We start from the raw sequence: 57671 nt of genomic DNA, 5'->3' as shown, positions 1-57671 counted from the left end.
CGGGAATGGTACCAAGGGCGCAAGGCGATCCGCGATTTCATCGAGACCGTGTGGGGCAATTTTGCCGGCTATCGCACGGTGGCCACCCGAGCCAACGGCCAGCCCGCTGTCGGGGTCTATGCACTGGACCATCGTGACCGTGTATGGCGACCCCACTCGCTGCATGTCATTGAGCCCGCCGACGGCAAAATCGTTTCCCTGACGATCTATGTGCCGCCGCTCGGGCCCGAACTGTTTGCAGCCTTCGGCCTGCCGCCGGTCTAGTCCGCTTCCGCCTCGCCCGCCGCCGGCGCGATCAGCAGCACGGCGGCGCCAAGCAGTGCCGCGATGAGCGATCCGGCCAGGATGCCGACCTTGACCGCGTCCTGCAGCTCGACGTTGCTGGCGAAGGCGAGCAGGCCGATGAACAGGCTCATGGTGAAGCCGATGCCGCAGAGCAGCGAAATGCCGATCATGTGCAGCCAGCCGGCATTGACCGGCAGGTCGGCGAAGCCGAGCCGGATGGCAATCGCGGAAGAACCGAATACGCCGACCAGCTTGCCGGCGACGAGGCCGGCGGCGACGCCCAGCGTCAGCGGCTCGACCAGGGTGGCTGCGCTCAGGCCGGCGAGCGAGACGCCGGCATTGGCGAAGCCGAAGATCGGGATGACGACGAAGGGCACTATTCTGTGCAGGCCGTGCTCAAGCCGGTGCAGCGGCGAATGTTCGAGATCTTGTCCGACGCCCGGGGAGACTTTCAAAGGTATGGTCAGGGCCAGCGCCACGCCGGCGAGCGTGGCATGGACGCCCGATTTCAGCACCAGCACCCACAGCACGACACCAAGCAACAGATAGGGCAGCAGCGTCAGCACGTTCATGCGGTTGAGAACGACGAGCAGAGCGATGACGGCGAAGGCAGCGCCGAGATAGGCGAGCGACAGGCCGCTCGTGTAGAACACTGCGATGATGATCACGGCGCCAAGATCGTCGATGATGGCGAGCGCGGTGAGGAATACCTTCAGCGACCCCGGCACGCGGCTGCCGAGCAGCGACAGCACGCCAAGCGCAAACGCGATGTCGGTGGCGGTCGGGATCGCCCAGCCGGACAGAGCGGCTGGGTTGTCGCGGTTGATGGCGACATAGACAAGTGCCGGCACCAGCATGCCGCCGGCAGCGGCGATGCCGGGCAGGGCGCGCCGCGGCCAGGTCGAGAGCTGGCCGTCCAGCATCTCGCGCTTGATCTCCAGGCCAACCAGCAGGAAGAACACGGCCATCAGGCCGTCATTGATCCAGTGCGATACGCTGAGGGGTCCCAGATAGGCGTGAAGGGCATCGAAATAGGTTTCGGCCAGCGGCGAATTGGCGACGACCAGGGCCAATGCCGCGGCTGCCATCAGGACGATGCCGCCTGCCGCCTCGCTGGCTAGGAATTCGCGAAAAATGGAGATCGGCCGCGGCTTCTGGTCCTGCATGTCGTCTCCGTCCTATCGGCCGGCAGGGCCGGTGTCGCCTCGTGCGATGATGCGCAAACACCAATGGCAGGGCAAGTCTCTACAGCGCCGCGTATCCTTAGGGCGGGCAAAGGACGCTGTAGCACTTTGCTTTTGCGCTTAATCCCCAGCGACAACCGAGTCCGCCATTCGCCGACACGAACCTTCGGTTCGGTCAGGCGTCAGCGCGGCGCGCGCTTGGCGAGTATCCGCTGCAGCGTGCGGCGATGCATGTTGAGCCGGCGGGCGGTCTCGGAGACGTTGCGATCGCACATTTCGTAGACGCGCTGGATGTGCTCCCAGCGCACCCGGTCGGCCGACATCGGGTTTTCAGGCGGTGCGGCGCGTTCACCCGCCGTGCGGGTAAGGGCCGCGAAAATGTCGTCGGCATCGGCCGGCTTCGACAGATAGTCGATGGCTCCCAGCTTCACCGCCGTCACCGCGGTGGCGATGTTGCCGTAGCCGGTGAGGATGATGGCGCGGGCGTCGTCGCGCTTCTCGCGGATAGCGGCGACGACGTCGAGGCCGTTGCCGTCGGCGAGCCGCATGTCGACCACGGCATAGGCGGGCGGCTTGGCGCGCGCCTTGGCCACCGCTTCCTCGACGCTCTCGGCCGTCTCGACCACGAAGCCCCTGGTTTCCATGGCACGGGCAAGGCGCGTAAGGAACGGCTTGTCGTCGTCGACGATCAACAGCGAGGTGTCCTCGCCTTCAACCATTGCGCCAATCGTTTCGTCGCCATTCATCGTCTTGAAATTCCTGCTGCCCGATTTTTATGCAGATATAGTTTTGGAGCGCTATTGTCCAATTCAAGCCGTGTCAAACATGGTGGCCGAAGCCGATTCAGGGTTGAGGAAGACGCTGCGCGGCCAGGATATCTGCACGACGGCGCCCTCGCCGGGTTCGTTTGAATTGCGGAAATCGAGCGTAGCCCCCGAGCGCTCAAGCAAGGTCTTGGCGATGAACAGACCCAGGCCCAGGCCGCCGCCGGCCTCGGTGCCCTGGCGCGTCGACATGTAGGGCTCGCCGATGCGGTCGATGATTTCGGGAGGGAAACCCGGCCCGTCGTCGACGATCGAGAAGGTGACGGCAGCCTCGTTCCAGCTCCAGCGCACGGTGACGGCCTTGCGGGCAAAATCGACGGCGTTCTCGACCAGATTGCCGAGGCCGTAGATGACGCCGGGATTGCGCCGCCCGACCGGTTCGGGGCCGATGCGCTCGCCAGGGCGAAGCTTGATTGAGATGCCGAAATCGCGGTGCGGGGCCGTCATCTCCTCGACCAGCGAGGTTAGCGGCAGACGGGAGAGATGCGCCTCACCCTCGGAGGACAGGCTGGTCAGGCGCTTGAGGATTTCGCGGCAACGCTCGCTCTGCGAGCGCAGCAGCGTCACGTCCTCGCCGTATTTCGGATCGTTGCGGAGCGCCTTCTCCATCTCCTTGGCGACGAGCGTGATGGTGGCAAGCGGTGTGCCGAGCTCATGCGCGGCGGCGGCGGCAAGGCCGTCCAGCGCCGACAAATGCTGCTCGCGCTGCAGCACCAGCTCGGTGGCGGCAAGCGCGTTGGCGAGCAGCCGGGCTTCCTCGGCCACGCGGAAGGCGTAGATCGCGGTGAAGGCGATCGAGGAAAACACCGCCATCCAGATGCCGGCGACGTAGATGAACGGCATCTCCAGCGGCGCACCCTCGTACCAGGGCAGCGGCAGATGGAAGAAGACCAGCAGGCTCGCCGCCACCATCACCAGCGCGCCGAGGATGGCGGTCAGGCGCAGCGGCAGCGACGTCGCCGAGATGACCACGGGCACGGTCACCAGTACTGAAAACGGATTGGTGAGGCCGCCGGTCAGATAGAGCAGGCCGGCAAGCTGCAGGCTGTCGATGGTCAGGATGGCGAAAGCCGGCAGCGGGGTCAGCCGATGCGCAGCCGGATAACGGAAGGTCAGCAACAGGTTCATCCAGGCCGAACAGGCGATCAGCGCGAAGCAGGGGCTGACGGGCAGCGGGAACTTCAGCCCATAGGCAACGACGATAACCGCCAGGCTCTGGCCGACGATGGCAAGCCAGCGCAGCCTGATCAGCGTGTTGAGGCGCAGCCGCTGGCTTTGCTGGAAGTCGGGCGCCCGCAGGATGTTTATCATGGCCAAGGATTTATAGCCGGAAAAGGATAAAGGCTAGGTCCCCCGCGGTTTGGCGCGACTGGTGGCGGTGGCGAGAAGCGGGTTCTCCGGCCAGACGTGCCGGGGGTAGCGGCCACGCATGTTAGCCCGCACATCGGCCCAGGAGCCGCGCCAGAACCCGGGCAGGTCGCGGGTCGTCTGGATCGGCCGGTGCGCCGGCGACAAAAGCTCGAGCGTCAGCGGTACGGTGCCGTTGGCGATTGCGGGATGCCGGTCGAGACCAAACAGCTCCTGGACGCGGATCGCCAGCACCGGCCATTCACCGTCATAGCGGATCGGCACGCGGCTGCCCGACGGAGCGTCGAAATGGGTCGGCGCCAGTGCCTCGATCCTGCGCTGGAGATCGTGCGGCACCAATGCCATGAGGCCGGCCGAGAGCACGCCCGGATCGATCGCGGCAAAGGACGCTGCGCCGGAGAGGAAGGGCAGCAGCCAATCGTCGAGGCGGTCGACGAGCGCCGCGTCGGAAACATCGGGCCAGGGCGCGCCGAGGCCGCGATGCAGCCAGCCGAGCCGTTGGCGCAACGTTTCGGCCTCCTTGCCCCACGGCAAAAGCGACAGGCCGTGTTCGCGCAAGGCGTCAAGGATGGCGCGATCCGCGTCAACGCCGGCCGGCGCCGGCAGCATGCGTTCGGACAGGGTGATGGCGCCGAGGCGAACGGTTTCGCGCACGCGCACTGCGCGCCTGTCGCGGTCGAAACCGGTTTCGCGGCTGGTCTCGATCTTGTCGGCAAGCGAAGCGCGAATGTCGGCCTCGTCTATCGCCGCTGCTGCCGTGATGCGGGCGTTCTGCGCCTTGCCCTGCAGATCGGCGACGACGAGCCAGGCCGCGCCCGCCAGCGGATCGGCGGTGTCGAGCATGGCGCCCGAACCGTTGGCCAGCACGAACCGGCCGCGTTCGCCGCGCGCCTTGGCAACGCGGTCCGGCCAGGCATGGATGAGGAGAGCGCCGGCCCTACCCTCCCCCTCGAGGGGGTCCGAAGGACGGGCGAGACCCGTGGCTCGCCCCGGTACGTCGATCCGCGAAGCGGACCGGGGTGGGGTCGAGTCGGGCACGCCATCGGCGACCCCACCCCGTCTCCCTCGCTTCGCTGCGCTCGGCTCGCTCGCCGACCCTCCCCTCGAGGGGGAGGGTGACGCCTGTTTCGCCAGCCGCTCGGCAAGCTGCCGCGCAGCGGTGGCGCGCGGCGATCTTTCGGATCGGAACCGCATTACCCGCCGTTCGAGGTCGGCGCCGTCGCCGCCAAGGCCACGCTCGGTGAGCAGCACGGCGAGCATGGCCGCCTCGAACGCCTGGCCGGTTTTTGCCGCCTCGGCGACCATGTGAGCGAGCCGCACCGGCAGTGCCAGCCTGCGCATCGCAGCACCCGATTCCGTCAGGCGCCCTGCCTCGTCGACGGCGTCGAGCGCCCGCAGCAGCGCCCTGGCCTCGTTGAGCGCCGGGGCCGGCGGCGGATCGAGGAACGAGAGGCTCACCGGGTCGGCGACACCGAAGGTGGCGCAGTCGAGCAGAAGTCCGGAAAGGTCCGCCTCGAGGATTTCCGGCGGGGTGAAGGCGGGAAGTGCCGCCGTCTGCTCGGCCCGCCACAGCCGGATGGCGACACCCGGCTGTGTGCGACCGGCACGGCCGGCGCGCTGGTCGGCGGAGGCTTTGCTAACCCGCACCGTCTCCAGCCGCGTCAGGCCGCTGGCTGGCTCGTAGCGCGGCAGCCGCGACAGGCCGGAATCGATGACGACGCGCACGCCGTCGATAGTGATCGAAGTTTCGGCGATCGACGTCGCCAGCACCACCTTGCGGCGGCTGGACGGCGCTGGCTTGATCGCGGCGTCCTGCGTCTTGTTGTCGAGCATGCCGTAGAGCGGCACGATGTCGGTGTCGGCACTGACGCGGCCTTGCAGCCGCTCGGTCGTGCGCTCGATCTCGCGCTGGCCGGGCAGGAAGGCGAGCACGCTGCCGCTCTCATCGGCAAGGGCCGTGCGGATCGCCTTGGCCATGGCGTCTTCAATGGCGATGCCGGCCGGCCGCTCGTCGTAGCGGATGTCGACGGGAAAAGCGCGGCCCTCGCTCTCGATCACCGGGGCGCCGGAAAGCAGTCGCGCGACGCGCGCGCCGTCGAGCGTCGCCGACATGACCAGCAATCGCAGCTCGGGCCTCAGCGCACCTTGCACGTCAAGCGCCAGCGCCAGACCAAAATCACCGTCGAGCGAGCGCTCGTGGAACTCGTCGAAGAAAACAGCCGAGACACCGGGCAGCTCCGGATCGTCGAGGATCATCCGCGACAGCACGCCTTCTGTGACGACGAGGATCCTTGTCCTCGCAGAAGTGCGGTTTTCCATGCGCATGGCATAGCCGACCGTCTCGCCAGGTTCCTCGCCGAACAGTTCGGCCATGCGGCGGGCGGCGGCGCGGGCAGCCAGCCGGCGCGGCTCCAGCAGAATGATCTTTCCCGTGCCGAGCCATGCTGCATCGAGCAGCGCCAGCGGCACCAGCGTCGTCTTGCCGGCGCCGGGCGGCGCCACCAGCACGGCGCTGTTGCCATGACCGAGCGCTTCACTGAGCGCCGGCAGCACGGCGGAGACCGGAAACTGCGGCAAGGGTTTTCTGGTCATTGTTCCAAGGATGCATCCATCCAATTGCGGATCCGCAGCGCCCGCATATCAGCGGTGGCGGTCGCCGCGCAACCGGCAACGGGCCAACTCAAAGCCGGGTCCGTGAGAACGGGTCCAGCGCACGGTGCCGCGCCTCACCTCCTCGCGCACCCTCGAGGCCCGAGCCGCCAATGACGGCGAGGCCGACAAGCGACAGAAGATCTGGCGACAGAAGATCTGGCGACAGAAGGTCCGGATATTCCTGGAGAAAGCGCCAGGATCACCGCCAGAGGATCTGCAAGTAATGCGTCGGCGCGATCTGCCCAGGCTTTTGACAACGGCATCGTTGCATGAACAGCTTGCATGGGCGAGCAAGGCGAGCAGAATTCCGTTCGTCCCGTTATTCCAGTTCCAGGGAGAGAGCAGAGTGAAGATACTGGCACTCGGTGCGCATCCGGACGATATCGAGATCTTCATGTTCGGTACGATGGCGGCCTATGCCGCACAAGGCGCAGAATTGGTTTTTGTGATAGCCACGGATGGCGGCAAGGGCGGGAAGGGCGATCCGGGACTACTCGCGCGCGCCCGCCGCGAGGAAGCGGCTGTGGCGGCGGACCTGCTCGGCGCGACATCGCACTTCCTCGATTTTCCGGACGGCGCGCTGGTTGCCGATGCCGCGCTGATCGCGGCGCTGAAGACGCTGATCGGGGATATCAGGCCGGATCTGGCGATCACCCATGCGCCGAACGACTATCATGGCGACCACCGTGCGCTGTCGGACGGCGTGCGCATCGCGGCGTCCTTCGCTGTCCCGGTGCTGCATGCCGATACGCTCGGCGGCACCGGTTTTTCGCCGACGCATTATGTCGATATCTCCGGGCATTTCGAGCTCAAGGCGATGGCGATCCGGGCGCATCAGTCGCAGGATCCCGAACGTTTCGTCGATGCGGCGCGCACGCAGAACGCGTTTCGCGCCGGCCAGTGCAATGGCGCGACCGGTTCCTTCGCTGAGGCCTTCCGCTTCGAGCCGATCTTCCCCTTCGCCGATATCCGCGCCCTGCTGCCGCCCGCCCCAGTGATCCGGCCGGTGACGGTGAGCACCAAAACGGTCAAATGAGCCGGCACCCGCGCGCCCAACGATCTGACACGCGCCTTTCCTGAACCAGCGACCGATGCGCTATGCTGCAGCGCAGCGACGAATTCGCTTGCCTTGTTTAGTAAAAATTGCATCACTAAACAAATTACTAAACATCCGCCGCTCAACCGCGTCGTTATGTTTAGACCCCTGAGGAGGGGGTTGAGGCTTTTTGAAACCGTCATCCGGGCGCGTTTCGCAAATGGGAGGAAGGCATGAAATCGACCTTGAAACTGACGTTGGGACTGACATCGGCGATGTTTGCGTCGACCGCCGTTTCGAATGTCGCGCAGGCTGAAGATCTGACGCTTTGCTGGGCAGCCTGGGACCCGGCCAACGCGCTTGTCGAATTGTCCAAGGATTTCACCAAGGAAACCGGCATCGGCATGAAATTCGAGTTCGTGCCGTGGACCAACTATGCCGACCGCTTTCTCAACGAACTGAATTCCAAGGGCAAGCTGTGCGACCTGATCATCGGCGACAGCCAGTGGATCGGCGGCGCCGCCGAGAACGGCCACTACGTCAAGCTGAACGACTTCTTCGACAAGGAGAAGATCAGCATGGACGACTTCGTGCCGGCGACCGTCGTCGGCTATTCCGAATGGCCGAAGAACACGCCGAGCTACTGGGCGCTGCCTGCCATGGGCGACGTCGTCGGCTGGACCTACCGCAAGGACTGGTTCTCCAAGCCGGAACTGCAGAAGGAATTCAAGGAAAAGTACGGCTGGGATCTCGCCGCGCCGACGACCTTCGACCAGCTGAAGCAGATCGCCGAGTTCTTCCAGAAGCGCGAGATCGACGGCAAGACGGTCTATGGCGCGTCGATCTATACCGAGCGCGGCTCCGAAGGCATCACCATGGGCGCCATGGACGTGCTCTACAGCTTCGGCTTCAAATATGAGAACCCCGACAAGCCCTACGAGATGGACGGCTTCGTCAATTCCGAGAAATCGGTGAAGGGTCTGGAGTTCTACAAGGCGCTCTATGATTGCTGCACGCCTCCCGGGGCCTCGAACAGCTACATGGGCGAAGGCGTCGATGCTTTCAAATCCGGCCAGGTGGCGATGCACATGAACTTCGCCTTTACCTGGCCAGGCCTGCAGAAAGACGAGAATGTCGGCGGCGACAAGATTGGTTATTTCGCCAATCCTAAGGGGCCCGACGGCGATCAATTCGCCCAGCTTGGCGGCCAGGGCATCTCGGTGGTCTCTTACTCCGACAAACAGGAGGCTGCGCTCAAATACATCAAGTGGTTCGCCAACAAGGATGTTCAGGCCAAATGGTGGTCGCTCGGCGGCTTTTCCTGCCTCAACGCAGTCGTCAAAGATCCAGGCTTCCCGGCCAGCCAGCCTTACGCGCAGACCTTCCTCGACTCCATGGCCATCGTGAAGGATTTTTGGGCAGAGCCCAGCTATGCGCCGCTGCTGCAGGCGTCGCAGAAGCGCTTCCATGATTACGTCGTCGCCGGCCAGGGGTCGGCCAAGGATGCGCTCGATGGCCTGGTCAAGGACTGGACCGAGGTCTTCCAGGACGATGGCAAGATGTAATTGGGGCAAGACCTGACCGGCTCCTCCCGAGCCACGACCGCGTGTCCCGTGCCACCCTTGGCACGGGACACAGTTCAGATAAATTCCATTGTCGAGACGACCCAAGTGACCGAAGCGGGACTGACCATGCTCAATCGGACTGCGGACAGCGTTGCCCGGGCTACGCCTGAGCCGTTGGCCCGCAAGGTCCGGGGCATCAGCGACAACGGCCTCGCCTGGCTGTTCATCTCGCCGACGATCCTGTTGCTGCTCGCCATCAATATCTTCCCGCTGTTCTGGGCGATCTATCTGTCCTTCACCAACTACCGCGCCAACCGTCCGAACGAGGTGGTCAGGAATGTCGGCCTTGCCAATTACAAACGCATCCTCGGCGACCAGGACATCTGGATCGCCATGCAGACGACGGCGCATTTCGTGTTCTGGACCATTCTCCTGCAGACGCTGATCGGTTTTACCCTCGCCTGGCTGATTGACCGGAAGTTTCGCGGCCACGCCTTCTGGACGACTATCATTCTGGTGCCGATGATGCTGTCGCCGGCAGTTGTCGGCAATTTCTGGCGCTTCCTCTACGAGCCGCAGATCGGCCTGTTCGCCTATGCCATCTCGTTCGTCACCGGCATTCCGGCGACGCAGATCGGCATGCTCTCCAACGTGTCGCTGGCGCCGTGGTCGATCGTCATCGTCGACACCTGGATGTGGACGCCTTACGTGATGCTGATCTGTCTCGCCGGCCTGCGTTCGATCCCCGAATACATCTATGAGGCGGCAGAAGTCGACCGTGCCTCCAACTGGCGGCAGTTCTGGTCGATCACGCTGCCGATGGCGCTGCCCTTCATCATGCTGGCGGTGCTGTTCCGCGGCATCGAGAACTTCAAGATGTTCGACATGGTCAACCTGCTCACCGGCGGCGGACCGGGATCAACCACCGAAGTCGCCTCGATCACGCTGAAGCGGCAGGCCTTCGAAAGCTGGCGGACCGGCTATTCCTCGGCCTTCGCCATCATCCTGTTCGTCGCGGTGTTCGGACTTGCCAACATCTACGTCAAGGCGCTCAACAAGGTGAAGCAGAGATGAGCCTGACGTCAGCCCACTCGGTCGTCGCACCCTCGGCCACGTCGAAGCGCGTCGCCGGCACGATCATCGTGCTTTACGCACTGATCTCAATCGTGCCGCTGCTGTGGATCTTCGCCACCAGCTTCAAGACACCGCCGGACTCGATCGCCTATCCGCCAAAGATCCTGTTCCAGCCGAGCCTCGAGGGCTACTGCAATCTGTTCTCGACCCGGACCCGGCAGACACCGGAATACATCAACTCGCTGGGACCGGCGACGGGCGTCTGCGACGAGACAGTGCGCAAGCGCAACATGGTGATCGCCGGCCCGTCCAATTTCATGCCGCGCTTCGTCAATTCGCTGATTATCGCCTTCGGCTCGACCTTCTGCGCTGTGTTCCTCGGCACTCTGTCGGCCTATGGCTTCTCGCGCTTCAAGGTGCCGTTGGCCGACGATCTCCTGTTCTTCATCCTGTCGACGCGGATGATGCCGCCGATCGCCGTCGCCATCCCGATCTACCTGATGTATCGCGAGCTTGGCCTGTCGGACACCGCGCTCGGCATGATCCTGCTCTACACCGCGGTCAACGTGTCGCTTGCGGTGTGGCTACTGAAGGGCTTCATCGACGAGATCCCGCGCGAATATGAGGAAGCGGCGATGATCGACGGCTATACGCGGCTGCAGGCCTTCTGGCGCACCGTGCTGCCGCAGGCGACCACCGGCATTGCCGCGACCGCCATCTTCTGCCTGATCTTCGCCTGGAACGAATATGCGTTCGCCGCACTGCTGACCTCGGGCACGGCGCAGACCGCGCCGCCCTTCATCCCGACCATCATCGGCGAAGGCGGCCAGGACTGGCCGGCGGTCGCCGCCGGCACGACGATCTTCCTGGTGCCGATCCTGGTGTTCACCATCCTGCTCCGCAAGCAGTTGCTGCGCGGCATCACCTTCGGCGCGGTGCGCAAATGAGCCTGACCCAACCCGCAAAACGCAAGTCGCGCTGGCCGGCATGGGCCAGGCGCGGACTGATGGAGAATATCGCCACAGTAATCATTGCCATTGGCTTCCTGATGCTGTTCCAACCCTTCGCGCTGTCGCTTTACACTTATTCCTTCATCACCATGCTGGCCGGCACGGCGATGTTCATCATCGTCTCGAAGTTTCCGGAGTAGACGATGGCGGAGATCAGGGTCGAGCATCTGAGAAAGGCATTCGGCGATTTCGTCGCCGTGCAGGATTCCAGCTTCGTCGTCGGGGATGGCGAGTTCTTCGTCATGCTTGGGCCGTCGGGTTGCGGCAAGACGACGACGTTGCGCATGATTGCCGGGCTCGAACTGCCGACCGGCGGCAAGATCCTGCTCGGTGGCGAGGACGTCACCATGCGGCGTGCCCGCGAGCGCGACATCGCCTTCGTCTTCCAGTTGTTCGCGCTCTATCCGCACATGAATGTGCGTAAGAACATCGGTTTCCCGTTGCTGGCGCAAGGCATGCCAGGCATCGAAATCCGCCAGCGCGTCGAAGAGACGGCGAAGCTGTTGCGCATCGACCATCTGCTCAACAAATCGGTCTCCGGCCTTGCCGGCGGTGATCGCCAGCGCGTCGCGCTCGGCCGCGCCATCGTGCGGCGGCCAAAATGCTTCCTGATGGACGAGCCGCTCGGCACGCTCGACACCGAATTCCGCGATCTCATGGTCCATGAGCTGCGCGAACTGCACAACCGCATCCACGCCACCACGGTCTACGTCACGCATGACCAGATGGAAGCGATGTCGATGGCCGACAAGATCGCGGTTATGAACCACGGCGTCATCGAGCAGTTCGGCACGCCACGCGAAATCTACGACCGGCCGGCGACCATTTTCGTCGCCGATTTCATCGGCTCGCCGCCGATGAATTTTCTCGGCTTCGGCGGCGGGCTTTCAAAGGGCGCCAGGGAGATCGTGGTGCAAGGCGCCAAAGTGGCGGTGCCGGAGGTGCGCGAGGACATCGCGCCGGCCGAGATGGCGCTCGGCATCCGACCGGAACACATCCGCTTCGACGACGCGTCGAAGCTGCGCGGCACCATCTATGGCACCGAATATCTCGGCACCACGCAGATCGTTGCGGTGGAGACATCCGGCGGCATCATCAAGGCGCGGGTGCCGGCCGAAATCCGGCTCAATGCGGGCGACCATGTCGGCCTAGCGCTGAGCAGCGCACGGCTGTCGCTGTTCGAGAAGGGCTCCGGCCGCGCGGTGCGAACCGCAATCCATGACGGGGCTTCCCAGGGAAGAGCGCATCATGGCTGACGTGCAGATCAAAGGCGTGACCAAGAGCTTCGGCGAACATGTCGCCGTTGATACTCTCGATCTGCACGTCGCCGATGGCGAATTCGTCGTGCTGCTCGGCCCGACCGGCGCCGGCAAGACGACCACGCTGCGGCTGATCGCCGGATTGGAACGGCCGGATATGGGCTCGATCCATATCGGCGGCCGCGATGCGACAATGTTGTCGCCGGCCGAGCGCGACACGGCCTTCGTCTTCCAGCAATATTCGCTCTATCCGCATCTGTCGGTCTACGACAACCTGGCCTTTCCACTGCGCTCGCCTGCGCGGCGGCTGGGCGAGGACGCGGTGCGCCGCCGCGTCGAGGATGTGGCCAAGATGGTGCGTATCCACCACAAGCTGAACAACCGCTCCACCAAGCTTTCCGGCGGCGAGATGCAGCGCGTCGCCATCGGGCGCGCCCTGGTGCGCAAGCCCTCGATCTATCTGATGGACGAGCCGCTGTCGTCGCTCGATGCCAAGCTGCGCGCCGACCTCCGGCTCGAGCTCAAGCGCATCCAGGCCGAGCTCGGCGCCACCATGCTTTATGTCACGCACGACCAGATCGAAGCGATGACGATGGCCGATCGCATCGGAATTCTCGCCGACGGCGTGCTGGTGCAGATCGGCACGCCACGCACCATCTACTCGGAGCCGGCAAACCTTCATGTCGCCGCAAGGCTCGGCCAACCGGCGATCAATCTGTTGCCGACCGGCCTGCTGCCGGATGGCGATATGCCGGCGGGAACCAAAACGATCGGCGCGCGTACAGAACATCTGTCGATCGGCAAGGCATCGAACGGCCCCGCCGACGGCGTTGTTAACTGGGTCGAACATTTGGGCGACCAGAACCACCTGCATGTGACGGTGGGAAGCAAAAAGCTGGTGACGCTGACCGACCCCGACATCCAATTGGAAAAGGGCGACAGGGTGATTATCCGTTACCGGGCGCCGCTGTTCTTCGACCAGGCCGGCAATAGGATTGCAAACCGATGAGCGCTGGGACGATGGTCAAGACTGGGACGATGGTCAAGGTTGACCTGAAGACACTGATATCCGTCACCGCCGACACGATTGCCGCCCACGCGGACGAACTGACCGCGCTCGACCAGGCGATCGGCGACGGCGACCATGGGCTGAACATGAAGCGCGGCTTCGAGGCAGTGCGGGCGGAGGCCGAGGCGTTTGCGGCAAAGCCATTGCCGGAGGCGCTAAAGGCGATCGGCACCAAGCTGGTGATGACCGTCGGCGGAGCCTCGGGCCCGCTGTTCGGGACGCTGTTCATGGCGCTCGGCAAGGAGATTTCCGCAGAGCCGGATCGCGCCAATCTGGCTATGGCTTTCGGCAGGGCAATCGAGGCGGTGGCAGCCAGGGGCAAGTCGCAGGTCGGGCAAAAGACCATGCTCGACGTGCTGCAGCCAGTGCATGACGCCCTGCTGCAGGGAAAAACCGAGGCGGAAATCGCCGATGTCGCGGACAGTGCGGCCGATGCCACCGTGCCAATGAAGGCGTTGCGCGGACGCGCTTCGTTTCTCGGCGACCGCTCGATCGGCCATATGGATGCCGGCGGGCGCTCGGTCGCGCTTCTGGTGCGGGCTGTCACTGAGACCATCGAGGGGCACGCATGAGCAATGTCGGCATCGTTATCGTATCGCATTCACCGCTGGTCGCCGAGGGCACGGCCGACATGGTGCGCCAGATGGTCGGCGACGAAGTGCCGCTTGCATGGTGCGGCGGAAACGGCCATGGCGGGCTGGGAACCAATGTCGAGGCGATCATGGGCGCCATCAACAAGGCCTGGTCGGAGGCGGGTGTCGCCATACTTGTGGATCTCGGCGGCGCCGAGACCAACAGCGAGATGGCGGTCGAGATGATCGGCGAGCCGCGTGCGCACAAGATCATCGTCTGCAATGCGCCGATCGTCGAGGGCGCGGTGATGGCGGCGACGGAGGCTTCCGGCGGCGCTTCGCTCAGGGAAGTGGTGGCGACGGCACACGAATTGTCGCCATCGTGAATAACAGGAATTTTGACAGCATGTCGGCATCCGCAGAAGCCACCGTCCTGATCAGCCATGAGGTGGGCCTGCATGCGCGCCCTTCGGTGAAGTTCACCAAGCTCGCCAAAACATTTTCGGCCGAAGTCGAAGTGGCGCTCGCCGCCAACGGGCCCTGGTTCGATGCCAAGAGCATCGTCAAGGTGATGGCCGCCAAGGCGCCGAAAGGGACGGTGCTGCATATCCGAGCGAGGGGTGACGGCGCCGGCGAGGCGGTCGGCGCGCTGGTCGAGCTGGTGCGGCGCGATTTCGACGAGGACGTGGACCATGCCCGAACCGCTTAGGCTGCAGGGGATTTCGGCTTCGGCCGGCTATGCCGAAGGGCCGCTGTTCAACCTCGATCCGGTTGTCGCGCGCTATGGCCGTAAGGCGACCGCCGCGGACGAGAGGCTCGCGCTCGAAACGGCAATCAAGGCAGCGACAGGCCGGCTTGCGACGCTAATCGAAGCGACCAAGGGCGACGCCGCCGACATTCTCGAATTCCAGCTCGCCATGCTGGATGACGATGCGCTGACCGGCCCGGCCTTTGCCGCGATTGCCGCCGGCCAGCCGGCCGATGCGGCCTGGCGGCAGGCACTCGACGCCGAAATTGTAGGCTACGAAACGTCAGACCAGGATTATTTCCGGGCGCGCGCCGCCGACATGCGCGACATCAGGGACCAGGTGCTGCGCGCGCTGACCGAAGACAGCGACCCTGCGGCACCGGCAGGAGCTATCTTCTACGGCGAGGACATCGCGCCAACGCGCTTTCTCGAAACCGACTGGAGTTCCGGCGGCGGCATCGCACTGAAAGCGGGCAGTGCCGCCAGCCATGTCGCCATGCTGGCGCGTTCGCGCGGCGTGCCGATGGTCGTGGGGCTTGGGGCAATCGGGCTCGGTGCTTCGCCGGCTCATCTTGCCGGCGTCGCCCTGCTTGATGCCGAGCATGGCGGCATCATATTGGCGCCATCAAGGGCAGAGGTCGAGGCGTTCCGGCGATCATCGTCGTCTTTCGCGGCGCGTCGCGACAGGGCGGAAACTTTTTTGGCCCGGCCGGCGGTGACGAAAGCCGGCACGGCGGTGCGGGTGCAGGTCAACATCGCCGATCCGTCCGATGTCGACAACATCGATGCCTCGACCTGCGACGGCGTCGGGCTGATGCGAACCGAGTTCCTGTTCGGCAAAACGCTGCCGGACGAGGAAACGCAGTATCGCGCCTACCGCAAGGTGCTCGAATGGGCTGAAGGCAGACCGGTGACCATTCGCACCGTCGACGCCGGCGGCGACAAGCCGGTGCCGGGCTTCACCGTGGCGGAAGCTAATCCGTTCCTTGGCCTGCGCGGCATCAGGCTGTCGCTGGCAAGACCGGAGGTTTTTCGGCTGCAGATCAGGGCGCTGCTGCGCGCCGCCGTGCATGGCAATCTGAAGGTGATGTTCCCGATGGTCGCCGTTAGGGACGAGTATGAACGTGCCGCCGCGCTCTTCGCGGAAGAGCAGGCCGCGCTTACCGCGCGCGGCTTCGCGCAAAAAATGCCGCCGCTTGGCATCATGGTCGAGGTGCCGTCGGTGGCGATCGCTCCTGAGGCTTTTGCCGAGGTCGCCTTCTTCTCGATCGGCTCGAACGACCTTACGCAGTATGTGATGGCGGCCGCGCGCGACAACGCGTTGGTTGCGCATCTCAATTCGATCAGGCATCCGGCCGTGCTTCGGCTGATCGCCTCGGTTGCGGCGTTCGGCCGCCTGCAAAGGATTCCGATCAGCCTATGCGGCGACGCCGGCGGCGATCCGGCGGCAATCCCGGCGCTGATTGAGGCCGGCCTGCGCGACCTTTCCGTGGTTCCCGCCCAGCTCGCAATGGCCAAGGCGGCCATTGCGGACGTTTCGATCTAGGCACCGGCATGGCCGACAAGACACCTGAAGCCGGCTCCGAAGAGGCGATCCGCGCCTATAAGACGATCCTGTCGCAGGTCCTCGACCAGCGCCCGTCCGGGATGCGCCAGCGCCTCGCCGACGCGTTGGGCAAGCATCGCAGCTTCGTCACCCAGATTTCCAGCCCGGCCTACTCGATCCCGATCCCGTCAAAACATTTGCCGGCTATTTTCTCCGTCTGCCATTTCAGCCCGGCCGAACGCGACCATTTTCTAGCCGCCTACCATCAGGCGCATCCCGGGAAAATGTCGGTGGCATCAGGCATGCGCAAGACGCGGCATGTCTCGCTGATCGTTCCCGATTTCGGCGACGACAAGCAGAATGCGGCGCTCGATCGGGCGGTCAACGATTTCATCCAGAAGATCACCAGCATCGCCGGCAAGGGCGGGACATAGTCGCGCCAAGTTCAGCTATTTCGGGAGGAGACGGCCATGAAGAAGTTTCTAAATTCTGTGGACACGGTGCTGACCGAAAGCCTCGATGGCTTCGTTGCCGCCCATGCCGACATACTGGCGCTTGGCGACGAGCATAAATTCGTGCGCCGCAGGACACTCAAGCCCGGCAAGGTGGCGCTGATCTCCGGCGGCGGCTCTGGCCACGAACCGCTGCATGGCGGGCTGGTCGGGCATGGCATGCTGGATGCCGCCTGCCCCGGCCAGGTGTTCACCTCGCCGACGCCGGACCAGATGCTGGCGGCCGCGGAAGCGGTCAACACCGGTGCCGGCTGCCTGTTCATCGTCAAGAACTACGAGGGCGATGTAATGAATTTCGAGATGGCCGCCGAAATGTCGGAGGGCGTGATGCAAGTAGTGACCAATGACGACGTTGCGGTCGAGAACTCCTCCTACACCACTGGCCGGCGCGGCGTTGCCGGCACGCTGGTGGTCGAGAAGATCCTCGGTGCCGCAGCCGAGCAAGGCATGGCACTGAAGCCGTTGAAGGCGCTCGGCGAGCGCGTCAATGGCGCAACGCGCTCTATGGGCGTTGCGCTGACCAGTTGCACCGTACCGGCCGCCGGCAAGCCGACCTTCGATATCGGCGACGGCGAGATGGAATTCGGCGTCGGCATCCATGGCGAACCCGGCCGCCGCCGCGACGCGTTGAAGAGCGCCGACGCCATCGTCGAGGAGATCTGCGCGGCGATATCAGGCGATCTCGGTGACAGGGCAAAAGGCCCGGCGCTGCTTTTCGTCAACGGCTTTGGCGGCACGCCGCTGATGGAGCTCTACCTGATGTACAACAGTGCCCGGAAAATCTTCGAGAACAGCGGCGTGACGGTCACTCGCTCACTGGTCGGGTCCTATGTGACATCGCTCGACATGGCCGGCTGTTCGATCACGCTGACCATGCTCGACGACGAGACGATCGCATTGTGGGACGCGCCGGTACATACGGCTGCGCTACGCCGGGGGATGTAGCACGGCCAAGGCCGCGCTGCGGCTTACGACAAGAAGTGGCCGTCAAGCAAAGCCCGCTTCGGTCTGCGAGGCGGGCCTTTGCAAGGAATCCCAAAGACAGTCGGTGATAACACTGTCATGCGCTATGCCGAGCATTGTCAGGCCAGCGTGGTGGAGTTAGGCACAATGTTGCTTTTCCTTTACCTTTGGTAAGGTAAGAAAATCCGGCGAGTTTTTGGAGGCAGAGCATGCGTTACAATTGGGATCGGGCGCCGACCGGTTTCGAACGTCACAGAAAGGCGCTGGCCGCCGCTTTGCTGATCGCCGGCGGTGTCGGCCTCATGCTCGCGGCGCTGCCATTTTAGATCCGCATTCGAGCGCAAGCAGGCGCTTTTCAACGCACCTGGCCGGTCACGGCGATAAAGCGGCGGTCCCGCCCTTCAAATCCCTGACTGAAGCGTTGCACGAGCACGGCAAGCACAGCCGGTTTGCCGTCCGGGGTGAATGCATAGGATTCCGACAGGCTGTAGGAAGTCGGACAATGCCTCGAGCCGGGCACGGCCTTGTCCTCATGCAGCAGTTTGAACGCCTTGCCATCCTGTCCCTGCAGCGTCAGGCGGAAACCGAGCCCCTTGCCGGTCGCGGCGCCTTGCTGCGTCTCGTCGAAGCTTGACGAGCAATCCGCCGTGCTGTCGGCCAGGAACTGGTCGAGCTGGATGCTAGAGATGCCAAGCACGTCATAGCTCGGCGAAAGCGATTTCTGCGAAACCTGCTCGAGGCGAGCAATATCTTGGTAGCCGACCATATCGTCGGGAAAGGTGAACCTGTCCACAGCCGTCCGCTCGCCGCGCGGCGCGATGGCATATCGGGCGAGGATCGGCGCCGCCTGCGCGGCAGCCTGTGCCCTCGCCTGATCGAGAGTGAGCGTCGCCTCCTCGGTTTCGTCGACGATGCGGATCGGCTTACCACCGACGAATTCATCGGTGCGCGTGTCGATGATGTCGATCTCCGACCAGCCCGAATCCGAAGCGCCGGCATCGAGCGTGCCGTATTGTTCGAAGGCGAAGTAGCTACCGTCCGGCGAAAAGCCGATAATGCGCCGTGCCGCCGCATCGCCGGCCTGAGCGGCGGAAGCGACCACTAACAGCATGGCCGCCAAAACGGCAGATCCAACCTTGCACCGCAACTTCATTGCAACTTGCCCCCAATTATGACCCAGACTGCAACTATGACCCGAGACTATCGGGCCGGGTATTTGCGACCAAGGCGAGAACGCCAAACGACGAAATTGCACATGCTTGCAAAAACAGCATACGCTATTTCAAAGGCAGCAAACATTCCTGGGGAGTAAGCTGGATGGCGTCACGCTACCAAGAGGTCTATGACGGCTGGAAACGCGACCCGGAAAAATTCTGGGCGGATGCGGCTAAAGCCATCGACTGGTTCTCGCCGTTCGACACGGTCTTCGATCCGAATGCCGGCGTCTATGGGCGCTGGTTTGGCGGCGCCTCCTGCAACACCTGCTTCAACGCCGTCGACCGCCATGTGGCGGGTGGCCGCGCCGATCAGACCGCGCTGATCCATGACAGCGCGATTTCAGGCACGATCAGGAAATTCACCTATGCCGAACTGAAACGCGAGGTGATCGCGCTGACGTCGGTGCTGAAGAACCGCGGCGTCCAAAAAGGCGATCGAGTCATCATCTACATGCCGATGGTGCCGGAAGCTGCCTTCGCCATGCTTGCCTGCGCCCGGATCGGCGCCGTGCATTCGGTCGTTTTCGGCGGCTTTGCCTCGCACGAGCTCGCCACGCGCATCGACGACGCCAGGCCGAAGCTGATCATTTCCGCCTCTTGCGGCCTGGAGCCCGGGCGCGTCGTCGCCTACAAGCCGCTGCTCGACAAGGCGATCGAGATGTCGCGGCACAAGCCCGAGGCCTGCCTCATCCTGCAGCGCGAGCAGCTGCGCTGTGAGGTCAGGGAAAACCATGACATCGACTATGCCGACGCCGTCGCCCGCGAGCGGGCCGCGGGCGCCAATGTCGACTGCGTTCCGGTGCTCGCCACCGATCCGCTCTACATCATCTACACGTCCGGAACGACCGGCCAGCCCAAGGGCATCGTGCGCGACAATGGCGGCCACATGGTTGCGCTGAAATGGTCGATGGAGAACGAGTTCGGCGTCAAGCCGGGCGAGGTGTTCTGGGCGGCTTCCGACGTCGGCTGGGTGGTCGGCCATTCCTACATCGTCTACGGCCCGCTGCTGCATGGCTGCACAACCGTCCTGTTCGAGGGCAAGCCGGTCGGCACGCCGGACGCCGGCACCTACTGGCGGGTGATCGCCGAGCATGGAGTCGTCGCGCTGTTCACCGCGCCGACCGCCTTCCGCGCCATCAAGGGACAGGATCCCAAGGGCGAATTCGTTCCGAAATACGACCTGTCGAAGTTCCGCACGCTGTTCCTCGCCGGCGAGCGCGCCGATCCGGAAACCATCAAATGGGCGGAGCAGAAACTGAACGTGCCGGTGATCGACCATTGGTGGCAGACCGAGACCGGCTCGCCGATGACGATCAACCCAGCCGGATTGGGCCTGCTGCCGATGAAATATGGCTCGCCCGGCGTGCCGATGCCGGGCTACGACATTCGCGTGCTCGACGATGCCGGGCACGAAGTCCCGCGCGGCACGTTGGGCAATGTCGTAGTCAAGCTGCCGCTGCCGGCCGGCTGCCTGCCGACGCTGTGGAATGCCGATGACCGGTTTCGCCAAGCCTATCTCGACGAATTCCCCGGCTTCTACAAAACGGCGGATGCCGGCATGATGGACGAGGACGGTTATTTGTTCGTCATGGCCCGGACCGACGACATCATCAATGTCGCCGGCCACCGGCTGTCGACCGGCGCCATGGAGGAGGTGCTGGCCGCGCATCCCGACGTTGCCGAATGCGCCGTCGTCGGCATCGCCGATGCGATGAAGGGCCAGGTTCCGCTCGGCTTCGTGGTGCTGAATGCGGGTGTCGCGCGTGACAGCGGCGCCATCGAGGCCGAGGTGGTCACCCTGGTGCGCGAGCGGATCGGCCCGGTCGCCGCCCTCAAGACGGTGGTGACGATCAAGCGCCTGCCAAAGACGCGCTCCGGCAAAATCCTGCGCGGCACCATGCAGAAGATTGCCGACAAGGAAGGATGGACGATGCCGGCGACCATCGACGACCCGGCCATTCTCGACGAGATCACTGCGGCGCTCAAAGGGCGCGGCATCGGGCTTTAGTTGCTTTCGGAGCGCGGCAGCGGATCGCGGCGTCGGACGAATTCACGAATTCATCCTGCACTGCAATCGTCTGTTGTGCAATGCAGCAATAGCCCTTAAACTTTGCGTGGGGGGCCATTCCGAAGGCACGGCATGGCTCAGCAAAAAACCACATTCGGCGGCATCGACATCCTGCGTTTTCTCGCCGCCGTCCTCGTGATGCTCTACCACTACGGCTTCTGGGTGTGGGCGTTCCCGGAGGGCGTTTCGGCGCGCGCGACGGGCGGCATCCCGACCCATCCGGAAATAGGCGGGCTAGTCCAATTCGGATGGGTCGGCGTCCAGATATTCTTCGTCATCAGCGGCTTCGTCATCGCCTTCAGCGCCGAGCATTCAACACCGCTGCGGTTTTTCGAGGCAAGGGTGAAACGATTGGCGCCGGCCGTCTGGATCTGCGCGCCAGTCACCGTGATGGTGCTGCTTTTCGTCGATCTCAGTTGGCCGACGGACGCTGTCACCAGGCTCATGCGCACCGCCTTGTTCGTTCCGTTCAACCCCTGGGTCGACAGCGTCTACTGGACGCTCGGCATCGAGATCGCCTTTTATGCCGTCGTCTGGATCCTGTTGCGGCTCGGCCGCTTCGATCTGATGGAAGCGGTGGCAGTTGCGCTCGGCGCGATCAGCACGCTTTTCTGGTGCCTGTATTATCCATTCGACTGGTCGGACCTTGCCGAGGCGCGCTGGCTCGACCTGCTCCTAGTGCATCACGGATGTTTTTTCGCGACAGGTGTGCTGCTCTGGCTGATGCGTTTCAAGGCAGTGACGCCCGCCCGCCTTGTCTTCTGCGCCTTGTTCCTGGCCGGCGGCGTGCTGCAGATCATCAGTGCTGTCGACGTCCGCAGCATCAAGGTCGAAGCCGCGATGCCCCACGCGCCGCCGATCGTCCTGTTTCTCGCTGCCATGGCGCTGATGGCGTGGTCATTACGGCTCGACCTGTCCTGGCGCGGCTGGCGTCGGATCGGGCTGATGACCTACCCTCTCTATCTGATCCATAATGTCGTCGGCGCGGCTATTCTCGGGGCCTTGATGCGCGCGGGAGTGCCATACCTGCTTTCGGTGGTCATCGTCGGCGCGACCATGATCGCCGCGAGCTGGCTGATTGCGATCGAGGCCGAACCGCGAATCCGGCTTCTGCTCGACCACACCATCTTCCGCTATCGTCTCAAGACCGCGTAACCGCGCCGGCGTGTCACGCAGGTTCCTGGCCGCAAAGTCCTGCTTTGAACGTGCGGCGCGAAAATTGGTGCCTACGCTTTTTGCGCGGCATGACGACGCGACTTCCCAAGCGAGAATTATTTTCTATCGTGGATCATCTTCTGCAGAGGTGAGCCCTCTTTCCAACCGTGTCGACCCGGCGCGGTTCGGCGACCTCTCGGGTCAAGCGAGGAGATCGATCAGCACCAGAAACGACATTCCCGCCGACCATGTCAGCTTCATGCGCAAGGCTGCCGATCATGCTCTGTTCGAGGGCATTCATGCGTCAGCATCAGGCTCGGTATCGGTCTCCTCGCGCAGGACGACGACGCTGTGCTCAACATTCGTTCTTGTATACCGCCTCAGGTGTTTGCCTTCGTCCGCGCTTCCGATTTTTCCAGATAGTAGCTCGAATATCTGTCGAAGAATTTTTCCGAGCCGCCGATCGATCCATACTTCGCCAGCTTCTTCAAATCGACTTTGTTCAAGACGACGCCGACGATCTTGTTGGCGATATAGGACTCCGAGCTCAGTATGGATTGCACCATCGCACGCGGCGTGCGCCCCCACTCGGTCACGAGCACGAAGCCGTCGGCAAGCGGGGCAAAGGCCTTGGCATCCACCACCGGTCCGAGCGGCGGCAGGTCGACGATGATGTATTCGAAGGTTTCCTTGGCGTTGTCGATGAAACGCCGCATTCCGGCCGACGACAGAAGCTCGCTAGTGTGCGAGAAATGACCGCGCGGGACGGCCGGGACGATCGCCAGCTTCGTCTGCCGGTCGATCTTGCCGACGGACTGCCAGGTCTGCCCACTTACCACCGCTTCCATGAGGCCTTGCTCGGCCTCCATGCCAAGGCTGCGACTGAGGCCGGGGTTGCGCAGGTCGCCGTCCACCAACAGGGTTTTCGACCCGTTGGCGGCAAGCAATCCGGCCAGATTCGCCGCCACGGTCGACTTGCCCTCGCCGGGAAGGACCGAGACTACGCCAATGACCCGGCTGCCTTGCCCTTCCATCACGACGTCGAAGGCAATCTTGGCGCTGCGGAGCGTTTCGGAAAACATCGACGCTGGAGCGTCGATGCTCACCCGCATGCGCGCGCGCCTTTCAGCGACCGACGGTGAGTGAGCGGTTTTGACGTCCGCCTGACCGTCATCCTTGACGACCTTGCTGCCGATGATCGGCAGGTACCCGAGGAATTTGAGGCCGACGCGATTGCGAACGTCTTCGCCGGTCCTGAAGAACCGTTCCCTGAATTCATTCAGGCCGCCAACCCCGGCTCCCATCATCACGCCAAGAACAAGCGAAAGTCCCAGCACTATGGACATGCGCGGGGTTGCCGCGGACTTCGGCAGCGTCGCGTCGGAGATGACGCGGATCTTGCCGACCGGGAAGGATTGCTGCTGGGACGCTTCCTCGTAGCGGCCAAGGAACGTCTGATAGAGCGTCGAGAGCGCGGTTGCCTTCTGCTCCAATTCGCGCAGCTTGACCTTCGACTGGTTGTCGATGGAACTCTTGCCAGCCGCTAACGCGACATTTGCGCGGAGCGCCGTCTCGCGTGCGAGAGCGACTTCGTATTCGTTGCGGTAGCTTTCGGTCAATTGCTTCAGCTCGCCGAAAATCTGCGCCGAAATGTCAGCCTTTTCCTTGGCAAGTGCGACCGCCTGGGGATGCTCAGCCCCGAAATTGGCTTCGATATCCTGCTGCCGCTTGGCGACAGTGAGATAGCGGGTCTTGAGCGTTGAAATGACCGAGTTGCTCGGCTGGTCGGCGGATATGGCGGCGTCCCTGAATGCGTTGTCCGAACCGCTTTCGACGATCGACTTGTATTGCTGGTAACGGGCGCTGGCGCGGGCGGTATCGGCCTGCGCCTCAATGAGTTGGCCATTGAGGTCCGACAGTTGCTTGTCACTGATCAACTGGCCGTCATCGACGGCCAGCCCATGTTCGGCCCTGAACTTCTCGACGGCGAGCGCCGCTGCCTGGGAACTTTCGCGAAGCTCCGTCAGCCGGCCCTGCAGCCAGACCGCCGCCCGCTCGGTCGCATCGAAGCTCGCATCGAGCTGATCCGCGAGATAGGCGTCGGCATAGGCTTTGGTGACCGCGGTCGCAAGTGCGGGGTCCGTCGCCTGGTAGGCGATGGAGATCACATAGCTTCGACCAATGCGCTCGGCTTGCACCTCGTTCTGCAGTTTGAGGATTGCGTAATCGCGGCGTGACGAGGCAATCATCGCGTCACGCGTCGCCGGATCAAGCTGAGTAACGTCGGTAGTATCCACGGCGGGACTGGGACGGAAATACCGGACCACGCCGCGCACAAAATCGGCAGCCTTCGACACGGCCGACGTCGGAGGGTTCATGAAAGCGTCGTTCTGATCGAGCTTCTGCTTATCGACGACCACCGCCGCCAGCCTCGCCGAGTGGAGAATTTCAATCTGGCTGAGAATGGCGGAGTCGGTCTGCATGCTCACCGACGCCGCCGAGACCTCATCAACGACCTTGTTCAAGCCTTCATCGATCAGCACGCGGCTCATTGCCATGTAGGTGGGAGGCGTGGTCTGCAAATAGAGCACGCCCAAAAAAAGTCCGATGGCGGCGCATGCCGCAACAACCTTTGCCTGCCTTGCTGCCATGCCGAGCAAGCGCTCGACATCGATAAAGTCTTCGGCGCTGACTGCGTCCGAACTCGGCAATGGCTTCCTCTTGTCGAGAGGAAAATTGGCATAATTCATCTTCGGTCCAATTCTAGTTTGTACCTAGAGCGGCGGTCTCTCAAGTCGAACTGTGCCGCCGCTCTATTTTTGTCGAACATCGGATTTTCCCAAACCGGTCTCCACTTTGGGTCCGATACTCAAGTTGCAGACGCTAGAGCAAAATCGAAAGCATCAGCATATATACGACGCAAGCTTCATGCCAGACACCGCGAGACCTGGGCAGCAAAACATATCGGCGTGTCTTGCGTCATCATCCATTTGCTAATGCTCCCAAATAATGGGCTTTATGCGGCTTCCACCCGGCGCTCATGCGATCGGACGAACTCCTGAAGCATCTCGAAGATCGACCCCTTCATGTCGTCACGCGCCAGCGCGAATGCGACATTGGCCTGGATGAACCCCTCCTTCGAGCCGCAGTCGAACATTCGACCGTTGAAGGGCTGGGCGAAGAAAGCCTGGCTCTGCGCAAGGCGGACCATGGCGTCGGTCAACTGAATCTCGTTGCCGGCGCCGCGCTGCTGATTGCCGAGCAGCGCGAAGATCTCGGGCTGCAGGATGTAGCGGCCGTTGATGTAGTAGTTCGACGGCGCATTGGCCGGAGCCGGCTTTTCGACCATGGCGGTGACTTCGAAACCCGAGCCGACATCCTCGCCGCAGCCGACAATGCCATATTTGCTGGTCTCGGTCGGGTCGCAGCGCTCGACGGCGATAACGTTTCCACCGGTCTGCGCATAGAGGTCGGTAATTTCGGCGAGACATCCGCGCCCGCCGAAGGACACCATGTCCGGCAACAGCAATGCAAAAGGCTCATCGCCGATGACCTCCCGGGCGCACCATACCGCATGGCCGAGCCCTTGCGGCGACTGCTGCCGGATGAAGCTCGTCGCGCCAGCCACGGGAAGCAGGCTTTCGAGCGCCTGAAGCTGAGCCGTCTTGCCGGTCTGCTCCAAGGTCCCGACCAGTTCGGGATGCAGATCGAAATAATCCTCAATGACCGCCTTGTTGCGGCCCGTCACGAAGACAATGTGCTCGATGCCGGCTTCGAACGCCTCGTCTACCGCGTATTGCACGACAGGCCTGTCGACGACCGGCAGCATTTCCTTCGGCATCGATTTGGTCGCCGGCAGGAATCGCGTTCCAAGCCCCGCTACCGGTATGACTGCCTTCCTGACTTTCTTCATTGCATATTCCTTCTGAGGAGATCACTTCAACCTGTCGCAGGCCGCCAAACGGTTTTTCAGCTGCCTGCACCCTTCACCTCCCCCGCACCCGCGGCAAATTGCGCCGCCACCCTTCGCAGCCGAACGGCGATCGGCATTCCCATATGCCGAACCGCCGCCGGATCGCTGAGCACCGTCCACACCGCCTTGAGGGGGGATCGGGCCTTGATGTGCTGGACCAACGAAAGGAAAGACGCCGCCTTGCGCAGGCTGCGCGTGCGCCTCGCGAAAGCGGCCTCGGCGGCTGCGTCCATCGAATGGGTCCTGGCGAAAACGAGGTCGGCCTTGCGCATCGCCTCGACGTGATGAAGTTCAAGCACGCGGGAAATGGAGCCGGTCCGGATGTGGTAGACATAGCCGGTCGTCGGCTCGACCACGCATTTGCTGCCCTTGGCCAGAGCACTGGCCAGCAGGATGTAATCTTCTCCGATGATCAGGCCTTCGTCATAGCGAAGCCCGTTTTCGCTCAGGAAGCGTCGCTGGAAGATCGGTTTGAGATAGCCGAGATTGAACCTGGATTCGAAGACCACGTTGCCGGCGATATAGTCCGCCAGCGAGATTTCACCGAGCCCCTCCAGGTAGTCGGCCGGGAACATCGTCTCCTCGGCAACGCCGTCCTCGCGAACGACCTGAAGATTGTCGACCGCGATCTCGGCGCCCGCTTTCTCCGCACGGTCAATCATGGTGCAGATTCGCCCGGGATAGACCGCGTCATCGGAATCGAGGACCGCGACCCACCTGCCGCGAGCAAGCTCAAGGCCGGCATTCCTGGCGCCGCCGGGACCACGGTTTTGCTCAAGTGCGACAACGCGTACGATGTCTTCGGGGTAGGATCGCGCCAGATCGAGCGTCCGGTCGCGTGACTGGTCGTCGACGACGATGATTTCGACGCTGACATCGCGCTGGGCGATGGCGCTGGTGATCGCCCGCTCGATGGTCAGCTCCGCATTGTAGGCGGCAATGACAAAGGTGACGTCAGGCTGCATGCTTGCCCCCTTCCTGCGGCGAGGGCAGGCCGTACTGGCGGATTTCACGCACACCGACGAGACCGCTCACGACGCCGACATGCATGACGCCGCGAAGCACGCTGCGGTTCCTGCGCACGGGATTGATGGCGACCGGGATTGCCGATGCGAAACAAAAGACCGCCTTAGCCGAGGCAAGACCAACTTGCCTCACCAGCGCGAGCCCATTCGCGTCGCGCCCCAGAAGGTGCCCATGCGTTTGCCCGGCGCGGAACCGGCGGCGCCGGAGCCAGTCGAATGCGGCCCTGGCGCGCGGCACCACTTCGTCGACCCAGGCCTGCGGCGAAAAGGCGATGCGGCCGCCGGCCTTGACCATATGATCGAAGAATTCGGTGTCCTCGCCGCCGGTCTGGCCACGCGCCAGGCTGAACCGTCGGCCGCGGAGGCAGTCGGCGCCCATCCTGAGCAGGACGTTGCAGGTGTAGCCGGTGCGGATCTCGCCGCGCACCCAGACCGGCAGGGTCGAGTGGAAATCGCCGCGGCGCATCCAGTCGGGCGCGTCCGGCCGATAGCGCGCCCGCACCGGCCCGAGCACGGCGGCGGCGCCACTCACCTCCGCCGTCGCCACCAGTTCGGCGAGCCATCTGGACGATGCCGTTTCGTCGTCGTCGAGGAAGGCGACGAAATCCGACGTGCTGGCGTCGAGGCAGGCGTTGCGGGCGATCGAGATGTTGCGCGCCGGGCAATGATGGTAGCTGATCGGCAACTTCAACGTCTCCGCCAACGTTGCCACCAGCAGTTCTGCCGTCGGGCCGTCATCATTATCGGCCACGATGACGCGGATGTCGAATCCCGAAGGCACTTCAAGGGCGGCTATCGAGCGAAGCGTGTCGGCAAGCTCCGGCCGCCGAAACGTGCAGACGCAGATGTCGATGCTGCGGTTTTTTTCGGCCACACCCATCACGCCACCCTACGCTGTGGCCGCGGTCCAAGCAGTTGCAGCCAGAAGCCGACGGACCAGCCGAAATGCATGACCATGGCCGAAATCCCGGCAAGCGCACTGTCCGGGGTGCGCTGGCTGATGGCGGTCCACGCGCCATAGCCGAGGCAGACCGACGCCCACACCAGCAGCGGCGTGATCGCCAGCCAATGCACGAAGGAAAAAGCCGCGAGAAGGACGACTGGGAACACCAGAAGCGGCACCATCTGCCGGACCTTCGGTATCATGCGGTGCTTGAGAATGTTCTTTGCCCGGCCGCGGCCATAGCCGAGATACTGGAAATAGAGGTCGGCGAGCGACGAGCGCGGGTAATAGATCATTTGCGTCTTGCCGCTCATCCAGATCCGGTAACCGGCCTTGCGCAGCCGGTAGTCGAGTTCCGCATCCTCGTTGTGGCTGAACGTCTCGTCATAGCCGCCCACCGCCTTGAAGGCCGATATTCGCATCAGCGCATGGTGGCCGTGATCGACCCACTCTCCCACTGAGAGATGCCGGTGCTTGGAGCCGCCAGTGCCGAGCTTGGAATTCTGTGCAGCCGCCACCGCTTTCTGCACCATACCGCTGCCGCTGGTCAGCATGGAGACGACGACCGAATCCGCGCCGGTGATCCGCGCCTCCCCGACCAGCCGATCGCAATAATCCGGGGGATAGCCGCCATGCGCGTCGATGCGAATGACATATTCAGCCCCTTCGCCATAACTGGCCACGGCGAGATTGATCGCCGCACTCTGGAGGCGCTTATCGTTGTGAAGAAGGATGATCCGCTGATCCTTCCCGGCGATCTCCTCGACGATCGCCCTTGTGCCGTCCGTGCTGCCGCCATCGGCAACGATGATCCGGGCACCGAGCCTCTCGGCCGCCGGGCGAAGCTCATGAACAAGCGCGCCGATGTGAGCCGCTTCGTTCAGGCACGGAATCACGATCAGGCCGGACGGAAGAATTTTGGTCTGCATCATTGGCCCATGTCCATCCAACGCCATCCTAAGCCAGTGCCTTGGCAGCATATGAATCGGGCACGGCCGTCAACCTGCGAAGCTTCTCGACGAGCGCCCGGCAATCGCTGCGGTCGTGGCTCCAGGTTCGCGGATTGCGGGCAAGAACACGCGCCCGCAATTTCCCGAAACGATGCTCCTCCAGTTCGCCCAGGGCGGCTTCGAGTGCCTCGGGAGTGGCTTGAGGCAAAAGAACGCCGATCCCCTGCCGGTCGAGGAACCGGCCAGTTTCGGTGTTGCCCATCGAGATCGGCACGGCGCCGAAGCGGCAGCCCTCGTAGAGGCGGTTGGGCAGCAGCCATTCGGAATTCAGCCCCTGCTCGAAAAAATCGATGGCCCAGGAAAAATGGACCTCACGGTAGATCGTAGCCATATCCTCGGGATTCCGATAGGGCCCGCCGAACGAGAGCCAGGGCTCGGATTCAACGAAACCGTGAAAATCCGGAAATTCGGAAAGCGCCGGACGGCCTCTGAGGATGATTTCGAAGCGGCCCTCGAGCCGTCGGGAAAATTCGGCCAGAAGCTCCAGGGAGCGGCGGCATCGGAGTGCGCCGAACCAGCCGATCCGCCAAGGCGGAGGGATGGGGGCCTCCACCGCTGTGCGATCATCCAGCGAAACCGCGGCAAGCTCGAAATATTTGTTTTCGAGCAGTTCGACCGGCGCAGCAATCTGCCCGAATGGCTTGAAGTAATTGGCGATGAAGGCCGGCGAACTGGTGACCAGCAGCTTTACATCCCTGGCCAGATAGCGTTCCGCGCCGCGCATGGCCCTGCCCAGAAAGTCGTCGCGAAGCATCAGACGATGGATGTCGAGACACTCATAGACGATCGGCACCGTTGCCTGGAACGCCGATCTGGCACGCCGGGCAAGCGCCAGCATTTCCAGATTGCGTGCGATGATGAGGTCGGGTCTTGGCATCGAACCTAGTTTCGAACCGATCGAGACCGCCGCCTTTGTGACTGCTGCCAGACGCTGGCCGAATCGGCCGTCGCGCGTCGCGCCAAGATCGATCGGCCGCAAGCCCTCAACATCGGCGATCGGGCTTACAGTCCGACGGAAGCCCGCCAGTGTGACCTGGGCGCCGCCTGCCTTGAGCATTATGATCCGCCGGCGCACTGCCGGATCGGAGACGTCGTGTACCAAGTACAAGACATGCAGCATGAAAACTCGACCGCTGTTGGCCCGCCCGGAAAAACCCTAGTACAGCTTTTGCTGCATCGCAACATTTTTGGTGCAGCGAGGCAGGTATCCATGTTTTTTGTTGCGCTGCAAAATTAATGCCGTAGTTTGATGGTGGCATCGGGCATGGGTCGGATATTGGGACCGGCACAAAAAAATCAGGGATCCTGAATTTGCAAGCCAATGCATTCGATCCGCCAGAGGGCTCTCTCCGCAGATCGGTCGGACGCGGCGCTATCGTCACGGCTTTAGCGCAATCGGTGCGGGTTGCGACGCAGGTTGCCTCCGTCATCGTGCTGTCGCGCCTGTTGTCGCCGCACGACTTTGGTGTGGTGGCAATGTGTGCGCCGGTGCTTGCCCTCATCGCGCTGTTCCAGGACTTCGGCCTAACCCAGGCGACGATCCAGAAAAGCGGAATCAAGCATGAAGAGATCAATTACCTCTTCTGGATCAATGTCGCGGTCAGCGTGTTACTCGCTTGCGTGCTCGCCGGCGCGGCGCCTGTGGTCGCCGCCTTCTACGGCGAGCCGCGGGTGGCAGATCTGGTGGCCGCGCTCGGGCTGCAGATCATAGCCTATGGGCTCGGCGCCCAGCATCTGGCGCTGCTGACACGCCGCATGCAGTTCGCCCGCCTGGCCATCATCGACGTCGCAAGTGCCATCGCCGGCCTCGTCGTGTCGATCGCCTGGACTTTCATCGACCGTTCCTACTGGGCGCTTTTTGCTGGCACGCTGACAGCAGCCGTACTGCCCACGATTTGCTTTTGGGCAAGCTCGCGATGGCGCCCCAGCCTGCCGCGCAAGGTTGGCGGCATCAGCGAGCTGATCAATTTCGGCGCCGGCATCACCGGATTCAACTTCGCCAACTTCTTTGCCCGAAATCTCGACAATGTGCTGATCGGAAAATACTGGGGCGAAGCGCAGCTTGGGCTCTATGACCGCGCCTACAAGCTGCTTCTGTTTCCGCTGAGCCAGATCACCAACCCGCTGTCGAAGGTCATGGTGCCGGCTCTTTCCAGGCTGAAGGACGAGCCGGACCGCTACCGCAGCGCCTATCTTCGCGTCATGCCGCTGATCTTGCTGGTTGCACTTCCAGGTGTCGCCTTCGCCACCGCCATGGCCGAGGTGCTGATACCGTTCGTGCTCGGCGAGCAGTGGCGGCAGAGTTCCAGCATCTTCCTGGCACTCGGTTTTGCCGGGCTGCTGCAGCCGCTCAACAACCCGGCGGGATGGCTTTTCATCAGCCAGGGCCGCTCGGGCGATTTTATGCGCTGGGGCATCATAACAGCCTTGACCTCGGTGCTGGCCTTCATCGTCGGCCTGCCCTATGGCGCGCTGGGCGTGGCGATCGCCTATGCAGTCAGCGAGTATCTCAGAACGCCTTTCCTGTGGCTCTATATCGGCAAGACCGGGCCGCTGCGGGCAAGCCATATTCTTCGCGCGGCAACGCCCTTCGTGCTTGGTGCACATCTGGCGCTTGCCGCTATCTGGTTCGCCAAGCCGCTGCTGCCGCAACAGCACATTCTCGCCATGGCAAGCGCGGTGGTGCTATCCTACATGATCACCATCGTGGTCGCCCTAGCGTTTGCTTCCGGCCGCGAGGCGTTTCGGGAGGCACTGAAGCTCCTGCCGGCACGGGCGCCCACGGCGGCACCAAGCGAGGCGAAGTAACTTGCACGGACATCCATACGAGGACCAGGCCTGATCCCATGCACTACCGATCGATCTCCGACATGAACGATGCCATTGTCAGGAACCTTCACCGGTTGCCGCGCGATATCGACCTGGTGGTCGGTGTTCCCCGAAGCGGCATTCTCGCCGCCACGCTGCTCAGCCTGACGGCGAACATCCCTATGACCGATCTGGACAGTTTCCTTGCCGGAAAGATCTATACTTCGGGGGTCACTAAACGCCGGGCCGCGCTCGACCGGCAGGCTTCCGACATGCGCAAGGTTCTGGTGATCGACGACAGCGTCAGCGGCGGCGCGGCCATGCGCGAGGCACGCAGCCGCGTAGAGGCCGCCGGCATCAAGGCGGATTTCACCTTTGCCGCGGTGTTCGGCCTGCTGCCACAGCACGAGGAAACCGACATCGTCTTGGAAGTCGTGCCGCATCCAAGGATGTTCCAGTGGAATTTCATGCACCACAAATTCCTCGCGCAATGCTGCGTCGACATCGACGGCGTGCTCTGCCTGGATCCGACCGAAGCGGAGAACGACGACGGCCCGGCCTATGAGAAATTTCTGAGCGAAGCACTGCCTCTCTTTGGACCGACCCGCAAGATCGGCTGGCTCGTCACCAGCCGGCTCGAGAGATACCGCGCGCTTACCGAAGCATGGCTCGCAAAGCACGGCATCGAATACGACAAGCTGATCATGCTTGACCTGCCGAGCAAGGCGGAACGGCAACGGCTTGGCGTGCATGGCAGTTTCAAGGCCGATTTCTACCGCAAATCCGATGCCATCCTGTTCATCGAAAGCGAGCACCAGCAGGCGCTAAAAATCGCCAAGCTTTCCGGCAAACCGGTGCTGTGCGTGGAAACGCATGTGATAAATTATCCCGACGCGTTGTCGCTTCCGGCACTTCGACAGACGGCACGCAACCTTCCGGACAGATTGCAGGAGATCAGTTCGCCCGACGGGCGCAAGACGGCGATCAAGACCGTCGCGCGCACGCTGCTTGGCGAACGCGGCTACGAGACGCTCAAGAGCCGGGTCAAACGACCGGCCTGAACCTGGTTTCGGGACTTAAAGCGCGTCACGCGACGCGCTTTAAGGTTTGTTTTATGCAGTCGTTGTCCCAAAACCGCTACGCACTTTTGGGCGACATGCATTAGGCGGCTTGCCGCGAAGGCTGTCGTGTCGCCCTCTCTAGCATCGAGAAGAAGGTCGCGAACTGACTCGCCGGATCGAGTTCCGGGCGCTCGGAGAATGCACGCGCCGCCGCGGAAAGCCGCCGATATTCCTGGCTGTCGGTCCACAGACGCCTGACCACTGCCACCCAGTCGGCGAGTGGGGCGTCGTAGTCCAGCACGACGCCACCGGAGCCGACCGCTTCGGGCAGGCCACCACGACGCGAGCCGACGACGGGAATGCCGCTGCAATGCGCTTCCGACGCCACTCGGCCCCAGGCCTCTTCCCATTTGCTGGGTGCGAGCAGGATTTTCGTGCGGCCATAGACCGTCTTCATATCGCTGGTCCGGCTCTCCAGCGTGACGTTGCCGAGCGGCGCGATCGTCTGCTCGATCCGGGCCCGATGATCGTCATCGAGCTTCCAGCTTTCGACGAACAGGAACGGGATTTCGGAGCAGGCGGCGGCGATGCGCACCGCAAGCTCGAAACCTTTTTCCTCATAGGGATTGATCAGCGTGACAAACGCACCCGTCGTCGGCGTGCTGTAGAGTGCGGGATTGATGGTCGGCGGTATAACCGTCGAATCGATATCGAATTTTGCCTTGTAGGAGCGCGCCGTGAACTCGGAATTGGCGATGTAAAGCGCCGAATGCAGCTCGCGCAGATCGCCGCCCAATTCATGAAACTCGACATTCCTCAGATACACGACCAGCGGTACGCCTTCGGCCTGCAGCGCCTTGCCGATCGGAACCGACTTGTGGCACTGGACCACGGCGACGTCCGGCCTCAGCTTTTCGACGGCAAAACCCGCCGCCTCCCAGGGAAACCAAGCCCGCACGACCGGATAGCCCGGATAGCTGTCGATGACCGCTCGCTGCCTCAGAAGCTTCATCTTGGCGCGCGCCTTGTAGCCGAAGACGCCCTGGCCGAACAGCGCGGCGAGCACCGACGCCTCATGTCCGCGCTCGAGCAGCTGCTCGGCAAGATGATGAGTGCTGGACTGGACACCGCCGCTGAACTGGGGCGTGTAACCGTTGCCGCCTGCAAAAAGCACTTTCATGGTTTCGGCTCCTGTCGCATTCTCAAGTTTACGGACGGTGACGGATCGCTTGTTTACGGATGGTGACTGCAACCCGCCTTCAGGCACCCTGCTGCATCTCTAAATTGGCGAACGGATTGGTGCATGGCTGCCATCCGGTGAATCGGATCGGGTCGGTTGGCGAACTGCGCCGGGCGTAGTCGGTCAGCATATGGAACTCGGCAATGACCCAGCGGTCGAAATGCCCCAGATCCTCTTTTTTCCGTTCGGGCAGCAACCGGCGGGCGGCGCCCAATTTCAGCGCCTCAAGCAGAGTGACCGCATCGCCCAGCTTTTCGTTTGGAAATATCCAGGGATTCCGCTTCTGGAACTCCAAAACGAACTGCTGCATATGCTCGATGCGCATGTTCAGCCTGCCGAAATATCTTTCGAGCGTGACGCGCACCAGGTCCTCATCCGAAAGCGAGGAAACGGCGGCGTAGGCGATGCCGGTCGAAGCAACTCCGCCAGCCATGATGGCCAGTGCCGCGCGTCGCGAAAGCTTGATCATCCGGCCATTTCCTTTCCCGCTATCCGGCTCGCCGCCCGCAAGGAGAGGGCTGCCGCGGTCAGGCTCGGGTTGGCGCAGGAACAGCTTGGATATGTGCTCGAGCCGACGACAACAAGGTTCCTGAGCCGATGGTGGATCATGTCGCGGTCGACAACCGAATCCGCCGGGCTCACGCCCATCCTCAACGTGCCCTGGACGTGCGACTCGGTCCGCCGGATGCCGCGATCGAAAATCTCTTCGACCGGCAGCGGAGCCAGAAGCGCCGGCAATTTCTCCTTTGCCCGCGCCATGCCCTTGACCGCGTAGTCGGATGCCCCCTTGAAGCTGACGAAGGCGTTTTCATCCTCGTCGAGGACCACGAGATTCTCCGGGTCGAGCAGGTCTTCGGTGACAATGATGAGGGGAAGCATCTGACGGACACGTCCCTTTTCGGGGCGCATCCCGTGTTGCCAGCGGTTTTCGAAATAGACCAGCGCCGCCGCATGGTCTGATCTGTGAGGGCCGTCATAAAGGCCGAAATTCAAGCCGGTGGTGATGGTGCTTCCGTCGAAATTGTCGACACCGTCGAGATAGGCTTCGAAATTCCATCCGTAGGATTCGTGCAGGCCGCGCCCGACGAATTCGCCCGATAGGCCCGACCGCAACATTATCGCCGGGCTCTGGATGGCATTGGCGCCCAGAATGAAAAGATCGCCGCTGACCGAATACTCCTTGCCCTCATGCACGAATGCGACCGAACGGACCGATCCGCCGACATGGTCGAGCCGGCGCACTTCAGCGCCAAGGCAGACCGAAACGTCGGGATGCTCGAAGACGTGCATCAGGCCGTTGTTGGCGGTGAACTTCGCGTCGACCGGGCATAACCCGCATCGCAAATTGGCGCAGCACGAAGACCGCTGCGCGGTCGGCACCCGCGCCCTGGCTGTCGGCACGACAAAATGCTGGTGCGGCTGCGCCGCTTTCATCATCCGGTCCGGCGTCGACATGTGATGCGGTGGTTGGGGAAACGGCCTGGAACGCGGCATCATCGCCGCCATGTCGGGGTCGCCTGAAATCGACATGACGTCCTCTGCATCGCAGTAGAACCGCTCGAGCTCGTCATAGCTGATCGGCCAGTCGTTGCCGACCCCGTAGAGGCTTTTCAGCCTGAAGTCGTTCGGATGAAAGCGCGGCGTCTGCGCGAACCAGCAATTCGTCCCGCCACCCAATCCGATGGTGTAGTTCCACGGCTTGTCGGAGTTGGTCTTGTAGGTGGTCTCGTCCTCAATGTCGGTGTTGACGTTCTGCTCCAGCTGCCATTCATGCGTGTTGTGCCGGCCCCATTCCAGAACCAGAATGCGCGCCTTTCGCTGCTTGGCGAACGCATGCAGGAAGAAGGCCGAACCGAAACCGGAACCGACAGCGACAAGATCAAAATGTTCGTTGGCGATCTGTTCCGGCCTGATGCCCAACACCATCAGATAAGACCCCTTGCTGACACGAGCGCGTTCATCGGCGCCCTCGTGACCGTCCTTGATGTCCGAGCCGGCCTTGTCACCGGCCTTTCCCGCATGGTCTCACGCCGCCATTCTGCCGATGCTGTGATATTCGATGCCGTAGCGAGCGATGACCTTCGGGTCGTAGAGATTTCGGCCGTCGAAGATGATCGGCGTGATCAGCGCATCCTTCATCGCATCGAACGACGGCGCCTGGAAGTTCTTCCACTCGGTGGCGATCATGAGCGCATCGGCGCCGCGCAGCGCTGCCTCCTTGGTGCCGCACAAGAGCAGATCCTCGCGCAGTCCGTAGATGGCCTGGCATTCCTGCATCGCCTCGGGATCGTAAGCCTGCACTTTGGCACCGGCCTTCCACAGCGCTTCCATCAACACGCGCGCCGGCGCCTCGCGCATGTCGTCGGTATTGGGCTTGAAAGCCAGGCCCCACAGCGCAAAGGTCTTGCCCTTCAGATTGCCCTCGAAATAGCGGTTCACCTTGTCGAACAGGACCGACTTCTGTTCATTGTTGCGTTCCTCGACCGCGCGCAGCAGCTTGGCATCAAACTTGACGCCTTCGGCGGTCTTGATCAGGGCGCGGACGTCCTTGGGGAAGCATGAGCCGCCATAGCCGAGGCCCGGATAGATGAAGTGATAGCCGATGCGCGGATCGCTGCCGATGCCCCTGCGGACCTCCTCGATGTCGGCACCCAGCTCCTCGGCCAGATTCGCCATTTCGTTCATGAAGCTGATCTTGGTCGCCAGCATGCAATTGGCCGCGTATTTGGTGAACTCGGCGCTGCGCACATCCATCACGATCATCTTCTCGTGGTTGCGGTTGAATGGAGCGTAAAGCTCACGCATCACCGTCTCGGTATCCTCACTGCCGGTGCCGACGATAATGCGGTCGGGCTTCATGCAGTCGGCCACCGCGGAGCCCTCCTTGAGGAATTCCGGATTGGAGGCGACGTCGAAAGTCAGATCCTCGCGGCCCCGCGCCTTCAGCGTCGCGGCGATCTTGGCCTTTATCTTTTCGCAGGTGCCGACCGGCACGGTCGACTTACCCACGACGATCTTGGGCGCGTCCATCTCCCGGCCGATGGCCTCGGCAACGGCCAGCACATATTTGAGGTCGGCCGAACCATCCTCGCCCGGAGGCGTGCCGACGGCGATCATCTGGATTTGGCCATGCTTGACGGCGGCCGCGGCATCGGTGGTGAACTTGATGCGGCCGGCCGCATGGTTCTCCTTGACGAGGTTTTCGAGCCCGGGCTCGAAAATCGGGATGAGGCCCTGATTGAGCCGCTCGACCTTTTTCACGTCGATGTCGACGCACACCACCTGGTGTCCAACTTCGGCAAGCACCGCCGCCTGCACGAGACCGACATAACCAATTCCAAAGACCGTCAAATTCATTTGGTGTCATTCCTGTTCAAGACTTCGGAGCGCTTTCGGTCCGGCCGGTTCAGATTAGTCTTTACTTTATGCTGCATGCCAGCGATTCCGGAAACTGGCATGGCTGGCCCAGTGCCGTGAATGCGACGCGGTCAACTTGCATGGTGAGCTTGCGGCCCGGATCCGAAAACGGTCCCAGCCATTCCTTCATCGTGTCGCTGCCCCAGTGGCTGAAGAATATCTTTTGCGCATGGCTGGGCAGCTTTGCCGGATCGGTGATCGTGTTCACCAGTTGGCCATTGACGTACCAGCGCAGCCGGTCTTTCTCCCAGACGAAGGCATAGTCGTTGAAAGCCTTGTCGGTGCCGCCAGCTACATCCACTACTTTCTCATTGTTGCCCTTGCCGGCTATGTAGGCGTTGACCTGCACCTTGGACGTGTCCTTGGTCAGCACCTCGAAGTCGATTTCATCCCACGGCTGCTTATCGGTGGGGCCGATATATGTGAAGAAGGCGGCGTTGATGCCGGAGCCCGCATCGGTTTTCAGCCGCGCCTCATAGGTGCCATAGCCGAAGCGCTTCTTGGTCTGGATCTCGCCACAGGCAAAGTCGCGATCCTTCAGCTTCCGCTTTTCGAAACCGAGCGTCAGCTTGCCGTCGGAAAGCTTGACCTGGCTTTTGGACCAGGTGCAGTTCTGAAATTTGCCGTTTGTCCAGCCGTCGGCAATGTACCAGCGCGCACGGTCGAAGCTGGTAAAATCATCGACGAACGATGGCGCAGTCGGGATGTCCTGCGAACGGGAAGGGGTCGGGCCTGCAATCAGGCTACCGAGTGCGGCCAGCAGAAACGCGCCGCCCGAACATAGCTGCCTCAGGTTCCCTTGCCTGATCGTGCGCGTGAACGGCCTGTCGCCAGTTGCTGGTGTGGACGTGCTTATCGGATCCGCATTCATACCAAACTCACCTTTGTGCTGTGCGCCCCCAACCCAAAGTCGACGTTCAAACCATGACGAAACGAGATGATCTTGACCGTCTGCCAATACCTTCCTTGTGTTGCCTTTTTTTGTCCAGTGTAGCCTTTTGCTGTGGCACCAAACCTCTTGCCTGTGGTGCCACCCAGGATCCTTGAAGTTCAACCCGTGCCGGCAGCCGGCTTGGCGAAATCAGCCTTGGTGGTCGAGCTACGCTCGACGCTTTCGTCGAAGATTGCATCCAGCGAATGACGGAGATCCTTCATTAATTCGTTCTGGCGCGCGAGCGTCGCGATGCGCCGCTCGCAATTCAGGATCGACTTCGTCAGTTCGCTGACCTCGGCGGATCTGCTGGAGGAGGCCGCCCCATTCTCCATCGCCTCGACCAGGAAGGCCGCGTTGGTGGCCTTGGTCCGATAGCGATTCTCAAGGCCGTTTTTCTCCGCCTCGACCTCGGCTGCGATCTGGTCAAGCAGCTTTGCCAGGCGGTCAAGGCGCGAGATGTCGGTCTGCCTGTCTCGGGCCGGATCCCTTGATCTAAAGCCGAATATCGAGACCATCCGCTCAGTTTCCTGTCATGGTCGGCCTGGCACTCATGGTCGGCCTGAGGCCACCCCCGTGCCCGTCCGGGCCAACAAGACCTTGTCGCATCGTCCAGTTCCTCTGACAGCGGGACATTTTCGGGCCGATTCAAACAGCCAACCAAAATTGCTGCACCGCAACATACATGCCATCCCCAGGGCGAGTAGGCAACCACCTAGTGTGGCGAATCGGAAATTCGCATCACAATGGGGCGGGGTAAGGGCCTGTTGACAGGATCGGCATGGCACGGGCTGCGGACAAGCTTAAGTCTCGCCGGCCGGGCTGGTTGCGGCCATGAGAAAGCGCAACGACGGCACAGGCTGCTTTGAGCCAAAGCCAGCGCGGCGAAACAGCGCATCCAGCTTGTCGGCGGCCACGCCGCGAACGATGGGGATAAGGTTGGATTGGCTGGCCAGGGCGTAGGCCGCAGCCGATGTCAGCCCCTGCTCATTCTTCATGTCGAGGAAGTTTCGCAACCGGTACTTGTCGCGTACCTGCCGTTCGTGCCTTCTGAGCACGGCCTTAGAACCTTCCGGCAAACTGTCGATCGCCAGCAGCGCCAGATCCGCGTCGGCCAGACGCTTGAGATCCTGCGTCTTGTGCCGGCCGCTCAGGGAATCCGCGCGGACGATCGCGCCATAGCCGCAGGACCTGATGACCTTGAAGCGCGCACCGCAAGCCACCGCGCGCGCGTAGAGTTCATAGTCTTCGCCCAGTCGCAGGTTTTCGTCATAGTGCAGCCCATGCCGGTCGAGAAAAGCACGGCTGATCACCGGCTTGAGGAAACCCAACTCACCTCTCTGCACACGGCGACTGGAGATGTTGCCTTCGATGAAACGCTCGAAATCGAGGAACTCCGGTTCGGGCGAGAACCGCGGAGCGGCGATTTTCGAGACGTCGGTGGCCGCGTCGTCCCTGATCATCATGATATTGTCGGCAGCGAAATCCCAATCGGCGCTGGCGAACAATTCGCGAAATCTGCCCGCAAGAAAAAAATCGTCGGCGTCCAGAATGCTGATGAACGGCGATTTGGAGCTGGCGATCGCGGCGTTGCGGGCGAAGGAAGGACCGCCGTTGACGTCAAGCCGGATTACGGAAAGCCTGCCGCTGCCATCGTCGGCCGCCCGAGCGACTTTCGCGGTATCGTCGGTAGAGGCGTCGTCGACGACGACGACTTCCGCCACCTCCGGCTCGCGCAATGCCGATGCGATGGCAACCGGGATTGTCCGCGCCGCGTTGCGGGCAGCGATGATCACGCAGACCTGGGGTTCTGTCATCAATTCGCCTCTCGACTGCACGGTAGCTCCGATTCCTCGCCCTTCCCCGTTGAATGTCCAATGCAGCTCTCGTTCTCAACGACTGCCGGCTGTTTGAAAAAGCGTCAGCCGGCACTTATGCTGCAGTGCGAAGCAAAGCATCGTCAAAATCATTCGCCCCGTCCAGTCTTTCCTTTCGGCGTCGCCTCGGCGCAAATCTATGGGCGATGAAATGCCAGCGGATAGACGGGCCGCTTCGCACACCGTCCCTGCTCATTCTGGATGGAGCCGTCAGCGCACTCGAATCGGCGATCATCAGGTCGATCGACAGGGTTTAGGCAATATTAGGGGCTGAATCAGAGGATCCGAGGCTGAAGGAAAATCCGGAAGCCGGTTGTCCAGGATGTTGTCGGGCGAGCAGTCCGCTAGGAATCCGATTGACGCTACCTGTCGTCAGGTCAGTGGAGGCTTCTCCTGGCACTGAACTTCTCGCCATCGGCCGTTTCGGCCGAACTCAGCTTTCGTTCGGCATCGCGAATCTTATCAGCCGACGTCGGGGGATTTCTGACAACCATGACGAAAACCAACAGAAAGTAGCCCAGCTGGATGACAATGGCGCAGGCTAAAGTGCGAAACAGCGTTGTGCCTAGCGAAGCGCCGTCGAGATAAGACCAGGCGGCCACGATCGCCAGGGCGAAAATCATGCCGACAATGAATTTTGGTAGCGACATACCCAGCCTGTTAACCTGCTCGGGCAAAAATCGATGATTGACCCACCCCGAGCCTCCCTTCGCCATGCGAGCTGTTGAGGCCGCTCGCTTTTTGGCCGGTTGCTTCCGGCCTTCCCACGCTGTCCATACTCTGACAGAAACAAACTGCAACTCTATTAAGGTGTGCAATAGCGGGCAAGGCCAACCGCAAATTATTTTGGATAAGTTCGCGGGATCGAGTCTGCCATGTTGCGATGCACACATCGGCATCACGGCCAATCACCCGGTATGGACTCACTTCAGTAAGAGCCGCAATATTAACCAGTAATTTACCTTAAAGACTTCCTATATTTTACAAAGATGAAGCACGATAAACACTCGAAGATGCGACACAAAGAGCGATTCGCCCAAAATCAACCCCAAAAAGGCACTAGATTTTTCACGATTGCCCATAATTTGTCACAAACTCGCCATAAAGTTCAGAATTTGTGCAGGATCGGTTTATTATTTAGTCAATTCATGACGTGATTATTTCAGGCGCTCAAGAAATTGTGTGTTGCGATGCAGCATTTTTTTGATATCGTGCGGCAAACCATCCGTTCAACGTATGGAGTTTACGCATGAGGGACGTAGCCAAGCCGGCCGACGCGGAATTTTCGCAGGCCGGTATCGATTTTCAACCAATCGGCGGCCTGCTCAAACGCAGCTTCGATATTGCCGGTTCACTGATTGGCCTGGTTGCTCTCAGTCCGCTGTTTGTGATGGTCGCGCTGCTTGTCAAGTTTTCTGACGGCGGACCGATTTTCTACGGTCACAGCCGGATCGGTCGGGGAGGACGGATTTTCCCGTGCCTCAAGTTTCGGACTATGGTACAGAATGGCGAACAGGTGCTGGCTGCATATCTTGCCGCCAACCCGGATGCCAACGCCGAATGGATAGCGACCCGCAAGCTCAAGAACGATCCGCGCGTCACGCGCGTCGGGGCCGTGCTGAGGAAGCTCAGCCTCGACGAATTGCCGCAGATCATCAACATCCTTCAGGGCGACATGAGCCTTGTCGGTCCTCGCCCCGTCGTGCGCGACGAGCTCGAAATCTACGGCAGTTCGGCTGTTTATTACCTGAAATCGCGCCCCGGCCTGACCGGGCTCTGGCAGGTCAGCGGCCGCAACGACGTTTCCTATGACAGCCGCGTCGCATTCGATCGCCACTATGTCGAGAACTGGTCACTGTTCGAGGACATTCGCATCATCATCAAGACCGTGCCTGCCGTCTGGATGTCGCGGGGCTGCTACTGACCGGCCGGGACCCGGTCTCTGTGCAGGAGCGACTGTCCAGACGCCAGACATTCTGCAGCAAGTTTCATCGGGCGGGGCTAAGCGGATCGGAAACGTTCAGTTGAAAACAGACATCTTCGAAATCTCCAGCGCCGGCACCGTCAGCAATTGCATGCGACGGATGCGGCTTATGACCACTTGCCTCGCGCTGGCGCTCGCCGTTCCCCAACTCGCCGCCGCCGACGAATACCGCCTTGGATCACAAGACAAGCTGACCATCCGCGTGGCCGAATGGCAAACTGTTGAAGGCACGTTCCGCGACTGGACGGCCGTCAACGGAGAGTACACAATTGGTCCTTCCGGAACATTGTCAGTGCCGTTCGTCGGCGAAATGCCGGCATCCGGCAAGACGACATCGGAGATCGCGGCAGCGATCGGCCAAGCGCTCCAGCGCAAGCTCGCTCTGGCGGACCGGCCGGAAGCCTCCGTCGAAATGGCGCAGTACAGGCCGTTCTACATTTCCGGGGAGGTCCAGACGCCGGGCCAATATCCTTACGTGCCGGACCTGACCGTCCTGAGGGCGATGAGCATCGCCGGCGGTGTCCGGCGGAGCCCAGAAGGACAGCGGTACGACCGCGACATGATCAACGCCAAGGGCGATTTTGACGTTCTCCAAGACCAACGGGTCCGACTGATCGTCAGGCGCGCCCGCATCGAAGCGGAGATCGCGGACAAGCCGACATTCGACGTGCCGAAGGAGTTAGCCGACGATCCGAAGCTGGCAAGCATCGTTGCCGACGAGATGGCGATCCTGACAGCCGACCAAAAGAAGCTCAAACTGCGCCTTCAGGCGCTCGACGACTTGAAGAAGCTGCTGCAGAGCGAGATCGATTCGTTGCAGAAAAAGATCGTCAACCAGCAGCGGCAGGTCGACCTGGCAAAAGAACAGCTCAGCGGCATCGGTTCGCTGGCGCAGAAAGGCCTTGTCGTCAACACGCGGGTTCTGGGTTCGCAACAGACGATCGCCGACCTGGAGGGCCAGATCCTGGATTACGACACGGCCATCCTCACCGCCAAGCAGGCGATCAGCAAAGCCAACCAAGATGCCATCGACCTGGAAAACACCCAGAATGCGGGCCTGGCCGCCGACCGGCAACAGGTAGAAGCCGATCTCAGTGCAACGATGCTCAAGATGAACATGCAAACAGGCCTGATGGCCGAAGCCATGTCGGGGAACCCGGCACTGCAACGCTATCGCGACGGCGAAGAGCCGGCAATGACGTTTAGCCTGGTTCGGATGGTCGACGGCAAGACCAGCGCAATCACCGCCAGCGAAGACACGCCCGTACTGCCCGGGGACGTGATCAAGGTGAAGCTGGTACCGATGGCTAGCCAATAGGCCTTCGAGCGATCGGCTGATCAGATCACGCCGAACAGATCGACTGGATCGGCGAAGAGTTCGACTCGGACGAGTTCGACCTTGAACTCGCCAACACTGTGCTCGCCGCCCCGAAAAACGGCCTACCGCCAACCTCGGGACGTGGAGTAATTGCAGCGCAAGGAGATGTTGTGCTTTAGTTGCAACTTAAATCCGAGGAGGACTTTGTCGTGCACAGTGAAAGGGACGAAATCGTCAGTCGAGAAAGAGAATTTCACAATCTCAGATTCAGTCAGGAGGAGGATCCACGAGGAAGCCTGGACAAGTGGTATCGGACAATTCGTCACGGCGCTGAACGTCAAGACGAGCAAATAAAACGGCTTTCGAAAAACGCAGACGTGCTCGAGTACGGTTGCTCCGATGGCGGGTGGTCCCTGCATTCCCTGCACCTGCCCGATCTTTGCCGATCTCTGACGGGGATCGATATTTCGGATGTAGCAGTAAACAAGGCGAACGAACGGGCGAGCACGCTTGGAAGCACGAACGCTACATTCCTGGCGATGAATGCGGAAGCCATGTCCTTCGAGGACAACAAGTTCGACCTGGTATATGGACGCGGGATCATTCATCACCTGGACCTGGACCGGTGCTTTTCCGATGTGGTCCGTGTCTTGAAGCCGAACGGCGTGGCTTCCTTCTACGAGCCGATGGGACACAATCCTCTCCTGAATGCCTTCAGAAGGCGGACACCCCTTATCCGCACCGCCGATGAACATCCTTTGTTAATTTCGGACTTCGCGTTGGCCCGCCGCTATTTCAGCAATGTCCAGGTGGACTATTTCGGCCTGTGCTCCGTAGGAAGCGCGCTGATGCCACGAAGCATCTCGGAAACCGTCTACACCGTTGGCAAAGCTGTCGATTCGGTAGTTCTGACGCTTCCCTTCGTGAAGCGGTTCGCATGGTATGCGCTCCTAACCCTTAGGGCCTGATCAATAGGTGGCAAGCCCAACTCTGGCGAGGGTGGAAGGGGCAAGTGCCTCACGCCACCGCTTCAGAAGCTGCCTAGGTGACGATTGTTTGGCCTGAGCGCTGTTAGGCGGCGTCTTCGTACGAAGCTCAATAATCTGCCTGGCGTCGAAATCGGGGATCATCGCGTAAGTCCGTGGTCGCCCCCACGAAGCATGGCTGCGGGAAATCCTGCCCGAATAATTCGCGAATTTGTGGCGTCCCAGGATTACATTCGTTTTGATACTACGCTTTGCTTAGCCCCTTGAGGTTTCTGGTTCCGCGAGGTTGGCTGCGGCCCACCGGGGACGGGCGACAGGCACCCTCACCAGCTTGAAGTAGCTGTAGTACAGGAGGAAAGAGCCCATGATATAGGGGTTGAAGGTATCGATCTCGACGAACGACCGGATGAACAGAAGGACCATCACGCCGGCAAGAATCACGGACTCGGCTTGCCATGTTCTGAATATCAATGCCGATATATGGCCCCACAGCGTGCGCACAATAATCAGCGACATCAGCGTCGCCCCGACATAGCCAAGCTCGACGAGGGCTTCGATATAGGTGTTGTGGAAGTGGAAGCCGCTTCGGGTCGTGATGTAGAATTCGTTCCAAAGCCGCTCGGCCTCGGCGAAACCCTGCACCCAATAGGCCGCGTAGCCGACGCCGAGGATCGGTGCTTGCTGCGCCGCATCCCAGCCCTGCTCCCAGAGATAGGTCCGTCCGGTGAGCGTGGAATCCTTTCCGAAGGCGCCAAGGATGAAATCCAGAAGTCCCGCAAAGGCAACCACGGTGACCACGACCAGCCCGAATGCGCCGACTAGGAAAATCACCCGTCGGTAGCGGAGCGAAAGCTTCTTGGCCATGGTAAGCAGAGCCACCAGAGCGAGAGCTGCCGGTATCGAAGCCGTCGAGGTGGCGGAATGCGCCATGACCAGCAGATAGGCCGACAGGACGAGGACCGGCGCCGTCAGGAAAAGGCTTGTCCGGCCGCGTCTGAGGAAGACCAGGAAGACAATGCAAAAATAGATGCCGAGCGATGCGACAAAGCCGATCTGGTTTTTGGAGCTGAATGCGCCGACGAAATTGTACGTCCCGTCGAGCATATCATAGGAATAACCCCCGACCTTCAGCGAATAAAGCAGAACGACAAAAATCCCAATCAGTGAGCCTATCGTCAACGTTCGGACGCTGACGGTGCGCGCTGCAATGTAGGCGCAGGCGATATGGGAGCAATACTGGATTGCCGTCCTCAACGTGATGCCGGGGGCATCCGACCAGAACACCGAGAGGCAGACGTAGAATGCAAACGCCAGCGGGAGCCACGCGCTGGAGGCATGTCGCAACAGCCGCCGGTAGTCTACCAGGATCAGGGGAAGCCAGACCGCATAGTAGGCTAGGATCAGTATCTGGCCGAAAACGGAGGAGTAGGAGAACGCCCAAACGGAGATGGCAACAGCAAATGTGCCGTAGACCGTGCTCTTCTCCGGGTCGACCAACAGAGATTTTGGAATCTTCATCTCGGTAGCGAATTCCCGTCCATGCAGTTCAATGCCGATTCGCCGTCACGCCATGCGCGAACGCTTCCATTGTGCAGTGCAATATAACCCATCCCCTACAGCCTGTCACCCAAATGAGGCAAAAACAGCCATAAGGCGCCCCGGGGACGGCGGTAAAAGGCCACGACAGGCCGTGCGGCAAGAACCCGAGCATCCCGGCGCACGGCTGGGCATCGCTGTCGGCGCCGTCAAATACCATCGCCGCCGCACTTATGAGAGGCTCGGCATCACCACGGCGCGGAACTGTTTTTGCAGTTCTTTCAGCACCGGACCGAAAAATAGCAGCCGGCATTCGTTGCATCCGTTGCAATGAATGAGGCCCTCCGCGTACGCTATCTCGGGGACAACCAGACGATGGCCACACGAACAACTGGCAGGCGCTGGTCGTCCCCGATCTGCTGGGTTGGAGCAAACGGATGGACAAACCTCGAATCTTCCTGGGCTCGTCGGGGAAGCAGAAAAAACTGCTGCAGGCGCTGACACGCGGTCTTGAAGACATCGCGCATGTGGAACCTTGGACGACGTCCTTCAATCCGGGGACAACCACCCTGGGGCGCCTCCTCGAGCTTACGCGTGAAGTCGACTTCGCCGCTTTCGTGTTCGCTCAGGACGATTGGACCAGTGTGAGCCAGCCGGCATCGTCTGCGGCGGCATCCGCTCAAGCTTCTCCACGAGACAATGTGGTTTTCGAGGCCGGCCTTTTCGGCGGAGTCCTTGGAATGCGCCGGACGTTCATCCTCCATGCCAATGGCTCCAAGCTTCCAAGCGATCTCCTCGGCCTCACCTCCGTAAGGTATGGCGAGGCGACGACCGGCGCGGAGATGAGGGCGATCAACCAAAAGCTTCGGAATGCGATCGAGAACGAAAGTCGCGTCGCCCGCATAGAGGGCTTCTGGTGGCAGTTTTCCCTGACGGAGCGCTCCGCGAGGGAGCCGTCCGCCGTGAGCCTCTTGCGTATCTCGCGAGGCCGCGATGGTGCCCTGGAGTTGGCCGGCCGCTCATGGCAAGAGAATGGCAGTCTGTCAGCCAGATACTGGAGCGAGGCGGTAAAGGAGAGAAAGGAGCCTCCCGGCATCTTCTACTTTTGGAATGGAGAACGGCCCTTGGATGCGAACGCGTCGCAGTTGTACGGGACGGGAGAGATCCGGCTGGAGTCCGCCGATCGCGCATCCGGGTATTTCACGACGCGCGCGGACACGAACCCCGAGGTGAATGCGCGCACGTCCGGGGTCTACCTGCCCGCCGATCCGGAGGACTTAAGCATCCTGGACGGACGCGACAATCAGCGGCGCGTGGAGTTGATCGCAGAGCGGCTGAGCCATTGGAAGTCGATCAAGAACGTCTGAACTGCGCCCATGGGAGTCGCTTGGACGGCCCTGCCGCCTCGCCGCGACCGCAGCCCCAGTATCATATGGAGAGGTACCAGCCAGGAGGGGCTTCTCAACCGCCTGCTGCTGGCCCACCACGAAGCTGTTCGGAGGCTCCAGACTCCGGCTTGAACTTCTCTGTCGTTGACTTCACATTCGCCGCCGATTGGGAGGACGAGCACATGACGATGAGTTTTGCGGGACGGTTTGCCGGGCGGTCGGCCGTGATCACCGGTGGCGCGTCGGGAATTGGCCTGGCCGTCGCGCAAAGAATCGCTGGGGAGGGCGGGCGCGTTTGCGTCTGGGATCGTGACCCCGCCCAAATCGAGCAGGCGAAGGCTGTCATTGCCGACCTGCACAGCGTGACAGTCGACGTCGCCGATCCCTTAGCGGTCGAACAGGCCGCCCAGCAGACATTCGATACCCTTGGCGCGGTCGATATCCTGGTCACCAGTGCGGCCATCACCGGACCGAACACGACGACCTGGGACTATTCGGTGGAGGATTGGCGCCGGGTCATCGACATCAACATCAATGGCGTCTTCTACTGCAACAAGGCACTGGTTCCGCACATGCTCAAGCGCAATTACGGCAGGATCGTCAACATCGCTTCGATCGCCGGCAAGGAGGGAAACCCGAATGCATCTGCCTACAGCACCTCAAAGGCGGCGGTGATCGGCCTGACCAAGTCGCTGGGCAAGGAACTGGCCAAGACCAAGGTGACGGTGAACTGTGTCACGCCGGCGGCCGTGCGCACCGCGATCTTCCAGCAGATGAGCCAGCAGCACATCGATTTCATGCTGTCGAAGATACCGATGGCGCGGTTTGGCGAGGTCGAGGAGGTGGCGGCACTGATCTCGTGGATCGCTTCCGAGGAATGTTCCTTCACGACGGCTGCCGTTTTCGACGTTTCCGGCGGCCGGGCGACCTATTGAAGCAACTGAGGCGCGATCCAGACTGGAGTTAACGTCGCTTGCTTAGGGTCGAATCCCCCCTGTCCGACGAAGATCTGCTCGACCGCTTCCAGTGCGCGGCCTTCGGCTATTTTCTGGAAACCCTGAATCCCGAGAACGGGCTGGTCGCCGACACCTCGCGGCCAAATTGGCCGGCAAGCATCGCGGTCGTCGGCTTCGCCCTGTCCTGCTATCCGGTCGGGGCGGAGCGCGGCTGGATGACGCGAGACACAGCCGCGAAGCTGACGCTTGCCGCACTGCGCTTCTTCTGGAACAGCCGGCAAGGCAATGGCGACAACGTCACCGGGCACAAAGGCTTCTATTACCATTTCCTCGACATGCAGACCGGCCTGCGCGCCTGGCGATGCGAATTGTCGATGGTGGACACTGCGCTTTTGATGGCCGGCGTGCTCGTGGCTGGCGCCTATTTCACGGGCGACAATGACGAAGAAACCGAAATCCGCGAACTCGCGGAAGTGCTCTACCGGCGCGTCGACTGGCGATGGGCGCAAGGCAGCAATTCGACCTTGCGGCAGGGCTGGAGGCCGAAGAGCGGCTTTCTGCGTTATGGCTGGGAAGGCTACAACGAAGCGACGATGCTCTACGTTCTGGCAATGGCCGCCCCGGACAAGCCAGCCTCGGACGACAGCTATGCCGGCTGGACGGCAACATATCAGTGGGAAAACATCTACGGCTACGAGGTGCTCTATGGCGGCCCGCTGTTCATGCACCAGTTCTCGCATGCCTGGATTGACTTCGACGGCATCCGGGATGCGTTCATGCGGGAGAAGAACTCGGACTATTTCGAAAACAGCCGCCGCGCGACCTACCTTCACCGGGACTATGCGCGGCACAACCCCTCTGGCTACGACGGCTACGGCGAAGGACTTTGGGGCCTTTCGGCGGGTGACGGACCCGGCAACTTCCGCGCGCAGATCGAGCGGCGACCGCGCAAATTTTCCGGCTACGCGGCGCGCGGCGCACCGTTCGGGCCCGACGACGGAACGATAGCGCCGTGGTCGTATCTCGCATCGCTGCCCTTCGCGCCGGAAATCTGCCTGCCGGCGCTGCGCCACCTCAGAGAACGCCACCCTGAGGTGATCGACAGTTTCAGGATGCCGAGCGGCTTCAACCCGACGCTGGCAAACCGGCGGAAGTTCGGGCCGAGCGGCTGGATATCGGATGCGCATTACGGACTGGACCAGGGCATTGTCGTGCTGATGATCGAAAACCACCGCTCGCGCCTAATCTGGGACCTGATGCGGTCGAGCCCGCATATCCGTCGCGGCCTGTGCAAGGCTGGATTCAGCGGCGGCTGGCTGTCGCAGCCGGCGAGCCTCCTCCCAAGGACCAGTGCTGAATGACGGCTTGCTGCCCAGCTGTAGCTGTCGTGTCGGGCACGAAGATGTTCGCCCTTCCCAGCAACTCGCGCTTGCTAGGAGGGGCGTCATCGGCCGGCTCGCATGTTCGTCTCGCTTGGCAACGATTTGATTAGCCGGCGAACGTATAAGCGGTCTTCACCGTGGTGTAGAATTCCGCCGCGTAGCGGCCTTGCTCGCGCGGGCCGTAGCTCGATCCCTTGCGTCCGCCGAAAGGCACATGGAAGTCGACGCCCGCCGTCGGCAGGTTGACCATCACCATGCCGGCCTCCGAGTTGCGCTTGAAATGCGTGGCGTGCTTGAGGCTCGACGTGCAGATGCCCGACGTCAGCCCGAACGGCGTGTCGTTGGCCACCGCCAGCGCCTCGTCATAGTCCTTGACGCGGATCACGTTGGCGACCGGGCCGAAGATCTCCTCGCGTGAGATGCGCATGGCGTTGGTGGCTTGCGTAAACAGCGCCGGCTGCAGGTAGAAGCCGCGGGTTTCGCGATCGAGCAGCTCGCCGCCGAAAGCGAGATCGGCGCCCTCCTGGCGGCCGATGGCGATATAGTCTTCGTCCTGCTTCAGCTGGCTCTGGTCTACGACGGGTCCGATCTGGGTTTTGGCATCGAGCGCGTCGCCGACGACCAGCTTGCCCAGGCGATCCTTCATCGCGTCGACGAAACGGTCATGGATGCCGTCCGTCACCACCAGGCGGGACGATGCCGTGCAGCGCTGGCCGGTCGAGAAGTATGCGCCGTTGATCGCGCAGTCGACGGCGACGGCAAGATCTGCATCGTCGAGCACAACTAGCGGGTTCTTGCCACCCATTTCGAGCTGGAACTTGCGCATGTGCTCGACGCTGGCGGCAGCGACGCGCTTGCCGGTGCCGACCGAGCCGGTGAAGGTGATGGCGTTGAGATCAGGGCTGTCGAGCATGGCCTGGCCGACCACCGAACCCTTGCCCATCACGAGATTGAGCACACCCTTCGGCAGGCCGGCGCGGTGCAATATGTCGACAATGGTCCAGGCGCTCTCCGGAACAAGCTCGGCCGGCTTGAAGACAATGGTGTTGCCATAGGCCAGGGCAGGAGCGATTTTCCACGCCGGGATGGCGATCGGGAAATTCCACGGCGTTATGATGCCGACGACGCCGACCGCCTCCCGCGTGATCTCGACACCGACGCCGGGCCGCACACTCGGAACCAGCTCGCCAGACAGGCGCAGCGTCTCACCAGCGAAGAAATCGAAGATCTGGGCGGCCCGCACGGTCTCGCCGATGCCCTCGACCAGCGTCTTGCCTTCCTCGCGCGCCAACGCCCGGCCGATTTCATCTTTCCGCGCTGTGATCTCGTCCGACGCCTTCCTCAGCACCGCATGGCGTGCCAGCAGGCCCGATCGGGACCATGACGGAAATGCCGCTTTCGCCGCCGCGATGGCTTGCCGGGCCTGCTCGACGCCCCCCGACGCATATTCGCCGACCACGTCGTCGAGATTGGACGGGTTGATGTTGCGGGAGCCGGCATCGCCCACCCACTCGCCATCGATGAGGTTCTTTCGAAACGGGATCATGTCGCTGTCTTCCTTGTCGTCCTTCGATTGCCGTCTATCTGGACCACCGGCCGCCACACCGCAAGGCCGCGGGCGGCAAAGTTCTCCTCTTCGACAGGCATGTGATAAGCAGGTTTCGGAAAGTGTCGCACGGTTTTCCGATAGAAACCTGCGACAAACCATGATTCTAGTATGGTGCGACGCGGATCGCACCAGGAGGAAACTGCCATGTCCGACAGCGCGTTGCCGCTGGTGATCAGCGCGCCCGAGCCACGCACGCTCAACCTGATTTTCACGCCCGAGGCACTGGCGAGATTCCGCGCCAGATACCGTATCGTCGAAACGTCGCCCGAAGGCGTCGCGGCCCTGCCGGCCGATCTGCTCGCCGAGGCGCGCTACATTGTCGGCCAGCCGCCGATCGCGCCGGAGACGCTGGAAAGAATGGCGGCGCTGCGCTGCGTCTTCAATGTCGAGAGCAACCTCATCAACAACATGCCGTATGAGACACTGTTTTCGCGCGGCATCCATGTCGTCACCACGGGCCTGGTGTTCGCCGAGCCGGTGGCTGAGCTCGGCCTTGCCATGGCGCTCAACCTCGCCCGCGACATCGTCGACGCCGATCTCGCCTTCCGGCAGGGCAAGGAGCTGTGGGGCGGCGACAGCAATCGGACGGCGCGACTTCTCTCCGGCGCGGATGTCGGTATCATCGGTTTCGGCGATCTCGGCCGCGCGCTCAACCGGCTGCTATCGGGCTTCCACACGCGGACCAAGGTCTTCGATCCGTGGCTGCCGCCGTCGATCCTTATCGAGAACGGCGTCGAGCCGGCTACGCTCGACACGGTTTTGTCAACCAGCGATTTCGTCTTCGTCGTCGCTTCGGTGACCAGCGAAAACCAGGGTTTTCTCGGCACTGAGGCCTTTGCCAGGATGCGCAAAGGAGCCGCGTTCATCCTGCTCAGCCGCGCAGGCGTGGTCGATTTTCCGGCGCTGATGGACGCCGTTCGCAGCGGTCACATCGTCGCCGCCAGCGACGTGTTTCCGGAAGAGCCGCTGGCGCAGGATCATCCCGTGCGCTCGCTGACTGGCTTCCTGCGCTCCGCCCACCGGGCCGGCGCGCTCGACATCGCCTTCAGGCGCATGGGCGACATGGTGCTGGAGGACATGGACCTCATCGATCGCGGCCTGCCGCCGATGCGTTCGAAGCGGGCCGAACGCGAGACCGTTTCGCGCATGCGTTCGAAGCCGGTCGACAAGAATTAAGCCGTTAAACCGAGCGGCTGCGAAGGTTTCTCAGATAGTAAACGACCAGAACAAGCAGACGAGCGTCGCAGCTGCGAAGACGACGAAGAACAGGCTTCTCAGCAGGATGTTGCGGCGCAGCTCGTTCATGAAGAGATGGCAGCCGACGACGGCTGCGACAAACAGGAAGCGCCAATTCAGCAGTGCCGGCAAGACATTGCTTCGATCAAAACCCCATCTGGCGGCGAGGCCGCCAATGATGGCCGCGAACAACACGATGACTGTCCAGAAGATCGCATCCGCTGCGTTCGTCAGGACGACGCCGGCGGCCCGAATCGGCAGGATCATCATCAGCAGCGCGCTGAAGAAATACACTGAAGCAAGCGGGATAAACGTCCCGGCATCGGCGACGTCGTCCAGGCGTTTTGCGCCGATCGCACCATAGGGATAGCCATGCCTGGCCACTGCCAGGCTGAGCGCCATCAGCAAAGCCGTCAATACGGCGACCAATGCGAATGAAGTGAGGGCCTTGCTCATGCTGTTCCTTGTCCCACCGTTCAACGTGCTTGGCGAATCGAACAAGGACGTTGGTAGCCCACGGTTGTAAATGGCTGGTAAGCGGCAAAGCAGCGCGGTGACAGCTTTGGGGGACGGGCTTTACGGCATAGCCGTTCCAGCCACAACAGCAGCAGTCGGGCATTCACTCCGCCGCCTGAAGGCGTCGCGCCTCGATGATGGTCCTGATCTCGGCGCGGCAGGAACCGCAATTGGTGCCGGCATTCAGGGTGGCGCCGATCGCCTCGACGCTTACGCAGCCGCCGCGCACCGCTTCCGCGATCTGATTGGCGCCAACCCCGAAACAGGAGCATACGATGGCGCCCCGGTCGACGCGATTGCCGCCCGGCCGCCCGGCGACGATCGCCAGCCGCCCGCGCCGATCGGCATGGTCTGCGCTCAACTGCTCCACCGCCCAGCTGCGCGACACCGCGACCGGTTTGGGCGCAAGATAGAGCGCGCCAGCCAGCCGGCTGCCGGCGAAGCGGGCGAAGCGATAGTGCCCGCCGGCGACATCATGATAGGCGAGCGTCTCACCTTGCACGTCCGCCCCGAGAAGCGAAGTCGCGAAAACCGGCCAGTCCCGGCCTGCCTTCAACGCAAATTCGAGGCGCCAGCCGGCGGCGCAGCGGGCGAGACTCCAATAGTCGGCGTCGATCGCGGCCGGCCGTTCGGCAAGCACCGCGAAGCCAAAGGCGACAGCAGCGAAGCGCTCTACGCGGGCGGCAACGTTCTTCGAGGCCGGCTGGCCTGAAATCGCATCGGTTATGGGCGCCACCAGCGCGTCGACGCGGGCGCGCGCGGAGAACTGGTCCGTCCAGTGCATCGGCACGAAGACCGAACCCGGCCGCTGCCGCGCTGTCACCAGCGCGCGAAGCAGCACCTCGCCATGCGCGGTCGAGACGCGCACGATGTCGGCGTCGCCGATGTCGAAGTGCTGCGCATCCGCCGGGTGGATTTCGGCGAACGGCTCGGCCAGGTGCTGGGACAGGCGCTGGCTTTTGCCGGTCCGCGTCATCGTGTGCCAGTGATCGCGAACCCGCCCGGTGTTGAGGATCAGCGGGAATTTTTCGTTCGTGCGGGTTTGCGGAACTGGACGGATCGGGATGAAGCGCGCTTTGCCATCGGGTGTGTAGAAGTTGCCGTTGGCGAAAAAGCGAACGGGCTGGCGTCCGATCGTGCCGCCCCCCTCTGGCCTGCCGGCCATCTCCCCCTCAAGGGGGGAGATTGGCAGCGTCTGCGATCCGCTCATTCCTGCAACGTCTGAGATTGGCGAAGGTCGTAGTGGCGGCTGATCTCCCCCCTCGAGGGGGAGATGGCCGGCAGGCCAGAGGGGGTCGTCCGCGACGGCCTCCACCTTGTTGGGGCGGAATGGCGTTGGAGGTGCTCCACCGACCCCACCCCGTCCCGCTTGTTTCGCTTCGCTCAACGCGCGCGCCGACCCTCCCCTCAAGGGGGAGGGTGGGCTCGGCGCTGGCCACTGGAAAGGCACCAGCGCGTCGTAGGCTTCTCCATCGGTCCCGGCGTACGCGCCTATATCGAAATCGCGCGCGCCGTCATTCTCGAATGCCGACAGCGCGGCGTGCTCGGCGAAGATATCGGCCGGCGACGGATGCGAAAACGCTTCGCCAAAACCCATCCGCTTGGCCACTTCGGCGATGATCCACCAGTCGGCTCTTGCCTCACCGGGCGTGGCCAAAAAGGTGCGCTGGCGCGAGATGCGGCGCTCCGAATTGGTGACGGTGCCGTCCTTCTCGCCCCATGCGGCAGCCGGCAGCCGGACATGGGCGTGGCGGATCGTGTCGGTCTTGGCCAGCACGTCCGATACCACGACAAACGGGCAGGCCTTGATCGCCGCCTCGACGGCATCTGCATCCGGCATCGAATCGACTGGATTGGTCGCCATGATCCACAGCGCCTTGATGCGCCCGTCGGCCACGGCTTGAAACATTTCGACCGCCTTCAGGCCGGGTTTTTCGGCGACAGCCGGTGCGTTCCAGAAGCGCTGCACGCGGTCGCGGTGTTCGGGGTTTTCGATCTCCATATGGGCGGCCAGCATATTGGCCAAGCCGCCGACCTCGCGGCCGCCCATGGCGTTGGGCTGGCCGGTCACGGAAAACGGCCCGGCGCCGGGCTTGCCGATGCGGCCGGTCGCAAGATGACAGTTGATGATGGCGTTGACCTTGTCGGTGCCCGAGGATGACTGGTTCACCCCCTGGCTGTAGACGGTCACCGTCTTCGCCGTCGCGGCGAACAGGCTATAGAAGCTGAGAAGCTCGTCCTCGCCGAGGCCCGTGGCTGCGGCAACGCCGGCAAGGTCGAGCGCGGAGGCGGCGAAAAGCGCTTGCCCGAAGCCGGTCGTGTGCGCCGTGATATAGGTGCGGTCCAGCGCGTCATGCTGGCCGAGATAGGCAAGCAGCCCTGTGAACAGCGCGACGTCGCCATCGGGCGCGATCGCCAGATGCATGTCTGCGATGTCTGCAGTCATCGTGCGGCGCGGGTCGATCAGCACCACCTTCATGTCGGGCCGTTTTTCCCGGGCAGCGGCAATGCGCTGGTAAAGCACCGGATGGCACCAGGCCAGATTGGAGCCTACCAGCACGATCAGGTCGGCGAGTTCCAGGTCCTCATAGCCGCCCGGCACAGTGTCGGAGCCGAAGGCGCGGCGGTGGCCGGCTACCGACGAGGCCATGCACAGGCGCGAATTGGTGTCGATATTGGCCGAGCCAATGAAGCCTTTCATCAGCTTGTTGGCGACGTAGTAGTCCTCGGTCAGCAACTGGCCCGAGACGTAGAAGGCGACCGAATCGGGGCCATGCTCGGCAATGGTTTGCGACAAGGTGGAGGCGACGAGGTCGAGCGCTTCGTCCCAGCCGGTGCGGCGACCGTGTATCTCTGGGTATAGCAACCTTCCGTCGAGGTCGATCGTCTCGGCCAGCGCCGAGCCCTTGGAACAGAGCCGGCCGAAACTCGCCGGATGGTCGGGATCGCCGCGGACGGTTACCTCACCGTCCGCGGCGACCTTCGCCAGCACGCCGCAGCCCACCCCGCAATAGGGGCAGGTGGTCCTCACCTCGCGTGCTTCGCCGATCTTCATATTCAGGCCGCGCGGCTGGCCAGCGCTTCCAGCGCAATAAACAGACGCTCGCCCTCGATCCGCACCGGAATGGTGCGCACCGCGCCTTCGTCGGCGCCGAGCGCCTTGCCGGTCTCCAGCGAAATCACCCAATTGTGCAAGGGACAGGTCACCGCTGCACCATGGACGATCCCCTGGCTGAGCGGCCCGCCCTTGTGCGGGCAATGATCTTCGATGGCGAAGACCTGGTCCTCCGCCGTGCGGAAGACGGCGACCTTGCCTTGCGGCGTGGCGACGCAGCGCGCGCCACGGCGTGGAATGTCTGAGATCGAGCCGATAGATACCCAGTTCATCACGGTCACTCCGCCGCCTGCGCGAAACCGACCGAAGCCATCGGCCGGAACTCGTGCTTGTCTTTGCCGGAAACGCGTTCCGACCAAGGGTCGACCTGGGCGAATTTCTGCGAAAAGACGAAGCGGTTGAAATAGGCCTTGCGCTTCTCGCCATCGTCCATGATCTGGCGCTTGATCTCGGCGATGCCGATGCGCTTGGCCCATTTGTAGATGCGCTCGAGATAACGGCCCTGTTCGCGATACATCTGCGTCAGCGCCACGATATGTTCCAGCGCCTCGTCCTCGGTTTTGACCAGGCCGAGCACCTCGGTGCCCTTGATGTCGAGGCCGGCGGCCCCGGCGAAATGGATCTCGTAGCCTGAATCGACGCAGATCACGCCGACATCCTTGCAGGTTGCCTCGGCGCAGTTCCTCGGGCAGCCCGACACCGCCATCTTGACCTTGGCCGGCGTCCACGAGCCCCACATGAATTTCTCGATACGGACACCGAATCCCGTCGAATCCTGCGTGCCGAAGCGGCACCAGTCCGAACCGACGCAGGTCTTTACCGTGCGCAGTCCCTTGGCATAGGCGTGACCGGAGACGAAGCCGGCCTGGCCGAGATCGGCCCACACCGCCGGCAGGTCCTCCTTGCGAATGCCGAGCATGTCGATGCGCTGGCCGCCGGTGACCTTGACCATCGGGATCTCGAACTTGTCGACGACATCGGCGATTGCGCGCAGTTCGGCGGCATTGGTGACGCCGCCCCACATGCGCGGCACCACCGAGTAGGTGCCGTCCTTCTGGATGTTGGCGTGGACGCGCTCGTTGATGAAGCGCGACTGGTAATCGTCGGCATACTCATCCGGCCAGTCGCAGACGAGATAATAGTTGAGCGCCGGCCGGCATTTGGCGCAGCCGCAGGAGGTGGTCCATTCCAGTTCCTGCATGACGGCGGGAATGGTCTTCAGGCCCTTGGCCTTGATCAGCCGGCGGACCTCG

50 protein-coding genes and 1 pseudogene (2 of these 51 cut by a window edge) are annotated in these 57671 nt (G+C 62.3%); 26 read left to right on the top strand and 25 right to left on the bottom strand.

Translation table 11 applies throughout. The annotated features are described in order from the left end of the window. A protein-coding gene (locus AC0L3N_RS01330) for an RNA polymerase subunit sigma-70 (protein WP_473545006.1) crosses the window boundary here: on the top strand, window positions 1-264 show its 3' portion. 759 nt of this gene lie to the left of the window's left edge; only the last 264 of its 1023 coding nucleotides appear in the window; the start codon falls outside the window, past its left edge; it ends in the stop codon at window positions 262-264. On the opposite strand, the gene nhaA is transcribed toward AC0L3N_RS01330, so the two are convergent. From nhaA to hrpB, 4 genes are all read right to left on the bottom strand, one after another. Next, window positions 261-1451, bottom strand: coding sequence for a Na+/H+ antiporter NhaA (gene nhaA, locus AC0L3N_RS01325; protein WP_473545004.1), 1191 nt, complete (start codon window positions 1449-1451; stop codon window positions 261-263). The two genes, AC0L3N_RS01330 and nhaA, sit on opposite strands and share 4 nt — an antisense overlap. A 200-nt stretch (window positions 1452-1651) precedes the next feature. Next, window positions 1652-2215: an ActR/PrrA/RegA family redox response regulator transcription factor gene (locus AC0L3N_RS01320; protein WP_473545002.1), complete on the bottom strand. Its 564-nt coding sequence runs from the start codon at window positions 2213-2215 to the stop codon at window positions 1652-1654. Window positions 2216-2278: 63 nt separating this feature from the next. After that, window positions 2279-3604, bottom strand: a complete 1326-nt coding sequence (locus tag AC0L3N_RS01315; RefSeq protein ID WP_473545274.1) for an ActS/PrrB/RegB family redox-sensitive histidine kinase — start codon at window positions 3602-3604, stop codon at window positions 2279-2281. Between the two features lie 33 nt (window positions 3605-3637). Continuing rightward, a complete protein-coding gene (gene hrpB / locus AC0L3N_RS01310; RefSeq protein WP_473545000.1) occupies window positions 3638-6253 on the bottom strand; it encodes an ATP-dependent helicase HrpB in 2616 nt (871 codons plus the stop codon). A gap of 406 nt (window positions 6254-6659) precedes the next feature. Here hrpB and AC0L3N_RS01305 point away from each other — a divergent pair, with 406 nt between their 5' ends. From AC0L3N_RS01305 to dhaK, 13 genes are all read left to right on the top strand, one after another. After that, window positions 6660-7349: a PIG-L deacetylase family protein gene (locus tag AC0L3N_RS01305; RefSeq protein ID WP_123146402.1), complete on the top strand. Its 690-nt coding sequence runs from the start codon at window positions 6660-6662 to the stop codon at window positions 7347-7349. 233 nt (window positions 7350-7582) lie between these two features. Continuing rightward, the gene (locus AC0L3N_RS01300; RefSeq protein WP_123146401.1) at window positions 7583-8914 is read left to right on the top strand and encodes an ABC transporter substrate-binding protein; all 1332 of its coding nucleotides are present in this window, start codon (window positions 7583-7585) and stop codon (window positions 8912-8914) included. Window positions 8915-9040: 126 nt separating this feature from the next. Continuing rightward, window positions 9041-9988, top strand: coding sequence for a carbohydrate ABC transporter permease (locus AC0L3N_RS01295; protein ID WP_123147371.1), 948 nt, complete (start codon window positions 9041-9043; stop codon window positions 9986-9988). Further along, a complete protein-coding gene (locus AC0L3N_RS01290) occupies window positions 9985-10935 on the top strand; it encodes a carbohydrate ABC transporter permease (RefSeq protein WP_123146400.1) in 951 nt (316 codons plus the stop codon). The genes AC0L3N_RS01295 and AC0L3N_RS01290 overlap by 4 nt, the downstream gene beginning before the upstream one ends. Next, entirely contained in the window at window positions 10932-11138 is a 207-nt protein-coding gene (locus AC0L3N_RS01285; protein ID WP_029347717.1) for a hypothetical protein, read from the top strand. Before AC0L3N_RS01290 ends, AC0L3N_RS01285 begins: the two co-directional genes overlap by 4 nt. Window positions 11139-11141: 3 nt before the next feature. Beyond that, on the top strand, window positions 11142-12254 hold the full coding sequence (locus AC0L3N_RS01280; protein ID WP_123146399.1) for an ABC transporter ATP-binding protein: 1113 nt from the start codon (window positions 11142-11144) through the stop codon (window positions 12252-12254). Then, window positions 12247-13266, top strand: coding sequence for an ABC transporter ATP-binding protein (locus tag AC0L3N_RS01275; protein ID WP_123146398.1), 1020 nt, complete (start codon window positions 12247-12249; stop codon window positions 13264-13266). Before AC0L3N_RS01280 ends, AC0L3N_RS01275 begins: the two co-directional genes overlap by 8 nt. Window positions 13267-13295: 29 nt before the next feature. Further along, window positions 13296-13898 (top strand): dihydroxyacetone kinase subunit DhaL, encoded by a 603-nt coding sequence (gene dhaL / locus AC0L3N_RS01270; protein ID WP_473545272.1) that lies wholly within the window; start codon window positions 13296-13298, stop codon window positions 13896-13898. Continuing rightward, window positions 13895-14284 carry a dihydroxyacetone kinase phosphoryl donor subunit DhaM gene (gene dhaM / locus AC0L3N_RS01265; RefSeq protein ID WP_123146397.1) on the top strand — a complete coding sequence of 130 codons (390 nt, stop codon included), beginning with the start codon at window positions 13895-13897 and terminating at the stop codon, window positions 14282-14284. Before dhaL ends, dhaM begins: the two co-directional genes overlap by 4 nt. Before the next feature lie 20 nt (window positions 14285-14304). Continuing rightward, the gene (locus AC0L3N_RS01260; RefSeq protein ID WP_473544997.1) at window positions 14305-14607 is read left to right on the top strand and encodes an HPr family phosphocarrier protein; all 303 of its coding nucleotides are present in this window, start codon (window positions 14305-14307) and stop codon (window positions 14605-14607) included. Next, on the top strand, window positions 14591-16192 hold the full coding sequence (ptsP, locus tag AC0L3N_RS01255; protein WP_473544995.1) for a phosphoenolpyruvate--protein phosphotransferase: 1602 nt from the start codon (window positions 14591-14593) through the stop codon (window positions 16190-16192). The genes AC0L3N_RS01260 and ptsP overlap by 17 nt, the downstream gene beginning before the upstream one ends. A gap of 8 nt (window positions 16193-16200) precedes the next feature. After that, complete coding sequence (locus AC0L3N_RS01250; protein WP_095493850.1) at window positions 16201-16626, top strand: hypothetical protein; 426 nt, start codon at window positions 16201-16203, stop codon at window positions 16624-16626. A gap of 36 nt (window positions 16627-16662) precedes the next feature. After that, complete coding sequence (gene dhaK, locus AC0L3N_RS01245; protein WP_473544993.1) at window positions 16663-17649, top strand: dihydroxyacetone kinase subunit DhaK; 987 nt, start codon at window positions 16663-16665, stop codon at window positions 17647-17649. A gap of 373 nt (window positions 17650-18022) precedes the next feature. Here the strand turns inward: dhaK and AC0L3N_RS01240 are convergent, their stop codons facing one another. Continuing rightward, on the bottom strand, window positions 18023-18778 hold the full coding sequence (locus tag AC0L3N_RS01240; protein ID WP_473544991.1) for a DUF2259 domain-containing protein: 756 nt from the start codon (window positions 18776-18778) through the stop codon (window positions 18023-18025). 206 nt (window positions 18779-18984) lie between these two features. On the opposite strand from AC0L3N_RS01240, the gene AC0L3N_RS01235 reads away from it, so the two are divergent. Next, a complete protein-coding gene (locus AC0L3N_RS01235) occupies window positions 18985-20892 on the top strand; it encodes a propionyl-CoA synthetase (RefSeq protein WP_473544989.1) in 1908 nt (635 codons plus the stop codon). A gap of 132 nt (window positions 20893-21024) precedes the next feature. Next, window positions 21025-22107, top strand: coding sequence for an acyltransferase family protein (locus AC0L3N_RS01230; RefSeq protein WP_473544987.1), 1083 nt, complete (start codon window positions 21025-21027; stop codon window positions 22105-22107). 380 nt (window positions 22108-22487) lie between these two features. On the opposite strand, the gene AC0L3N_RS01225 is transcribed toward AC0L3N_RS01230, so the two are convergent. The 6 genes from AC0L3N_RS01225 to AC0L3N_RS01200 all read right to left on the bottom strand — a co-directional run bounded on the left by AC0L3N_RS01225 (window position 22488) and on the right by AC0L3N_RS01200 (window position 30178). Next, a complete protein-coding gene (locus tag AC0L3N_RS01225) occupies window positions 22488-24857 on the bottom strand; it encodes a polysaccharide biosynthesis tyrosine autokinase (protein ID WP_473544986.1) in 2370 nt (789 codons plus the stop codon). A gap of 266 nt (window positions 24858-25123) precedes the next feature. Next, the gene (galU, locus tag AC0L3N_RS01220) at window positions 25124-26020 is read right to left on the bottom strand and encodes a UTP--glucose-1-phosphate uridylyltransferase GalU (RefSeq protein ID WP_473544984.1); all 897 of its coding nucleotides are present in this window, start codon (window positions 26018-26020) and stop codon (window positions 25124-25126) included. Between the two features lie 56 nt (window positions 26021-26076). Beyond that, on the bottom strand, window positions 26077-27045 hold the full coding sequence (locus AC0L3N_RS01215) for a glycosyltransferase family 2 protein (RefSeq protein ID WP_473544982.1): 969 nt from the start codon (window positions 27043-27045) through the stop codon (window positions 26077-26079). Continuing rightward, window positions 27035-27985 carry a glycosyltransferase family 2 protein gene (locus tag AC0L3N_RS01210; RefSeq protein WP_473544980.1) on the bottom strand — a complete coding sequence of 317 codons (951 nt, stop codon included), beginning with the start codon at window positions 27983-27985 and terminating at the stop codon, window positions 27035-27037. Before AC0L3N_RS01210 ends, AC0L3N_RS01215 begins: the two co-directional genes overlap by 11 nt. Then, on the bottom strand, window positions 27985-28980 hold the full coding sequence (locus AC0L3N_RS01205) for a glycosyltransferase family 2 protein (protein WP_473544978.1): 996 nt from the start codon (window positions 28978-28980) through the stop codon (window positions 27985-27987). The genes AC0L3N_RS01210 and AC0L3N_RS01205 overlap by 1 nt, the downstream gene beginning before the upstream one ends. A 25-nt stretch (window positions 28981-29005) precedes the next feature. Continuing rightward, window positions 29006-30178 carry a glycosyltransferase family protein gene (locus AC0L3N_RS01200; RefSeq protein ID WP_473544976.1) on the bottom strand — a complete coding sequence of 391 codons (1173 nt, stop codon included), beginning with the start codon at window positions 30176-30178 and terminating at the stop codon, window positions 29006-29008. Window positions 30179-30369: 191 nt separating this feature from the next. Between AC0L3N_RS01200 and AC0L3N_RS01195 the strand changes: the two genes are divergently transcribed. Then, window positions 30370-31866 carry a lipopolysaccharide biosynthesis protein gene (locus tag AC0L3N_RS01195; RefSeq protein ID WP_473544974.1) on the top strand — a complete coding sequence of 499 codons (1497 nt, stop codon included), beginning with the start codon at window positions 30370-30372 and terminating at the stop codon, window positions 31864-31866. 38 nt (window positions 31867-31904) lie between these two features. Continuing rightward, window positions 31905-32927 (top strand): phosphoribosyltransferase family protein, encoded by a 1023-nt coding sequence (locus AC0L3N_RS01190; protein WP_123146385.1) that lies wholly within the window; start codon window positions 31905-31907, stop codon window positions 32925-32927. Window positions 32928-33027: 100 nt separating this feature from the next. On the opposite strand, the gene AC0L3N_RS01185 is transcribed toward AC0L3N_RS01190, so the two are convergent. The 8 genes from AC0L3N_RS01185 to AC0L3N_RS01150 all read right to left on the bottom strand — a co-directional run bounded on the left by AC0L3N_RS01185 (window position 33028) and on the right by AC0L3N_RS01150 (window position 41108). Then, a complete protein-coding gene (locus tag AC0L3N_RS01185; RefSeq protein ID WP_258120737.1) occupies window positions 33028-34107 on the bottom strand; it encodes a glycosyltransferase in 1080 nt (359 codons plus the stop codon). Between the two features lie 79 nt (window positions 34108-34186). Next, window positions 34187-34636: a hypothetical protein gene (locus AC0L3N_RS01180; RefSeq protein WP_123146383.1), complete on the bottom strand. Its 450-nt coding sequence runs from the start codon at window positions 34634-34636 to the stop codon at window positions 34187-34189. Beyond that, window positions 34633-36093 (bottom strand): GMC oxidoreductase, encoded by a 1461-nt coding sequence (locus AC0L3N_RS01175; RefSeq protein WP_473544971.1) that lies wholly within the window; start codon window positions 36091-36093, stop codon window positions 34633-34635. Before AC0L3N_RS01175 ends, AC0L3N_RS01180 begins: the two co-directional genes overlap by 4 nt. Window positions 36094-36192: 99 nt before the next feature. Continuing rightward, a complete protein-coding gene (locus tag AC0L3N_RS01170) occupies window positions 36193-37524 on the bottom strand; it encodes a UDP-glucose dehydrogenase family protein (RefSeq protein ID WP_473484202.1) in 1332 nt (443 codons plus the stop codon). Window positions 37525-37585: 61 nt separating this feature from the next. After that, window positions 37586-38455 (bottom strand): endo-1,3-1,4-beta-glycanase ExoK, encoded by an 870-nt coding sequence (exoK, locus tag AC0L3N_RS01165; protein WP_473545270.1) that lies wholly within the window; start codon window positions 38453-38455, stop codon window positions 37586-37588. Window positions 38456-38634: 179 nt separating this feature from the next. Then, window positions 38635-39033: a single stranded DNA-binding domain-containing protein gene (locus AC0L3N_RS01160; protein WP_473544969.1), complete on the bottom strand. Its 399-nt coding sequence runs from the start codon at window positions 39031-39033 to the stop codon at window positions 38635-38637. A 285-nt stretch (window positions 39034-39318) separates the two neighbouring features. Next, window positions 39319-40332: a glycosyltransferase family 2 protein gene (locus tag AC0L3N_RS01155; protein WP_473544967.1), complete on the bottom strand. Its 1014-nt coding sequence runs from the start codon at window positions 40330-40332 to the stop codon at window positions 39319-39321. A gap of 437 nt (window positions 40333-40769) precedes the next feature. After that, complete coding sequence (locus AC0L3N_RS01150; protein WP_473544965.1) at window positions 40770-41108, bottom strand: exopolysaccharide production repressor exox; 339 nt, start codon at window positions 41106-41108, stop codon at window positions 40770-40772. A gap of 533 nt (window positions 41109-41641) precedes the next feature. On the opposite strand from AC0L3N_RS01150, the gene AC0L3N_RS01145 reads away from it, so the two are divergent. The 4 genes and pseudogenes from AC0L3N_RS01145 to AC0L3N_RS01130 all read left to right on the top strand — a co-directional run. Then, entirely contained in the window at window positions 41642-42316 is a 675-nt protein-coding gene (locus AC0L3N_RS01145) for a sugar transferase (RefSeq protein ID WP_095493866.1), read from the top strand. 169 nt (window positions 42317-42485) lie between these two features. Next, the gene (locus AC0L3N_RS01140) at window positions 42486-43694 is read left to right on the top strand and encodes a polysaccharide biosynthesis/export family protein (RefSeq protein WP_473545268.1); all 1209 of its coding nucleotides are present in this window, start codon (window positions 42486-42488) and stop codon (window positions 43692-43694) included. A gap of 179 nt (window positions 43695-43873) precedes the next feature. Next, window positions 43874-44662, top strand: coding sequence for a class I SAM-dependent methyltransferase (locus tag AC0L3N_RS01135; RefSeq protein ID WP_258120744.1), 789 nt, complete (start codon window positions 43874-43876; stop codon window positions 44660-44662). Between the two features lie 135 nt (window positions 44663-44797). Beyond that, a pseudogene (locus AC0L3N_RS01130) lies at window positions 44798-44887 on the top strand (acyltransferase); the annotation flags it as partial. 48 nt (window positions 44888-44935) lie between these two features. Here the strand turns inward: AC0L3N_RS01130 and AC0L3N_RS01125 are convergent. Then, complete coding sequence (locus tag AC0L3N_RS01125; protein WP_473544963.1) at window positions 44936-46198, bottom strand: O-antigen ligase family protein; 1263 nt, start codon at window positions 46196-46198, stop codon at window positions 44936-44938. 455 nt (window positions 46199-46653) lie between these two features. Here AC0L3N_RS01125 and AC0L3N_RS01120 point away from each other — a divergent pair, with 455 nt between their 5' ends. The 3 genes from AC0L3N_RS01120 (at window position 46654) to AC0L3N_RS01110 (ending at window position 49921) form a co-directional block, all read left to right on the top strand. After that, complete coding sequence (locus AC0L3N_RS01120; protein ID WP_473544961.1) at window positions 46654-47583, top strand: TIR domain-containing protein; 930 nt, start codon at window positions 46654-46656, stop codon at window positions 47581-47583. A gap of 203 nt (window positions 47584-47786) precedes the next feature. Beyond that, the gene (locus tag AC0L3N_RS01115; RefSeq protein WP_473545266.1) at window positions 47787-48539 is read left to right on the top strand and encodes an SDR family NAD(P)-dependent oxidoreductase; all 753 of its coding nucleotides are present in this window, start codon (window positions 47787-47789) and stop codon (window positions 48537-48539) included. Between the two features lie 38 nt (window positions 48540-48577). Continuing rightward, on the top strand, window positions 48578-49921 hold the full coding sequence (locus AC0L3N_RS01110) for a glucoamylase family protein (protein WP_473544959.1): 1344 nt from the start codon (window positions 48578-48580) through the stop codon (window positions 49919-49921). Between the two features lie 127 nt (window positions 49922-50048). On the opposite strand, the gene AC0L3N_RS01105 is transcribed toward AC0L3N_RS01110, so the two are convergent. Further along, window positions 50049-51485, bottom strand: a complete 1437-nt coding sequence (locus tag AC0L3N_RS01105; RefSeq protein WP_473545264.1) for an aldehyde dehydrogenase family protein — start codon at window positions 51483-51485, stop codon at window positions 50049-50051. Between the two features lie 210 nt (window positions 51486-51695). Here AC0L3N_RS01105 and AC0L3N_RS01100 point away from each other — a divergent pair, with 210 nt between their 5' ends. Continuing rightward, window positions 51696-52727, top strand: coding sequence for a hydroxyacid dehydrogenase (locus AC0L3N_RS01100; RefSeq protein WP_473544957.1), 1032 nt, complete (start codon window positions 51696-51698; stop codon window positions 52725-52727). Window positions 52728-52757: 30 nt separating this feature from the next. Here AC0L3N_RS01100 and AC0L3N_RS01095 read toward each other — a convergent pair whose 3' ends face one another. The 4 genes from AC0L3N_RS01095 to nirB all read right to left on the bottom strand — a co-directional run. Continuing rightward, entirely contained in the window at window positions 52758-53243 is a 486-nt protein-coding gene (locus tag AC0L3N_RS01095; protein ID WP_473544955.1) for a hypothetical protein, read from the bottom strand. Between the two features lie 163 nt (window positions 53244-53406). Beyond that, on the bottom strand, window positions 53407-56358 hold the full coding sequence (locus AC0L3N_RS01090; protein ID WP_473544953.1) for a nitrate reductase: 2952 nt from the start codon (window positions 56356-56358) through the stop codon (window positions 53407-53409). Window positions 56359-56360: 2 nt separating this feature from the next. Continuing rightward, window positions 56361-56690 carry a nitrite reductase small subunit NirD gene (gene nirD, locus AC0L3N_RS01085; RefSeq protein WP_473544951.1) on the bottom strand — a complete coding sequence of 110 codons (330 nt, stop codon included), beginning with the start codon at window positions 56688-56690 and terminating at the stop codon, window positions 56361-56363. A 5-nt stretch (window positions 56691-56695) separates the two neighbouring features. Further along, window positions 56696-57671: the end of a nitrite reductase large subunit NirB gene (gene nirB, locus AC0L3N_RS01080; RefSeq protein ID WP_473544949.1), read on the bottom strand. It continues 1475 nt past the right edge of the window; 976 of the gene's 2451 nt are visible here — the last part of the coding sequence; the start codon falls outside the window, past its right edge; its stop codon occupies window positions 56696-56698.

This window comes from Mesorhizobium sp. WSM4807 (genome assembly GCF_055811615.1).
This window is presented reverse-complemented; position numbering and strand designations above follow the sequence as displayed.

Excerpts from the sequence above, each read along its gene's own strand:
- nhaA (WP_473545004.1), bottom strand. The coding sequence starts at position 1,451 with ATGCAGGACCAGAAGCCGCGGCCGATCTCCATTTTTCGCGAATTCCTA.
- AC0L3N_RS01320 (WP_473545002.1), bottom strand. The coding sequence starts at position 2,215 with ATGAATGGCGACGAAACGATTGGCGCAATGGTTGAAGGCGAGGACACC.
- AC0L3N_RS01315 (WP_473545274.1), bottom strand. The coding sequence starts at position 3,604 with ATGATAAACATCCTGCGGGCGCCCGACTTCCAGCAAAGCCAGCGGCTG.
- hrpB (WP_473545000.1), bottom strand. The coding sequence starts at position 6,253 with ATGACCAGAAAACCCTTGCCGCAGTTTCCGGTCTCCGCCGTGCTGCCG.
- AC0L3N_RS01300 (WP_123146401.1), top strand. The coding sequence starts at position 7,583 with ATGAAATCGACCTTGAAACTGACGTTGGGACTGACATCGGCGATGTTT.
- AC0L3N_RS01295 (WP_123147371.1), top strand. The coding sequence starts at position 9,041 with ATGCTCAATCGGACTGCGGACAGCGTTGCCCGGGCTACGCCTGAGCCG.
- AC0L3N_RS01290 (WP_123146400.1), top strand. The coding sequence starts at position 9,985 with ATGAGCCTGACGTCAGCCCACTCGGTCGTCGCACCCTCGGCCACGTCG.
- AC0L3N_RS01285 (WP_029347717.1), top strand. The coding sequence starts at position 10,932 with ATGAGCCTGACCCAACCCGCAAAACGCAAGTCGCGCTGGCCGGCATGG.
- AC0L3N_RS01280 (WP_123146399.1), top strand. The coding sequence starts at position 11,142 with ATGGCGGAGATCAGGGTCGAGCATCTGAGAAAGGCATTCGGCGATTTC.
- AC0L3N_RS01275 (WP_123146398.1), top strand. The coding sequence starts at position 12,247 with ATGGCTGACGTGCAGATCAAAGGCGTGACCAAGAGCTTCGGCGAACAT.
- dhaL (WP_473545272.1), top strand. The coding sequence starts at position 13,296 with ATGGTCAAGGTTGACCTGAAGACACTGATATCCGTCACCGCCGACACG.
- dhaM (WP_123146397.1), top strand. The coding sequence starts at position 13,895 with ATGAGCAATGTCGGCATCGTTATCGTATCGCATTCACCGCTGGTCGCC.
- AC0L3N_RS01260 (WP_473544997.1), top strand. The coding sequence starts at position 14,305 with ATGTCGGCATCCGCAGAAGCCACCGTCCTGATCAGCCATGAGGTGGGC.
- ptsP (WP_473544995.1), top strand. The coding sequence starts at position 14,591 with ATGCCCGAACCGCTTAGGCTGCAGGGGATTTCGGCTTCGGCCGGCTAT.
- AC0L3N_RS01250 (WP_095493850.1), top strand. The coding sequence starts at position 16,201 with ATGGCCGACAAGACACCTGAAGCCGGCTCCGAAGAGGCGATCCGCGCC.
- dhaK (WP_473544993.1), top strand. The coding sequence starts at position 16,663 with ATGAAGAAGTTTCTAAATTCTGTGGACACGGTGCTGACCGAAAGCCTC.
- AC0L3N_RS01240 (WP_473544991.1), bottom strand. The coding sequence starts at position 18,778 with ATGCTGTTAGTGGTCGCTTCCGCCGCTCAGGCCGGCGATGCGGCGGCA.
- AC0L3N_RS01235 (WP_473544989.1), top strand. The coding sequence starts at position 18,985 with ATGGCGTCACGCTACCAAGAGGTCTATGACGGCTGGAAACGCGACCCG.
- AC0L3N_RS01230 (WP_473544987.1), top strand. The coding sequence starts at position 21,025 with ATGGCTCAGCAAAAAACCACATTCGGCGGCATCGACATCCTGCGTTTT.
- AC0L3N_RS01225 (WP_473544986.1), bottom strand. The coding sequence starts at position 24,857 with ATGAATTATGCCAATTTTCCTCTCGACAAGAGGAAGCCATTGCCGAGT.
- galU (WP_473544984.1), bottom strand. The coding sequence starts at position 26,020 with ATGAAGAAAGTCAGGAAGGCAGTCATACCGGTAGCGGGGCTTGGAACG.
- AC0L3N_RS01215 (WP_473544982.1), bottom strand. The coding sequence starts at position 27,045 with ATGCAGCCTGACGTCACCTTTGTCATTGCCGCCTACAATGCGGAGCTG.
- AC0L3N_RS01210 (WP_473544980.1), bottom strand. The coding sequence starts at position 27,985 with ATGGGTGTGGCCGAAAAAAACCGCAGCATCGACATCTGCGTCTGCACG.
- AC0L3N_RS01205 (WP_473544978.1), bottom strand. The coding sequence starts at position 28,980 with ATGATGCAGACCAAAATTCTTCCGTCCGGCCTGATCGTGATTCCGTGC.
- AC0L3N_RS01200 (WP_473544976.1), bottom strand. The coding sequence starts at position 30,178 with ATGCTGCATGTCTTGTACTTGGTACACGACGTCTCCGATCCGGCAGTG.
- AC0L3N_RS01190 (WP_123146385.1), top strand. The coding sequence starts at position 31,905 with ATGCACTACCGATCGATCTCCGACATGAACGATGCCATTGTCAGGAAC.
- AC0L3N_RS01185 (WP_258120737.1), bottom strand. The coding sequence starts at position 34,107 with ATGAAAGTGCTTTTTGCAGGCGGCAACGGTTACACGCCCCAGTTCAGC.
- AC0L3N_RS01180 (WP_123146383.1), bottom strand. The coding sequence starts at position 34,636 with ATGATCAAGCTTTCGCGACGCGCGGCACTGGCCATCATGGCTGGCGGA.
- AC0L3N_RS01175 (WP_473544971.1), bottom strand. The coding sequence starts at position 36,093 with ATGGTGTTGGGCATCAGGCCGGAACAGATCGCCAACGAACATTTTGAT.
- AC0L3N_RS01170 (WP_473484202.1), bottom strand. The coding sequence starts at position 37,524 with ATGAATTTGACGGTCTTTGGAATTGGTTATGTCGGTCTCGTGCAGGCG.
- exoK (WP_473545270.1), bottom strand. The coding sequence starts at position 38,455 with ATGAATGCGGATCCGATAAGCACGTCCACACCAGCAACTGGCGACAGG.
- AC0L3N_RS01160 (WP_473544969.1), bottom strand. The coding sequence starts at position 39,033 with ATGGTCTCGATATTCGGCTTTAGATCAAGGGATCCGGCCCGAGACAGG.
- AC0L3N_RS01155 (WP_473544967.1), bottom strand. The coding sequence starts at position 40,332 with ATGACAGAACCCCAGGTCTGCGTGATCATCGCTGCCCGCAACGCGGCG.
- AC0L3N_RS01150 (WP_473544965.1), bottom strand. The coding sequence starts at position 41,108 with ATGGCGAAGGGAGGCTCGGGGTGGGTCAATCATCGATTTTTGCCCGAG.
- AC0L3N_RS01145 (WP_095493866.1), top strand. The coding sequence starts at position 41,642 with ATGAGGGACGTAGCCAAGCCGGCCGACGCGGAATTTTCGCAGGCCGGT.
- AC0L3N_RS01140 (WP_473545268.1), top strand. The coding sequence starts at position 42,486 with ATGACCACTTGCCTCGCGCTGGCGCTCGCCGTTCCCCAACTCGCCGCC.
- AC0L3N_RS01125 (WP_473544963.1), bottom strand. The coding sequence starts at position 46,198 with ATGAAGATTCCAAAATCTCTGTTGGTCGACCCGGAGAAGAGCACGGTC.
- AC0L3N_RS01120 (WP_473544961.1), top strand. The coding sequence starts at position 46,654 with ATGGACAAACCTCGAATCTTCCTGGGCTCGTCGGGGAAGCAGAAAAAA.
- AC0L3N_RS01115 (WP_473545266.1), top strand. The coding sequence starts at position 47,787 with ATGACGATGAGTTTTGCGGGACGGTTTGCCGGGCGGTCGGCCGTGATC.
- AC0L3N_RS01100 (WP_473544957.1), top strand. The coding sequence starts at position 51,696 with ATGTCCGACAGCGCGTTGCCGCTGGTGATCAGCGCGCCCGAGCCACGC.
- AC0L3N_RS01095 (WP_473544955.1), bottom strand. The coding sequence starts at position 53,243 with ATGAGCAAGGCCCTCACTTCATTCGCATTGGTCGCCGTATTGACGGCT.
- AC0L3N_RS01090 (WP_473544953.1), bottom strand. The coding sequence starts at position 56,358 with ATGAAGATCGGCGAAGCACGCGAGGTGAGGACCACCTGCCCCTATTGC.
- nirD (WP_473544951.1), bottom strand. The coding sequence starts at position 56,690 with ATGAACTGGGTATCTATCGGCTCGATCTCAGACATTCCACGCCGTGGC.